Origin of the sequence: Actinoplanes sp. NPDC023714, from assembly GCF_040639855.1 — a bacterium.
In the GTDB taxonomy this organism is placed as follows: domain Bacteria; phylum Actinomycetota; class Actinomycetes; order Mycobacteriales; family Micromonosporaceae; genus Actinoplanes.
In genome coordinates this window covers 171,938-226,938 of record NZ_JBFAAR010000005.1, presented here as the reverse complement: position 1 = coordinate 226,938, position 55,001 = coordinate 171,938, and the positions used below count along the sequence as shown (strand labels likewise).

55 protein-coding genes and 4 pseudogenes (2 of these 59 running past the window's edge) are annotated in these 55,001 nt (G+C 70.5%); 24 read left to right on the top strand and 35 right to left on the bottom strand.

Annotated elements, in window-relative coordinates:
* The 3 genes in view from AB0G10_RS23865 to AB0G10_RS23855 are tightly spaced (at most 50 nt apart) and all read right to left on the bottom strand, a layout consistent with a single transcriptional unit that may run on beyond the window.
* Window positions 1-990, bottom strand: the 5' portion of a protein-coding gene (locus AB0G10_RS23865) for an iron ABC transporter permease (protein WP_360925596.1). The gene continues 12 nt to the left of window position 1, outside the view; the window shows 990 of its 1,002 coding nt (coding positions 1-990); the start codon lies at window positions 988-990; its stop codon lies beyond the left edge, outside the window.
* A 50-nt stretch (window positions 991-1,040) separates the two neighbouring features.
* Entirely contained in the window at window positions 1,041-2,063 is a 1,023-nt protein-coding gene (locus tag AB0G10_RS23860; RefSeq protein ID WP_360925593.1) for an ABC transporter substrate-binding protein, read from the bottom strand.
* Complete coding sequence (locus tag AB0G10_RS23855) at window positions 2,060-2,965, bottom strand: hypothetical protein (RefSeq protein WP_360925591.1); 906 nt, start codon at window positions 2,963-2,965, stop codon at window positions 2,060-2,062. The genes AB0G10_RS23860 and AB0G10_RS23855 overlap by 4 nt, the downstream gene beginning before the upstream one ends.
* Between AB0G10_RS23855 and AB0G10_RS23850 the strand changes: the two genes are divergently transcribed.
* The 3 genes from AB0G10_RS23850 (at window position 2,964) to AB0G10_RS23840 (ending at window position 6,008) form a co-directional block, all read left to right on the top strand.
* Window positions 2,964-4,142 carry an HtaA domain-containing protein gene (locus AB0G10_RS23850; RefSeq protein WP_360925588.1) on the top strand — a complete coding sequence of 393 codons (1,179 nt, stop codon included), beginning with the start codon at window positions 2,964-2,966 and terminating at the stop codon, window positions 4,140-4,142. The genes AB0G10_RS23855 and AB0G10_RS23850 overlap by 2 nt on opposite strands.
* 77 nt (window positions 4,143-4,219) lie before the next feature.
* Window positions 4,220-5,230, top strand: a complete 1,011-nt coding sequence (locus AB0G10_RS23845) for a DUF916 domain-containing protein (RefSeq protein ID WP_360925586.1) — start codon at window positions 4,220-4,222, stop codon at window positions 5,228-5,230.
* A gap of 124 nt (window positions 5,231-5,354) precedes the next feature.
* A complete protein-coding gene (locus AB0G10_RS23840; RefSeq protein ID WP_360925583.1) occupies window positions 5,355-6,008 on the top strand; it encodes a biliverdin-producing heme oxygenase in 654 nt (217 codons plus the stop codon).
* A gap of 96 nt (window positions 6,009-6,104) precedes the next feature.
* Here AB0G10_RS23840 and AB0G10_RS23835 read toward each other — a convergent pair whose 3' ends face one another.
* Entirely contained in the window at window positions 6,105-7,049 is a 945-nt protein-coding gene (locus AB0G10_RS23835; protein WP_360925580.1) for a hypothetical protein, read from the bottom strand.
* 400 nt (window positions 7,050-7,449) lie between these two features.
* Window positions 7,450-10,713, bottom strand: coding sequence for a DUF4132 domain-containing protein (locus AB0G10_RS23830; protein WP_360925577.1), 3,264 nt, complete (start codon window positions 10,711-10,713; stop codon window positions 7,450-7,452).
* A gap of 59 nt (window positions 10,714-10,772) precedes the next feature.
* Here AB0G10_RS23830 and AB0G10_RS23825 point away from each other — a divergent pair, with 59 nt between their 5' ends.
* Window positions 10,773-11,873 (top strand): beta-eliminating lyase-related protein, encoded by a 1,101-nt coding sequence (locus AB0G10_RS23825; RefSeq protein ID WP_360925574.1) that lies wholly within the window; start codon window positions 10,773-10,775, stop codon window positions 11,871-11,873.
* Here the strand turns inward: AB0G10_RS23825 and AB0G10_RS23820 are convergent, their stop codons facing one another.
* Window positions 11,874-13,460 (bottom strand): DUF1566 domain-containing protein, encoded by a 1,587-nt coding sequence (locus tag AB0G10_RS23820; RefSeq protein ID WP_360925572.1) that lies wholly within the window; start codon window positions 13,458-13,460, stop codon window positions 11,874-11,876.
* Between the two features lie 118 nt (window positions 13,461-13,578).
* Window positions 13,579-13,758: pseudogene (locus AB0G10_RS23815) on the bottom strand (sigma factor); the annotation flags it as partial.
* Window positions 13,759-14,032: 274 nt separating this feature from the next.
* Here AB0G10_RS23815 and AB0G10_RS23810 point away from each other — a divergent pair.
* From AB0G10_RS23810 to AB0G10_RS23800, 3 genes are read left to right on the top strand one after another with little or no spacing between them, the layout of a single operon-like run.
* Window positions 14,033-15,181 (top strand): Gfo/Idh/MocA family oxidoreductase, encoded by a 1,149-nt coding sequence (locus tag AB0G10_RS23810; RefSeq protein ID WP_360925569.1) that lies wholly within the window; start codon window positions 14,033-14,035, stop codon window positions 15,179-15,181.
* A 1-nt stretch (window position 15,182) separates the two neighbouring features.
* Complete coding sequence (locus AB0G10_RS23805; protein WP_360925566.1) at window positions 15,183-16,322, top strand: dihydrodipicolinate synthase family protein; 1,140 nt, start codon at window positions 15,183-15,185, stop codon at window positions 16,320-16,322.
* Complete coding sequence (locus AB0G10_RS23800) at window positions 16,319-17,122, top strand: sugar phosphate isomerase/epimerase family protein (protein WP_360925563.1); 804 nt, start codon at window positions 16,319-16,321, stop codon at window positions 17,120-17,122. The genes AB0G10_RS23805 and AB0G10_RS23800 overlap by 4 nt, the downstream gene beginning before the upstream one ends.
* On the opposite strand, the gene AB0G10_RS23795 is transcribed toward AB0G10_RS23800, so the two are convergent.
* The 3 genes from AB0G10_RS23795 to AB0G10_RS23785 are packed head-to-tail and all read right to left on the bottom strand — an operon-like array spanning window position 17,095 to window position 19,125.
* The gene (locus AB0G10_RS23795) at window positions 17,095-17,421 is read right to left on the bottom strand and encodes a TfoX/Sxy family protein (RefSeq protein WP_360925560.1); all 327 of its coding nucleotides are present in this window, start codon (window positions 17,419-17,421) and stop codon (window positions 17,095-17,097) included. The two genes, AB0G10_RS23800 and AB0G10_RS23795, sit on opposite strands and share 28 nt — an antisense overlap.
* Window positions 17,422-17,424: 3 nt before the next feature.
* Window positions 17,425-18,420, bottom strand: coding sequence for an L-glyceraldehyde 3-phosphate reductase (gene mgrA, locus AB0G10_RS23790; protein WP_360925558.1), 996 nt, complete (start codon window positions 18,418-18,420; stop codon window positions 17,425-17,427).
* A 12-nt stretch (window positions 18,421-18,432) separates the two neighbouring features.
* On the bottom strand, window positions 18,433-19,125 hold the full coding sequence (locus tag AB0G10_RS23785; protein WP_360925555.1) for a phosphotransferase: 693 nt from the start codon (window positions 19,123-19,125) through the stop codon (window positions 18,433-18,435).
* 74 nt (window positions 19,126-19,199) lie between these two features.
* On the opposite strand from AB0G10_RS23785, the gene AB0G10_RS23780 reads away from it, so the two are divergent.
* The gene (locus AB0G10_RS23780) at window positions 19,200-20,075 is read left to right on the top strand and encodes an NAD(P)-dependent oxidoreductase (protein ID WP_360925552.1); all 876 of its coding nucleotides are present in this window, start codon (window positions 19,200-19,202) and stop codon (window positions 20,073-20,075) included.
* 87 nt (window positions 20,076-20,162) lie between these two features.
* A complete protein-coding gene (locus AB0G10_RS23775; RefSeq protein ID WP_360925550.1) occupies window positions 20,163-21,638 on the top strand; it encodes a calcium-binding protein in 1,476 nt (491 codons plus the stop codon).
* Here the strand turns inward: AB0G10_RS23775 and AB0G10_RS23770 are convergent.
* On the bottom strand, window positions 21,607-21,966 hold the full coding sequence (locus tag AB0G10_RS23770) for a metalloregulator ArsR/SmtB family transcription factor (protein ID WP_360925548.1): 360 nt from the start codon (window positions 21,964-21,966) through the stop codon (window positions 21,607-21,609). The two genes, AB0G10_RS23775 and AB0G10_RS23770, sit on opposite strands and share 32 nt — an antisense overlap.
* 207 nt (window positions 21,967-22,173) lie before the next feature.
* Here AB0G10_RS23770 and AB0G10_RS23765 point away from each other — a divergent pair, with 207 nt between their 5' ends.
* Complete coding sequence (locus tag AB0G10_RS23765) at window positions 22,174-22,545, top strand: hypothetical protein (protein ID WP_360925545.1); 372 nt, start codon at window positions 22,174-22,176, stop codon at window positions 22,543-22,545.
* Window positions 22,546-22,650: 105 nt separating this feature from the next.
* On the opposite strand, the pseudogene AB0G10_RS23760 reads toward AB0G10_RS23765, so the two are convergent.
* From AB0G10_RS23760 to AB0G10_RS23745, 4 genes and pseudogenes are all read right to left on the bottom strand, one after another.
* Window positions 22,651-23,756 (bottom strand): annotated as a pseudogene (locus AB0G10_RS23760) (Vms1/Ankzf1 family peptidyl-tRNA hydrolase).
* Between the two features lie 129 nt (window positions 23,757-23,885).
* On the bottom strand, window positions 23,886-24,497 hold the full coding sequence (locus tag AB0G10_RS23755; RefSeq protein ID WP_360925542.1) for a biotin transporter BioY: 612 nt from the start codon (window positions 24,495-24,497) through the stop codon (window positions 23,886-23,888).
* Between the two features lie 129 nt (window positions 24,498-24,626).
* Window positions 24,627-26,579 carry a M4 family metallopeptidase gene (locus tag AB0G10_RS23750; RefSeq protein WP_360925539.1) on the bottom strand — a complete coding sequence of 651 codons (1,953 nt, stop codon included), beginning with the start codon at window positions 26,577-26,579 and terminating at the stop codon, window positions 24,627-24,629.
* 109 nt (window positions 26,580-26,688) lie between these two features.
* Window positions 26,689-27,321, bottom strand: coding sequence for a DNA mismatch repair protein MutL (locus AB0G10_RS23745; RefSeq protein WP_360925536.1), 633 nt, complete (start codon window positions 27,319-27,321; stop codon window positions 26,689-26,691).
* 28 nt (window positions 27,322-27,349) lie between these two features.
* Between AB0G10_RS23745 and AB0G10_RS23740 the strand changes: the two genes are divergently transcribed.
* The 3 genes and pseudogenes from AB0G10_RS23740 to AB0G10_RS23730 form a co-directional block, all read left to right on the top strand.
* Window positions 27,350-28,036, top strand: a complete 687-nt coding sequence (locus tag AB0G10_RS23740) for a response regulator transcription factor (RefSeq protein ID WP_360925534.1) — start codon at window positions 27,350-27,352, stop codon at window positions 28,034-28,036.
* Entirely contained in the window at window positions 28,033-29,349 is a 1,317-nt protein-coding gene (locus AB0G10_RS23735) for a HAMP domain-containing sensor histidine kinase (RefSeq protein WP_360925531.1), read from the top strand. The genes AB0G10_RS23740 and AB0G10_RS23735 overlap by 4 nt, the downstream gene beginning before the upstream one ends.
* A 90-nt stretch (window positions 29,350-29,439) precedes the next feature.
* A pseudogene (locus tag AB0G10_RS23730) lies at window positions 29,440-29,928 on the top strand (lytic polysaccharide monooxygenase auxiliary activity family 9 protein); the annotation flags it as partial.
* On the opposite strand, the gene AB0G10_RS23725 reads toward AB0G10_RS23730, so the two are convergent.
* Window positions 29,922-30,050 (bottom strand): hypothetical protein, encoded by a 129-nt coding sequence (locus tag AB0G10_RS23725; RefSeq protein WP_360926439.1) that lies wholly within the window; start codon window positions 30,048-30,050, stop codon window positions 29,922-29,924. The pseudogene AB0G10_RS23730 and the gene AB0G10_RS23725 sit on opposite strands and share 7 nt — an antisense overlap.
* Before the next feature lie 109 nt (window positions 30,051-30,159).
* On the opposite strand from AB0G10_RS23725, the pseudogene AB0G10_RS23720 reads away from it, so the two are divergent.
* The 4 genes and pseudogenes from AB0G10_RS23720 to AB0G10_RS23705 all read left to right on the top strand — a co-directional run.
* Window positions 30,160-30,288: pseudogene (locus AB0G10_RS23720) on the top strand (carbohydrate-binding protein); the annotation flags it as partial.
* Window positions 30,285-30,914 carry a DUF305 domain-containing protein gene (locus AB0G10_RS23715; RefSeq protein WP_360925529.1) on the top strand — a complete coding sequence of 210 codons (630 nt, stop codon included), beginning with the start codon at window positions 30,285-30,287 and terminating at the stop codon, window positions 30,912-30,914. The pseudogene AB0G10_RS23720 and the gene AB0G10_RS23715, both read left to right, overlap by 4 nt.
* A 110-nt stretch (window positions 30,915-31,024) precedes the next feature.
* The gene (locus AB0G10_RS23710) at window positions 31,025-32,149 is read left to right on the top strand and encodes a PQQ-binding-like beta-propeller repeat protein (RefSeq protein ID WP_360925526.1); all 1,125 of its coding nucleotides are present in this window, start codon (window positions 31,025-31,027) and stop codon (window positions 32,147-32,149) included.
* A gap of 125 nt (window positions 32,150-32,274) precedes the next feature.
* Window positions 32,275-33,504, top strand: a complete 1,230-nt coding sequence (locus AB0G10_RS23705; RefSeq protein WP_360925523.1) for an MFS transporter — start codon at window positions 32,275-32,277, stop codon at window positions 33,502-33,504.
* Between the two features lie 221 nt (window positions 33,505-33,725).
* Here AB0G10_RS23705 and AB0G10_RS23700 read toward each other — a convergent pair whose 3' ends face one another.
* On the bottom strand, window positions 33,726-34,184 hold the full coding sequence (locus AB0G10_RS23700; RefSeq protein WP_360925520.1) for a very short patch repair endonuclease: 459 nt from the start codon (window positions 34,182-34,184) through the stop codon (window positions 33,726-33,728).
* Between the two features lie 100 nt (window positions 34,185-34,284).
* On the opposite strand from AB0G10_RS23700, the gene dcm reads away from it, so the two are divergent.
* The gene (dcm, locus tag AB0G10_RS23695) at window positions 34,285-35,523 is read left to right on the top strand and encodes a DNA (cytosine-5-)-methyltransferase (RefSeq protein ID WP_360925517.1); all 1,239 of its coding nucleotides are present in this window, start codon (window positions 34,285-34,287) and stop codon (window positions 35,521-35,523) included.
* A gap of 128 nt (window positions 35,524-35,651) precedes the next feature.
* Window positions 35,652-36,491, top strand: a complete 840-nt coding sequence (locus tag AB0G10_RS23690) for a phosphoribosylaminoimidazolesuccinocarboxamide synthase (protein ID WP_360925514.1) — start codon at window positions 35,652-35,654, stop codon at window positions 36,489-36,491.
* A 48-nt stretch (window positions 36,492-36,539) separates the two neighbouring features.
* Here AB0G10_RS23690 and AB0G10_RS23685 read toward each other — a convergent pair whose 3' ends face one another.
* From AB0G10_RS23685 to AB0G10_RS23670, 4 genes are all read right to left on the bottom strand, one after another.
* On the bottom strand, window positions 36,540-37,151 hold the full coding sequence (locus AB0G10_RS23685; protein ID WP_360925512.1) for a malonic semialdehyde reductase: 612 nt from the start codon (window positions 37,149-37,151) through the stop codon (window positions 36,540-36,542).
* Window positions 37,152-37,282: 131 nt separating this feature from the next.
* Entirely contained in the window at window positions 37,283-37,609 is a 327-nt protein-coding gene (locus tag AB0G10_RS23680) for a helix-turn-helix domain-containing protein (protein ID WP_360925509.1), read from the bottom strand.
* Window positions 37,610-37,644: 35 nt separating this feature from the next.
* Window positions 37,645-37,815 (bottom strand): hypothetical protein, encoded by a 171-nt coding sequence (locus tag AB0G10_RS23675; RefSeq protein ID WP_360925507.1) that lies wholly within the window; start codon window positions 37,813-37,815, stop codon window positions 37,645-37,647.
* Complete coding sequence (locus tag AB0G10_RS23670) at window positions 37,812-38,126, bottom strand: hypothetical protein (RefSeq protein ID WP_360925504.1); 315 nt, start codon at window positions 38,124-38,126, stop codon at window positions 37,812-37,814. The genes AB0G10_RS23675 and AB0G10_RS23670 overlap by 4 nt, the downstream gene beginning before the upstream one ends.
* Window positions 38,127-38,398: 272 nt before the next feature.
* Here AB0G10_RS23670 and AB0G10_RS23665 point away from each other — a divergent pair, with 272 nt between their 5' ends.
* Complete coding sequence (locus AB0G10_RS23665; protein ID WP_360925501.1) at window positions 38,399-39,289, top strand: helix-turn-helix transcriptional regulator; 891 nt, start codon at window positions 38,399-38,401, stop codon at window positions 39,287-39,289.
* A gap of 65 nt (window positions 39,290-39,354) precedes the next feature.
* Here the strand turns inward: AB0G10_RS23665 and AB0G10_RS23660 are convergent, their stop codons facing one another.
* Entirely contained in the window at window positions 39,355-39,591 is a 237-nt protein-coding gene (locus AB0G10_RS23660; RefSeq protein ID WP_127543970.1) for a DUF397 domain-containing protein, read from the bottom strand.
* A 260-nt stretch (window positions 39,592-39,851) separates the two neighbouring features.
* On the opposite strand from AB0G10_RS23660, the gene AB0G10_RS23655 reads away from it, so the two are divergent.
* Together AB0G10_RS23655 and AB0G10_RS23650 are read left to right on the top strand one after the other, a co-directional pair.
* Complete coding sequence (locus tag AB0G10_RS23655) at window positions 39,852-40,103, top strand: hypothetical protein (protein ID WP_360925498.1); 252 nt, start codon at window positions 39,852-39,854, stop codon at window positions 40,101-40,103.
* A 118-nt stretch (window positions 40,104-40,221) separates the two neighbouring features.
* Window positions 40,222-40,470 carry a hypothetical protein gene (locus tag AB0G10_RS23650; RefSeq protein ID WP_360925496.1) on the top strand — a complete coding sequence of 83 codons (249 nt, stop codon included), beginning with the start codon at window positions 40,222-40,224 and terminating at the stop codon, window positions 40,468-40,470.
* A 129-nt stretch (window positions 40,471-40,599) separates the two neighbouring features.
* Here the strand turns inward: AB0G10_RS23650 and AB0G10_RS23645 are convergent, their stop codons facing one another.
* From AB0G10_RS23645 to AB0G10_RS23630, 4 genes are all read right to left on the bottom strand, one after another.
* Window positions 40,600-41,412, bottom strand: a complete 813-nt coding sequence (locus AB0G10_RS23645; protein WP_360925494.1) for an SAM-dependent methyltransferase — start codon at window positions 41,410-41,412, stop codon at window positions 40,600-40,602.
* A 121-nt stretch (window positions 41,413-41,533) separates the two neighbouring features.
* Window positions 41,534-43,123, bottom strand: a complete 1,590-nt coding sequence (locus AB0G10_RS23640; protein ID WP_360925491.1) for a diguanylate cyclase — start codon at window positions 43,121-43,123, stop codon at window positions 41,534-41,536.
* 152 nt (window positions 43,124-43,275) lie between these two features.
* Window positions 43,276-44,859: an MDR family MFS transporter gene (locus tag AB0G10_RS23635; RefSeq protein WP_360925488.1), complete on the bottom strand. Its 1,584-nt coding sequence runs from the start codon at window positions 44,857-44,859 to the stop codon at window positions 43,276-43,278.
* Window positions 44,856-45,290 (bottom strand): MarR family transcriptional regulator, encoded by a 435-nt coding sequence (locus AB0G10_RS23630; RefSeq protein WP_360925485.1) that lies wholly within the window; start codon window positions 45,288-45,290, stop codon window positions 44,856-44,858. Before AB0G10_RS23630 ends, AB0G10_RS23635 begins: the two co-directional genes overlap by 4 nt.
* A gap of 103 nt (window positions 45,291-45,393) precedes the next feature.
* Here AB0G10_RS23630 and AB0G10_RS23625 point away from each other — a divergent pair, with 103 nt between their 5' ends.
* Both AB0G10_RS23625 and AB0G10_RS23620 read left to right on the top strand, forming a co-directional pair.
* Complete coding sequence (locus AB0G10_RS23625; RefSeq protein ID WP_360925482.1) at window positions 45,394-45,999, top strand: TetR family transcriptional regulator; 606 nt, start codon at window positions 45,394-45,396, stop codon at window positions 45,997-45,999.
* Between the two features lie 29 nt (window positions 46,000-46,028).
* Window positions 46,029-46,586, top strand: a complete 558-nt coding sequence (locus AB0G10_RS23620; RefSeq protein ID WP_360925480.1) for a helix-turn-helix domain-containing protein — start codon at window positions 46,029-46,031, stop codon at window positions 46,584-46,586.
* A gap of 146 nt (window positions 46,587-46,732) precedes the next feature.
* On the opposite strand, the gene AB0G10_RS23615 is transcribed toward AB0G10_RS23620, so the two are convergent.
* From AB0G10_RS23615 to AB0G10_RS23575, 9 genes are all read right to left on the bottom strand, one after another.
* Window positions 46,733-47,161: a VOC family protein gene (locus AB0G10_RS23615; RefSeq protein WP_360925477.1), complete on the bottom strand. Its 429-nt coding sequence runs from the start codon at window positions 47,159-47,161 to the stop codon at window positions 46,733-46,735.
* A 38-nt stretch (window positions 47,162-47,199) separates the two neighbouring features.
* Window positions 47,200-47,550 (bottom strand): hypothetical protein, encoded by a 351-nt coding sequence (locus AB0G10_RS23610; protein ID WP_360925475.1) that lies wholly within the window; start codon window positions 47,548-47,550, stop codon window positions 47,200-47,202.
* Between the two features lie 61 nt (window positions 47,551-47,611).
* On the bottom strand, window positions 47,612-48,790 hold the full coding sequence (gene wecB, locus AB0G10_RS23605; protein ID WP_360925472.1) for a UDP-N-acetylglucosamine 2-epimerase (non-hydrolyzing): 1,179 nt from the start codon (window positions 48,788-48,790) through the stop codon (window positions 47,612-47,614).
* 307 nt (window positions 48,791-49,097) lie between these two features.
* Window positions 49,098-50,195: a hypothetical protein gene (locus AB0G10_RS23600; RefSeq protein WP_360925470.1), complete on the bottom strand. Its 1,098-nt coding sequence runs from the start codon at window positions 50,193-50,195 to the stop codon at window positions 49,098-49,100.
* A gap of 95 nt (window positions 50,196-50,290) precedes the next feature.
* A complete protein-coding gene (locus tag AB0G10_RS23595) occupies window positions 50,291-50,920 on the bottom strand; it encodes an ATP/GTP-binding protein (protein ID WP_360925467.1) in 630 nt (209 codons plus the stop codon).
* Window positions 50,898-51,359 (bottom strand): DUF742 domain-containing protein, encoded by a 462-nt coding sequence (locus AB0G10_RS23590; RefSeq protein ID WP_360925464.1) that lies wholly within the window; start codon window positions 51,357-51,359, stop codon window positions 50,898-50,900. The genes AB0G10_RS23595 and AB0G10_RS23590 overlap by 23 nt, the downstream gene beginning before the upstream one ends.
* A complete protein-coding gene (locus AB0G10_RS23585; protein ID WP_014447974.1) occupies window positions 51,356-51,802 on the bottom strand; it encodes a roadblock/LC7 domain-containing protein in 447 nt (148 codons plus the stop codon). The genes AB0G10_RS23590 and AB0G10_RS23585 overlap by 4 nt, the downstream gene beginning before the upstream one ends.
* Window positions 51,799-54,924 (bottom strand): nitrate- and nitrite sensing domain-containing protein, encoded by a 3,126-nt coding sequence (locus AB0G10_RS23580; protein ID WP_360925462.1) that lies wholly within the window; start codon window positions 54,922-54,924, stop codon window positions 51,799-51,801. The genes AB0G10_RS23585 and AB0G10_RS23580 overlap by 4 nt, the downstream gene beginning before the upstream one ends.
* Window positions 54,911-55,001: the final stretch of a hypothetical protein gene (locus tag AB0G10_RS23575; protein ID WP_360925459.1), read on the bottom strand. The gene runs 1,019 nt beyond the window's last position; only the last 91 of its 1,110 coding nucleotides appear in the window; its start codon lies off the right edge, out of view; its stop codon occupies window positions 54,911-54,913. The genes AB0G10_RS23580 and AB0G10_RS23575 overlap by 14 nt, the downstream gene beginning before the upstream one ends.

The window sequence follows — 55,001 nt, the reverse complement described above, 5'->3', positions numbered from 1 at the left end:
TCCGGCGCGGGCCCGGGTGCGGCGCAGCAGCCAGAAGAAGGCCGGCCCGCCGACCACGGCGGTGAGCACCCCGAGCGGTAGTTCCTGATAGTCGATGGCGGTCCGGGCGATCAGGTCACCGGTCACCACGATCACCGCGCCGCCGAGCGCGCTCGCCGGGATCAGCACCCGGTGCCCGGGCCCGGCGACCATCCGGATCAGGTGCGGCACGACCAGCCCGACGAAGCTGATGATCCCGGTGAACGCCACTGCCGACGCGGTGAGCAGCGCGGTCGCCACGATCGCGGTGATCCGCAGCCGTTCGGTGTCGACGCCGAGGTGCCGGGCCGGACGTTCGCCGAGGGCCAGCAGGTCGAGGCGCCGGGCGCAGGCGGCGGCCACCGCGAGCCCGACGATCATGCAGGGGCCGGCCACCGCGACGGCGCCCCAGGTGGCCTGGGCGAGGCTGCCGAGCTGCCAGAACGCGATGGCCCGCACGCCGTCGTCGTCGGTCAGGAACATCAGCAGGCCGAGCAGGGCGCCCGCGGTCGCGTTCACGGCGACACCGGTCAGCACGAGCGTCACCACTTCGGTGCGACCGCCGGCGCGCGACATGGCGTACACGAGAAGGGTGGTCACGATGCCGCCGGCGAAGGCGGCGGCCGCGGTGCTCCAGGCCCCGAAGATCGTGACGCCGCTGACGATCGCCGCGGCCGCGCCCACCGCCGCGCCGGAGGAGACGCCGACGACGCCCGGCTCGGCCAGCGGATTGCCGAAGACGCCCTGCATGAGGGCGCCGGCGCAGCCCAGCGACGCCCCGACGATCACCGCGAGCACGACGCGCGGGAACCGCACGAGCCACAGCGCGTTCTCGCCCTGCACCGCCGAGGGCAGCGGCCCGATGTCCAGCCCGATCCGGTGCAGCAGCGATCCGGCGACCTCGGCCGGCGAGATCGGCACCTGCCCCTTCCCCGCCGCCACCAGGCAGATGATCACGAGGCCGATGCTCAAGCCCGAGATCAACCCCGCTTTCTTGTACGTTCTGACGACCGTCTTCTCGGCTACTGGCTGCACGGGCCGTAGACCGCCTTCGCGAGGGCCTCGACGGCCTTGCCCGTCCGCGCGCCGAAGTTGAGCAGGATGCCGTCGTCCATGTCGACGATCCGCTTGTTGATCCCGGCCGGCGTCTGCGCCACGCCGGGCAGCTTGAGCAGGCCGTCCACGCCGTCCACCGAGTTGAGGCCCTCGGTCATCACGAGGATCACGTCCGGCGCCGCGTTGATCAGCCCCTCGCTGGTCAGCGGCCGGAACTTCGTGAGCCCGATCTCGCTGCCCGCGTCCACCGCGCCGATCGCCTCGATCATCGAGTCGGATCCGGCGTCCTCGCCGCCGATCAGGAAGACGCCGGCCGTGCCCCGGACGTAGAGGAACGCGATCCGCGGCGGGGTGCCGTCCTTCGGCGCTGTCGCGCGCGCCGCGCCGATCTCCGACTGCACCCGGGTGACCAGCCGCTCGCCGGCCTCGGGGACGCCGAGCGCCCCGGCGACGGCCCGGATGTGCGCCGGCACCGACTCGAGGGTCTGCGTGTCGTCGACGATCACGACGGGGATGCCGGCCTCGCGGATCTGCTTCAGGACGGTCGGCGGCCCGATGCTGTCGTCGGCGATCAGCACGGTCGGGTTGAGCTTGAGGATCGCCTCGGCCGACAGGTCGTGTCCCTGCGGCGTGACCAGCGGGAGCTTCGCGGCGGCCGGGAACGTGGTCGAGGTGTCCCGGCCGACCACCCGGTCACCCAGGCCGAGGCTGAAGACGATCTCGCCGAGCGAGCCGTAGAGGTTGACCGCGAGGATCCGGTCGGCGCTCTTCACGGTGACCTTCCGCTTGTCGGCGGAGTCCACGGTGACCGGCAGTTTCGGGGCCGGCGCGGCGCCGATCGGCGTGATGTCGTCGTCGGCGAGCTTCGCCGTGGTGACGCCGCAGCCGTTGCCCGGCGCGGCCTCGGCCTCCGGCCCGAGCTCGCTGACCGAGGTGCAACCGGCCGTCAGGAGCAGGGCGGCGGCGAGGATCGCGATCTTCGTACTCATGCGGTGGTTCCCTGCTTCCTGCGGCGCATCCGGCCGACGATCGCGGTGCCGAGGACGCCCACCAGGAACGCGCCGCCGATCGCCCACCAGTGGCCCAGCGGGGTGGCGGTGCTGGTGCGGCTCAACATCGGTTCCGCGGCCGCGACGGCGGTCGTCTCCTCCGCGGCGGCCGGGGGAGCGGCCGTGGCGAGGCGTCCGGTGGGCGGTCCGGCGGGCTTCTTGGAGCCGTTCGGCCTGGCCGTGGTGGTGGAGGTCACCCCACCCGTCACGGCGGGCGCCGCGGTGGCGGCCGGCTGTCCGCTCTTCGCCGGGGCGAATCTCACCGGAATGCGGACATCCTGCGAACGATCATTGGTGCGGGTGTGGTCATTTCGGGTCACGATGGCGCAGCCGCGGACCGCGCAGTCGATGTCGCCGATCATCTGGCTGACTTTGAGTGTGACTTTGAAGGACCCGCCCTTTCCATAGGGCTTCGTGAGTCCCTCCGCATAGGACGGCGGGTTCGAGGAGATCCATACGGATGCGCCGGAGTCACCCGACATGTCGGCGCCGCCACCGCACGGCGAGGGCAGCACGCCCGCGCCGTTGTCCAGGCAGAACGCGACGTAGATGCCCTTCTCGACGTCGTAGCCCCGGCCGGTCACGGTGATCGTCTCGCCGGCCCGGTCGAGGCCCTTCGTCTGGGAAGCAGTGAGCCGTTTCGCGGCCTGTGCGGGCGTGTCCGACACGGCCACCATCAGCGGCGCCAGGACCGCGAATGCGGTTATCCGGCCGATGCGCACCGTAGTCCTCCAGCGATTTCCAGCCTGAGTGATCTTGCTTTTGATCACGGGTTTAGGTGAGGCTAGCCTAACTTCGCTCGAACTCGCGAGCGTCTGCCCTATCGGAAGGAACACGAGCATGGGCACATCCGAAGGCCCGAAGCGGGTCGCACTGTTCGCCGGTGCGATCGCGATCGGAGCCGCCGCGGCGCTCACCGGGATCAGCCCGGCCCAGGCGGCTTCGGTCAAGGTGGCCGGCGGCAGCCTGGACTGGGGCTTCAAGGCGTCGTTCCGGGCGTACATCGGGACCGGCAACGGCAACCCGCCGATCGCCCTGAGCGACGGGGCGACCCGCAACACCGACGGCACGTTCGACTTCGCGGCGAAGGGCGGCACGTACGACGCCGCCGCCGGCACCGCGACGGTCAACTACCAGGGCACTGTCGTCTTCTCGTACCCGGCGCACTTCTTCCAGATCACCCTGGCCAACCCGACCCTGGTGGTCGACGGTGACGGCACGGGCGAACTGAAGGCCGATGTGGAGCTCGTCAACGGCGGGGTCGTGCAGTCGGACCAGGAGCAGGCCGCGATCGCTTCGGTGGTGACCACCGCTCCGACGGTCACCGACGGCGCCATCTCGTTCTCGAAGCTGGCGTCCACCCTCACCGACGCGGGTGCGACGGCGTTCACCGGCTTCTACACGGCCGGCACCGCCCTGGACCCGATCACGGCGACGGCGTCGGCCTCTTCTGAAGGGACCGACCCCACGGATCCGACCGACCCCACGGACCCGACCGATCCGACGGACCCGACCGATCCGACGGACCCGGAGCCGGGCAACAGCTCCGCGTCCCAGACGATCAAGGCGGCGGTCACCGGCGGCGCGCTCACGCTGACCTCGGCCGGCTCGAACGTGGCGCTCTCCGCCGCGACCCCGGGCCAGACCGCGACCGGCTCGCTCAACGCCGTCACGGTCAGCGACCTGCGCGGCACCAACGCCGGCTGGGACCTGGTCGGCCAGGTCACCGACTTCTCGTCGACCGGCGGCGGCAAGATCCCGGCGGCCAACCTCGGCTGGACGCCGACCGCCGCGTTGGTCGACAGCACGCTCGTCGACGCCGCCGGCGTGTCCAGCAAGGTGACGGCCGGCAGCCCGGTCGCGCCCGGCACCGGCCTCGGCAGCAGCCGCACCCTCTGCAAGTCGGAGACCGGCAGCAGCCTGGGCAGTTCCACCTGTGGCGCCGCTCTCGAACTCGGCATCCCCGAGTCCAGCGCGGCCGGTGAGTACAACGCCGTTCTCACCCTGACGCTCGCCTGATCTCTTCTCAGGCGGGGGAACCGGCCGGGAATACCGCAATTATTCCCGGCCGGCCCGGCCCCATCGTAAGGAGCAACATGTTCGTCCGGGCCGTCCTGGCCGCCTCTGTCGTCGTGGTGTCGTCCCTGGCTCTCTCCCCAGCTCCGGCATCCGCCGCTCTTCGGGTCGCTTCTTCGGCCGCTTCGCAGGCCGCTCCCGGTGACACCGGTGTGCGCTGGTCCGTGCAGCCGTCGAGCGCGAAGGGCCCCGACGGGCGGGACTTCATCATCCGGCGCGCTTCGCCCGGCGAGCGGATCACCGACTACGTCGGCATCACGAACCTCACCGCGAAACCACAGACCTTCAGCGTGTACGGAACCGACGCGTTCACCACCGACGACGGCTCGTTCGCGCTGCTCGCCGCCGCGAACCAGCCCACCGACATCGGCTCCTGGATCGGCCTCGGCGCGAAGCGGTACACGGTCCCCGCGAACACCCGTCTCGACGTCCCGTTCTCGATCACGGTCCCGGACAACGCGACGCCCGGCGACCACGCCGGCGGAGTGATCGCCTCGATCGCCGAGGAGCAGGTCGACGCGAACGGTCAGAAGGTGCTGGTGGACCGCCGCATCGCGGCGCGCGTCTACCTCACCGTCGCGGGCGTGGCCACACCCCAGATCAAGATCGATACGGTACGGCTGGAGTACAGCCAGTCGGCCAACCCGGCGGACGGCGGCGACATGACCGTCACGTACCTGGTCCGCAACACCGGCAACCTGCGCCTCGACGGGGTCGGCTCGGTGCGGGTGGACGGGCCGTTCGGCTGGGAGCTCGCCCGTACCGACGCCATGGAGATACCCGAACTGCTCCCTGGCGGTTCGGTCACCGTCACTGAGAAGATCACTGGCGTGCAGCCGACGGTGCGACTCGCCGCCGAGGTCAGCGTCGTGCCCGCGTCGTTCGACCAGCGGCTGCCGGCCGTCTCCCGCAGCACCGGGGTCTGGGCGTGGCCCTGGGCGCTGGTCGGGTTGCTCGGCGCCGCCCTCCTCTACCTGGTCCTCCGGCTCGTCCGCCGCCGTGCCCGCGCACGGCGCCCCGGTGCCGTATGAGGACCGCATACTGGAAGTCCGGCAGGGCTTCCACCCCGTGTTGGCTGAGCACCGCCGCTCGGCTCCTCGCAGTTGCCTCGCAGCGCATTCCGGCTGCTTCGCAGATCAGGAAGGACGAGCCGAGATGACCGGTTTCGCAGCCCGTATCCGCCGCGCCACCATGGTCGAACACCGTGAGGCCGAGACCAGGACGTTCATCTCCCGTCTCATGGCGGGCACCATCCCGGTGGCGGGCTTCGCCTCGCTCACCACCCAGTACCTGATCATCTACCGGGAGCTGGAGGCCGCCGCCGCGGCGATGCGCGACGACCCGGTGGCCGGCCCCTTCGCCGACCCGGCCCTGAACCGGGTGCCCGCCCTCGAATCCGACCTGGCCGCCCTGTTCGGCCCGGGCTGGGAGTCCTCGGTCGTCCCGGTGGAGGCGACCCGGCGCTACGCCGACCGTCTCCGCGAGGTGTGCCGCACCTCCCCGGCGCACTTCGTGGCCCACCACTACGTCCGCTACCTGGGTGACCTGAGCGGCGGCCAGCTGATCGGGCGGACCCTCGCCGAGAAGTACGGGCTGGACCGCGCGGCGACGAGCTTCTACCGCTTCGACCGGATCCCGGACGCGAAGGCGTACAAGACGGCGTACCGCCGGCGACTCGACTCCCTGGACCTTCCGGAGGACCAGCTGGAGGTCGTCCTCGCCGAGGCGCAGCGCGCGTTCGGCTACAACGGCGCCATCTTCACCGAGCTGGGCACGGCCTGGCCCGAGGACGTCCCCGCCGCCGCCTGATCCCATCGGAGACCCGACAGGCCGCAGTCGCTGCCCGGCTGCGGCCTGTCGCCCTTCCCCACGTCCCCGCTTCCCTGTTCTCCACGATCCGGCCGTTCATGCACGGTCGTTCAGATCGGTCACCGGACGGTTGTTCAGATCGGTCACCAGAGTTCGCAGCCACGGCTCGGACAGCGCCGGCTCACCGGCGATCGCCCGGGCCAGTGACTGCCGCCCTTCCCGGGTACGGCCGTACGCCACCAGCGCCGCCGCCTCGGCCAGCGCCTGCCGGGTGCGCTCGTCCCGCCGCGGTCCCGGCCCGTTCCCGGTCGCCTCGAGCAGGGCCGCGACCACGCCGTCGACCGGCGGCTCCGCCACCCACTGGTCGGGACGATACGACCTGGTCAGCTTCGTCTGGTGGTCGCCGAAGTACGACCACACCGGGAACGGCATCGACACGTTCACCACCGCGCGGGCCGGCAGCCTGCCGGTCCAGGACGCGTGCTGCTGCCACCGCCACGTGTTCGGGCTCGTATGCCGCCGCACCGTCACCCCGGCGAACCGCACCTTGCGCCGGATCACCGGCCACGGCTCGCGCTCCTCGGCGATCCAGTCGTGCAGCAGCCCGAACAGGTCGCCGAACGTACCCCCGTCATTGACCACGTCCACGAACGTGACCGGCCGATCCCGCCGGGCCAGCGACCGGGGCGTGATCCCGAGCGTCCCCAGCACATGCCGGGCATGCGCCACCTCACCGGCCGTCAGCGGGCGCCGCCGCCAGCGCCTCCCGGCACCGATCGCCGCCCGCTGGAACGAGAACGGCAGCCGCACCAACTTCCGCGTCCCGCCGGTACCGTCCAAGGCCCCGCCGAGCAGATCGAACATCGAGTCGAGCGACCGCCCCACGAACACCAGATCGCCGTTCCCGCTGCGGGCAAGCACCTTGCCCGCACACTCCACCAGCTCGCCGAGAAACCACAGATCCGGCGCGACGGTGCCGCCCAGCAACGACCCGAGCTGATCAGGCGTCACCAGATCCCAGCGATACGGCACTTCCCCCATACCGAAATCGTGTCAGCCCTCACCCCCGGAACGCCCGCCATTTATCCGCCCGCCAGTGCCACCCACGCCCGCGGAGGCCACCCACGCCCGCAGAGGCCACCCACGCCCGCGAAGGCCACCCACGCGCGAGGCCGCGCGGGCGCGCGGAGCCTCACCCCCCGAGCGGCGATGGCTGCCCGCGCGAAGACCCGCCGCGCGAAGACCCGCCGCGCGAAGACCCGCCGCGCGAAGACCCGCCGCGCGAAGACCCGCCGCGCGAGGGCCCGCCGCGCGAGGAGCGATGGCTGCCCGCGCGATCGGCTTCTCGCGTGGGAGGTCACCCGCGTGAGTGGAGCCGGCCCGCGACGGGAGAACAGGCCTGCGATGGAGCCGGCCGCGATGTCTTCGAGTCATCGGCCTCCTATGTGGTCAGGTCGGTCAGGTCGCGCATCAGCTCCGAGGCCGCCACCGGATCGAGGCGGTCGGGTGGGAGTTCGGACTGCGCGTCGCGGCGCCAGCGGGAAGAGGTGCCGTCGTGCAGGTAGGCGGCTGTCACCTTCTGTTCCGGGAAGTAGGTGACGTCGCCCACCGCGATCCCCGGGTCGAGCTCCAGGACGAACTCGACGCCGGGTTCGACGACGAACTCCATCCGGCTCTGGATGCCGGCGTCCTGTGGGGATTCGCGTCGCCAGCCGCGGCGTTCGAGGCTCAGGACCTTGGTGGTCGGCACCGTGACGCCCTCGAAGCGGGTCAGCGGGCCGGGGGTGAAGACCGGGCGGCTGAGCTGCGGGAACGGCTGGAGGATCTCGTAGTCGGCGAACAGCTCGGCCCAGGCCGCCAGCGACGAGCCGAGGTGCAGCGGATGGGCGACACTGACCGTGGCGTCCGGCCCGAGGCTCAGTTCGTCGTCGTCGGCCGTGGAGAAGCTGCGGTCCTCGGCGATGCGGAACGGGACACCGTCGTCGGCGAGCCAGACCAGGCGGCGGGCGATGTGCCAGACGAGGGGCTGTTCGACGAAGAAGCGGCGGAACTCCGGGAGCGTCCAGCGGCGCCCGCGCACCATGGCCTGTTCGAGCCGGCGGACCTGGTCGCCCGCGATGGTGCGGACGTCCTTCTTCAGCGCGGCGAATCGTTTGAACGCGGCCGGCGCCAGCTCGGCATCGTCGCGGGCGCCCGGCTTGGGCAGCGACTTGAGGCGTTTGCCCGTCGCGTCGGTCACGAACGGGCGGAGTTGCTCGTCGAAGCCCACGACGAAGTGGCGGGGGCCGTAGTCGAGCCGCAGGCTGCCGTCGGACGACAACCCGAGATCGGGCACGAGCCGGTCGGCGAGCTGCTCCGGGGTGAGCCCGAGCGACTCGGCGACCTCGGCCATCCGGGTCTGCGCCGCGGTCTTGAGCCCCTTGAACTTCGCCCGCTGCGCGATGCCGTGCAGATGGAGCAGGGCGACGTCGGTGCCGATCGCGGAGAGCACGTTCACCCCGGTCACGGCCTTTTGATGACCGCCGTCGCCGGGCCAGGTCAGGATCAGCGGGGTGAGCCGGCGGACGGTCTCGTCGTCGCCGAGCAGGCCGAGCGCGTCGAGCGCCCAGTTCTCCTTGGCGTCGGCGCCGGTCGACTGCCAGCGGTGGAAGACGCCCCAGGCGAACTCGGCGAGGTCGCCGGGCTCGCAGGTCTGCTGGACGATCTCCAGGCCGGGGTACGGACTGTCCAGCCTGGACAGCGCCAGCATCGTGACGAGGTGGCCGATCGACGCGGGAGGCAGCGCGCCGGAGCCGTCGCGCAGCCGGACCGGGGGCAGCAGGCCGGGGACGGCCCAGGCCGGGACCGGCGGCATCTTCGCCGGGAGGACGGCCAGCGGATCGGTGGCGAGCAGGGTCTCGATCGCGGCTTCGGCCTCCGGGCCGTGGTGGCGGGCGGCCTCCCGGACCGCCGCACCCTGACCCTGGGTGTGCAGCGCGAGCAGGGCGGTCTCCGCCTGCCGCCGCGCCGGACCGGCCTTGCCCAGCGCGGCCGGGATCAGCGCACGGGCGGCCTCGGCCGGGTGCCGGAGCAGCCAGGCGAGGGCGGTACGGCGCAGGCTCTTGAGCCGGGTCAGCCAGTCGGCCGTCAGCGTGGCGACCTCGGGCGACGTGAACGGCATGAGCAGGGCCGCCGACTCGGCCGTGCCGGTGCGCCCGGCGAGATCGAGCAGGGCCGGCAGCGCGTCGGTCTCGAAGCGGGCCGCGGCGACCCGCAGCCACGGACCGGCCTCCCAGGTGTTGCCGGCCCGCCAGCGGCGCATGATCGGGCGGGCGACGATCTCGGGCGCGCGGGTGAAGAAGCCGGACGCCTCGCTCCACGCCCCGCGGCCGGTGAGCAGCCGGTCGGCGATCTGCGGCCAGGACAGCTTCGAGGTGAAGGCGCGGGGCAGCCCGGCGGTCTCCCGCCACTGCTCACGCTCACCCGGAAGCCAGTGGACGGCGGGCGGATCGGTGCCGGCCAGCCCACTGATCACGGTGGGCCATGCGGGTTTCGGGCGGTGCAGCCACGGCGGGTCGGCCAGCAGCGCCGGCACCGACGACGCGGGCGCGATCACCAGCGAGCGGGCCTCCTCCACCATCTGCCGCACGAGCGGCGAATCGGACTCTCCGGCCAGCTCCGGGTGGGCCAGCACGTGACCGCGCAGCAGGTCGGCCACGGGGCGCTTCGCGGCGCCCTCGACGAGGAGCCGCAGCGCCCGGGCCGGGTCACGGCCGGCCGCCTCGGTCAGCGCGCCGGCCACGTATTTCACCTCGGCCCGCTGGATCAGGCCGCGCATCGCGTCGTCGCCGGGGATCGAGGCGAGCGCGGCGAGCAGGCGTTTCTGCGCCGCGGCGTCGCCGTTGCCCTGGTCGAACCAGTGGAACAGGGCGGGCGCCGCGGCCGGGCCGACGCCGTCGAGGAGCGTGCTGATCACGGCGGTCGAGTCGATGACGGTCCAGCTGTTCACGATCGGCACGAGGGCGTCCAGCTGCTCGCCGGTGTGCACCGCCGTGGTCAGGGCGGACGCGCGGTAGGAGTCGGTGTCGGCGATCGCGGCCAGGACGTCCTGCTCGACCCAGTGGTGCATCGACGGGATCAGGATGGAGATGGCGGCTGATGCGTACGGATGAAGGGCCCGATAGGGAAGCAGCGCCTGGACCACCTCGTCGCGCTCGGCGTCGCTCGCGGCAGCGAGCGCGCGCCGGACCCGGAGCAGGATCTGCAGCGGCGCGTCGATCTGCCAGCCCTGACGCCGCTCGCCGGACCGCAGGTGACGGACGCCCGGAGCATCCCGGCCCGGCAGGGACTGAGGCGGCGGGTTGTCGTCGATGACGATCAGCGCGTTCGCCAGGACGGCGGCCTCGGCGGCGAACCGCAGGCCGCGCTCGGCGATCAGCAGATCGGCGAAAGAGACCATTTTCGGCCAATGCGTCGAGCTGCCCGTCGCGGTGATCGCGGCGACCGCGGCCGGCCCGATCGGCGGCGCGGCGGGCGACCCCTCGAGCCAGGCGCGCGCGGCAGCCGCCGTGGGCTGGGCCGTCGTCGGCGACGCGAGCACGGCGGTGACCAGGCCGGGCCGGCGGGCGATCTGCTCCTGGACCACGGCACGCGCACCCGGATCGGGAACGAAAGCGGACACGCCGACGCTGCCGGGACGGGGGTATCGGTGCCTCTGCCAATCCATGACCGGGACGGTAGCGAGACGGTACGACAAAACCACGAATGATCTGCGACCATCCGGCGATGCCGGAAAACACTCTGCTACGCCGTCAGGCAGCCATGCGGGCCAGCGACCGGATCCTCTCCGGCGTCCGCCCGGCCACGATCCGGGAGCGACTCGCGGACCTGGCGGACGCGGTGGATCCGGAGGAGATGCCGGACTACTACGGCGACGGCCCGGTGACGCTGCTCGAGCAGCGGGTCGCGAACCTGCTCGGCGCCGAGGCGGCGGTCTGGTTCCCGACCGGGACGATGGCCCAGCAGGTGGCGCTGCGCTTCGGCGCCGGCGAGACGGACGCGGTGGCGCTGCACCCGCTCGGCCATCTGCTCGTGCACGAGCGGGACGCGTACGCCGACCTCACCGGCCTGCGCGCGGTCACCCCGACCGCGGCGGCGCGCAACCCGACCGCCGCCGAGCTGGCCCGGCTGGACGAGCCGGTCGGCACCGTCGTCTTCGAGCTGCCGATGCGGGACGCCGGTTTCGTGCTGCCGACCTGGGCCGAGCTGACCGAGGCCTGCGACGAGGCGGCGAATCTCGGCGCCCGGGTGCACTTCGACGGCGCCCGGATCTGGGAGTCGGCGCCCTACCTGGGCCGTTCGCTCGCCGAGATCGCCGAGCAGGCCGACAGCGTGTACGTCTCCTTCTACAAGACGCTCGGCGGGATCAGCGGTGCGGCGCTGGCCGGCAGCGCGGATCTGGCCCGGTACGCCCGGGCCTGGCGGCACCGGCACGGCGGCAACCTCTTCCAGCAGTGGCCCGCCGTCCTGGCCGCGCACACCGGCCTCGACCGGGAGCTGCCGCGGATCCCGGACTACGTGCGGCACGCCCGGACCGTGGCCCGCGCCCTGGCCGATCTGCCCGGCGCGCGCGTCCACCCGGCGCCGCCGCACACCCACCAGTTCCGGCTGTTCCTGCCCTATCCGGCGCAGGTCGTGAACGCCGCCGTGCTGGCGCAGGCCGAGCAGGAGAAGGTCTGGTTCGCGGGCGGCTGGCGGGACACCGAGGTGCCGGGCGTCTCGATGACCGAGATGACGATCGCGGCGGCGGCCCTGGAGTGGACCGCCGACGACGTGGTCGATGTCGGACAGGCGTTGATCAGGACCTGCCGGCTGCTGAGCCGCTGATCAACGTCTGACGCATCGGGCGTACCCGGTCTCGATCTTCCGATAGTTCGGGTAGCCGTCGTCGTAGTTGAGCGCCCAACGCCGGCCCGGTTCCGGATCGGCCTCGTCGGAGGTCCAGTACCAGCCCTTCTTCGGGGTGTCCGGGAAGGCCTTCACGGTGATGGCGGGCGCCACGCGGGAGTCGTCGACGGTGGTGGAGAGCTCGCGCACGGTCGGCAGCCGCCAGCCCCGATCGGCGCAGTAGGCGGTGGCCTCGGCCGCGGTCATCTCCGCCGAGGTGGCGCGCTGCCAGGTCAGACCGGTCTGCGGATCGGTCACCCGCCCGTCCGCGACGATGTAGGCCGGCTTCCCCGAGCCACTCACCGAGCGTACACATCGGACGTTGAACTCACCGTCCTGGAACGCGCCGTTACTGGCGAGGCCCTCGTAGAAGTTGATGATCCAGGCGCGCAGCGGCGTCTTGGTGACTGCCCAGGGGGTCGAGGTCCAGAAGAACCGGGGCGGGGTGCCGGGGAAGGCCTTCGGGTCGATCGCCGGGCCGGACCGGGAGTGGTCGACGATCGAGGTGAGCTCGACGCGGGTCGGCAGATGCCAGCCGCCGCCGTCCAGCCCGAGATCGTCGCAATATGCCTTGGCCTGCGTGAACGTGTAGGTCTTCGGGGCCACCTCGCGCTGCCAGACGAGGCCGGTCACGGTGTCCCGGACCGTGCCGTCGCCCAGGTTCCGATAGCTCGCCTTCGTCTCCGGTCCCGGGACATGCCAGCTCGCCCAGCGGCTCGCCAAGCTCTTCCTCGTGATCGACGGCGATGCGGACGGCGAGGCGGAAGGGGTGACGGAGGAGGAGGTGGACGGGGTCGAGCTGGGCGTGACACTCACGCTTGGTGAGACCGCTGTGGTCACGCTGGGTGCGACGGCGGCGGCCTGGGCGGTGGGTCCGGAGCCTGCTGTGTACGCGTAGGAGCCGCCCGCGACCGCAACGACGGCAGTCGCCGCGGCGCCGGCGATCCCGAGTCGCCGGAGCCCGCCGCCCGCCCTGGTCGAAACCGGTCCGGCGCCCGCGATCTTCGTGACGCCCGCCGGCTTGGTGACCATCACCGCGGCGCTCGCCGTTCTCGTGACGACCGCCGCGGTCAGCGCCGCCGGCACCGGCAGCAGCGCGCAGCCGATCAGCAGCCGCTCGACCGCGATCTCGCCGCCGGACCGGCCCCGGCAGATCCGGCAGTCCCGGACGTGCCTGTCGATCCACTTGCGCCACAGTGGACCCGGCCGGCCGTCCCACACGGCGACCGCGCCGTCCAGCTCCGCGCACCGCGGCCGGCTCTCCAGCGCGGCGACCAGCGCCCGGCAGCGGTCGAGCTGCCCGCGCATCCGCTGGATCCGCACCGCCGCGTACGCCACGCTCGTCTCCAGCGCGGCCGCCACCTCGGCCCGGCTCAGCTCGCCGGCCGCCTCCTGCCACCAGAGGGCGAGCACGGCCCGGTCCTCGTCGTCCAGCCAGCGGCTCGCCTCGGCGACCTGGCGGCGCTCGCCGGTGACCCGCAGCCGCAGGATGGCCAGCTCCTCGAAGTCGGCCGTCGGGCCGGGCACCTCGGGCACCACCGCGACGTGGGCGGCGGCGGCCGCGGTCCGCTGCCGGTACGGCCCCGATCCGGCGCATGGCGATCGTGAGCACCCAGGAGCGCACGCTCTCCGGCTGCCGCAGGTCCGGCAGATCCCGGATGGCCAGCAGCATCGTCTCCTGGACCACGTCCTCGACGTCGGGGTGACCGCCCAGCGCCCGGCCCACCACGTTGTAGACGAGCGGCAGGTAGGCGCGCGCGAACTCCTCCCGGGCGCGCCGGTCGCCGCCCTGTGCCGCCGCGACGACGTCGCCGATCCTGCTCATCGCCGGCCTCCCGGAGTGGTTGGAGCGCGCCGAGGTCAGATATCGAAAAGTGCGCCTGTCAACGCGCGGTCATCGCCGCCGGACACCCATATCACTTTTCCCGGTGACGTCTCTCACCTGCGAAGACGGATCGCGGTGATCATCTCCGCGCCGCTGCCGGGAGGGCGGTTCCCCGGCGAGGCGGGTGGGACGCCCCTTGTCCCGGCGGGGATCGACGGCCTACGCTACGAGCAGCAGGAAAGCGCTTTCCTCCCGTCCTCGAAGGGAACCCCGCATGGCAGCGCGCAGATCGATCGGGATCGTCATCAACGGCGTCACCGGCCGAATGGGATATCGGCAGCACCTGGTCCGCTCCCTCCTCGCCATCCGCGACCAGGGTGGCGTGCCGCTCGCCGGCGGCGGGCACATCTGGCCCGAGCTGATCCTGGTCGGCCGCGACCCGGACAAGCTCGCGTCGATCGCGGCGCAGCACGGCCTCACCGAGTGGACCACCGACCTCGACGCCGCGCTGTCCCGCCCGGACGTGGAGATCTACTTCGACGCGCAGGTGACCGCGCAGCGGGAGAAGGCGATCCGGCAGGCCATCGCGGCCGGCAAGCACGTCTACACCGAGAAGCCGCTCGCCGAGAGCTCCGCCGCGGCCGAGGAGCTGGCCGAGCTGGCCGACGCGGCGGGCATCCGCAGCGGCGTCGTCCAGGACAAGCTCTTCCTCCCCGGCCTGCGCAAGCTGAAGCGGCTCATCGACGGCGGTTTCTTCGGCCGGATCCTGTCGGTGCGCGGCGAGTTCGGCTACTGGGTCTTCGAGGGCGACTGGCAGGTGGCGCAGCGCCCGTCCTGGAACTACCGGCTCGCCGACGGCGGCGGCATCGTGATGGACATGTTCCCGCACTGGAACTACGTCCTCGAGGAGCTGTTCGGCGCGGTCCGGGCGGTGCAGTGCACCACCGCCACGCACATCGAGAGCCGGGTCGACGAGCGCGGCGAGACCTACGCGGCCGACGCCGACGACGCCGCGTACGCGATCTTCGAGCTGGAGGGCGGCATCGTCGCCCAGCTGAACTCGTCGTGGACCGTCCGGGTGAACCGGGACGAGCTCGTCGAGTTCCAGGTCGACGGCACCCTCGGCAGCGCCGTGGCCGGCCTGCGCGGCTGCAAGATCCAGCACCGGGCCACCACGCCGAAGCCGGTCTGGAACCCGGACCTGCCGGTCACCGAGTCGTTCCGGGACCACTGGACCGAGGTGCCGGACAACGAGGAGTTCGACAACGGCTTCAAGGTGCAGTGGGAGGCGTTCCTGCGGCACGTCGTGGCCGGCGAGCGGTTCCACTGGGACTTCGCGTCCGGCGCCCGCGGCGTGCGGCTGGCCGAGGCGGGCCTGCAGTCGGCGAGCGAGGGCCGGCGCATCGAGCTGGGGAACGCCTGACATGGCGACGGTGAACCTGCCGGACGGGCGGCGGCTCACCCTGTCCGCCACCTCGTGGGGGAAGCCGGCGGGCCCGCCCGCGAGCCGGGTCGCCTACGCGGCCGCCCACGTCGTCGCCGACCCGAGAGCGGAGAACGCGCCCGGCGCGCCCGCGGTCGTCGACTGGGACACCACCCTGAAGTTCCGGCACCACCTGTGGGGGCACGGGCTCGGGGTGGCCGAGGCGATGGACACGGCCCAGCGGGGTATGGGCCTCGACTACGCCGCGACCAGGGAGCTCATCCGGCGCAGCGCGGCCGAGGCGAGGGCGGCCGGCGGGCGGATCGTGGCCGGTGTCGCGACCGACGACCTGCCCGCCGGACCGGCGTCGCTGGAGCAGGTGCTCACCTCGTACCGAAGGCAGCTGGCCGATGTGGCAGAAGCCGGCGCCAAGCCGGTGTTGATGTGCAGCCGCCATCTGGCGGCGGCGGCCCGGGACGCGGACGACTATCTCCGCGTCTATCGCGACCTGCTGGAGGAATCCGACAAGCCGGTCGTCCTGCACTGGCTCGGCATCGCCTTCGACCCGGCGCTGGAGGGCTACTGGGGTTCGTCCGACGTGGACAAGGCCACCGAGACGGTGCTCGAGCTGATCGCCTCGAATCCGGCCAAGGTGGACGGCATCAAGATCTCGCTGCTCGACGCCGATCACGAGATCCGGCTGCGCAGGCGGCTGCCGGAGGGCGTGCGGCTCTACACGGGCGACGACTTCAACTACCCGGAGCTGATCCGCGGTGACGAGCGGGGCCACTCGGACGCGCTGCTCGGCATCTTCGCGGCGATCGCCCCGGCGGCGGCAGCGGCGCTGGCCGCGCTCGATGAAGGCGACGTATCCAAATATGACCGGATCTTCGAACCCACCGTCCCGCTCTCCCGGCACATCTTCGAGCGGCCGACGTTCTACTACAAGACCGGCATCGTCTTCCTCGCCTGGCTGGCCGGCCACCAGGACCACTTCACGATGGTGGGTGGCCTCCAGTCCGGCCGCTCGGTGCCGCACCTGGCCAAGCTGATCGAGCTGGCCGACGCGGCCGGCCTGATCCCCGATCCCGAGCTCGCGGCCGCGCGCGCCAACGGCTTCTTCAAGGTGGCGGTGGGATGAGCAGATTCTCCTTCAACCAGATCACGGCCAAGCACTGGGAGCTGACCGACCTGGTCAAGGGCCTGGTCGAGGCGGAGGTGGACAAGGTCGCGCTCTGGCGCGAGCCGGTCCAGGAATACGGTCTCGAGCGTTCGGCCGCGCTGGTCCGCGACGCCGGGCTGGAGGTCACGACGCTCTGCCGCAGCGGCTTCTTCCAGGCGCCGGACTGGTTCGACGACAACCGCCGCGCCATCGACGAGGCCGCCGCCCTGGGCACGGGCGTCCTCGTCCTGGTCTCCGGCGGCCTGCCGGAGGGCTCGAAGGACATCGCCGGCGCGCGGGAGCACGTCGCCGACGCGATCGCCCGGCTCGTGCCGCACGCCGCGGCGGCCGGGGTGACGCTCGCGATCGAGCCCCTGCATCCGATGTACGCGGCCGACCGCTGCGTGATCAACACCTGGGACCAGGCCATGGCGATCGCCTCGCGCCACCCGGTCGGCCAGGTCGGCGTCACCGTCGACACCTACCACCTGTGGTGGGACGACACGGTCCTCGACAAGATCGCCCAGGCCGGCGAGCGGATCGCGATCTACCAGCTCGCCGACTGGGTCACGCCGCTGCCGGCCGGCGTGCTGACCGGCCGCGGCCTGCCCGGCGACGGCTGCGTCGACATGGCCGCGTTCCACGCCGCCGTCGAGAAGGCCGGGTACACCGGCCCGATCGAGGTCGAGGTGATGAACGAGGAGCTGTGGCAGCTGCCGGGCCGGGAGATCCTGGCCCGGACGGTGGCGAGCTACTTCGGGGGCAGCGAGGCGGCGTAGTCGAGCCCCTTGCGCAACCACTGGCCCAGGTGGTCGTCGGCGAGCCGGGAGCCGTCGACGACCACCCAGTTGGGCATCGGCTTGCCGGTGAAGTCGAAGACCCGTACGCCCGGCTCGGCCAGCGCGGCCGGCGCCGCCTCCGCGCCGAGCCGCACGATCAGGTCGTCGCCGATGACGCCGGCCGCCATGTTGCCGTTCAGCATGAACGTGATGCCGCCGAACATCTTCCGGTCGGTGATGCCGTCACTGCCGGCGACCTCGTCCCGGATGCGAGCGGCGAGCGTCTCGTCGAAGGCCATGCCTCAGTATCCGCTCGACCTGGCCCAGAGGTTGATCCCCGATTCGGTGGCGTGCTCGTCGATCTCGGCCAGGTCCGCGTCGGAGAAGGCGGGACCGGACAGGGCCGCCACGTTCGCCTCCAGCTGGGCGACGCTGCTCGCCCCGAGGACCGTCGACGTCATCCGCGGGTCCCGCAGCACCCACGCGATCGCCATCTGGGCGAGGCTCTGCCCGCGGCGTTCCGCGATCGCGTTGAGGGCGCGCACCTTGCCGAGGTTCTCGTCGGTCAGCCACTCGGCGAAGAACGAGCCGCGGCTCGGCTTCACCGAACCGTCCAGGTAGCGGTCGGTGAGCATGCCCTGGGCCAGCGGCGAGAACGCGATGCAGCCGGTACCCTCCCGTTCCAGGGTGGCCAGCAGGTCCTGCTCGATCCAGCGGTTCAGCATCGAGTACGACGGCTGGTGGATCAGCAGCGGCGTGCCCAGGTCGCGCAGGATCGCGGCGGCCTCGGCGGTCTTCTCGGCCGAGTAGGAGGAGATCCCCGCGTAGAGCGCCTTGCCGGCCCGGACGGCCGCGTCGAGAGCGCCCATCGTCTCCTCGAGCGGCGTCTCCGGGTCGAACCGGTGCGAGTAGAAGATGTCGACGTAGTCGAGGCCCATCCGCCGGAGCGACTGGTCCAGCGACGCGGTCAGGTACTTCCTGGAACCCCACTCGCCGTACGGGCCGGGCCACATGTCGTAGCCCGCCTTGGTCGAGATGATCAGCTCATCGCGGTGCGTGCCGAGGTCGGAGGCGAGCACCCGGCCGAAGTTCTCCTCGGCCGAGCCGTACGGCGGCCCGTAGTTGTTGGCCAGGTCGAAGTGGGTGATGCCGAGGTCGAAGGCGCGGAGCAGGATGGCCCGCTGGGTCTCCAGCGGGCGGTCGTCGCCGAAGTTGTGCCACAACCCCAGCGAGATGGCGGGCAGCTTGAGGCCGCTGCGTCCGCTGCGGCGGTATTCCATGGTGTCGTAACGGCTCACCCGACGAGTTCATCAGAAGTCGGCCGTGTCGGCGACGACCTGGCGCAGACGGCCCGCGAAGGTCACCATGTCGTCGACCGCCGGCACCGGCGTGAGGGTCTCGTCGAGCAGCCCGGTCAGGCCCGGCCATGCGCTGATGACCCGGTCGTCGGCGTCCGGCCAGTGGTTGCCGGTGAGCGCCCGGAACAGCATCGCCGCGAGGTTGGTGACGTCGTCGCGCGGGGCCGCGCTGCCCCGCGGGGAGAAGTCGTGCAGCCGGGGAGCGCCGTCGTCGCCGATCAGGACGTGCTCGGCCCGCAGCCGGCCGTGCGTCATCGGCGGCCGGGTCGCGTGCGCCCAGGCCAGCGCGTCGGCCAGGGTGATGACCAGCGCGATCGCCTCGGCCGGTTCCGGCGGGTCCTCGCGCAGCACCTGCTCGAAGGTGCGCCCCTCGAGGTTCTCGAAGGCGAGCCACGGCCGCCCGGTCGCGGTGACCCCGCCGGCCTTGACCGGGACGATCGCCGGATGCCGGCCGAGCCCGATCGCGGTGGCGCAGTAGGCGGCGAAGGCGGCCTCCTCGGCGCGCCCGTTCACGAACCGGTGGAAGAGCCGCAGGGTGACCGGCCTGCTCGCACGTTCGTCCCAGGCACGGTAGGTGTCGGCCTCCGCGCCGATCCAGATCCGTTGCAGACCCGTGTATCCCGCCGGTGTGTCGATCCCCGCCACCAAGCACCCCCTTTTTCTGTACGAAGTAAACGCCCGTCGCCAACCACAGCCAAACCGTCGGCGAGGATGGGGGAATGACTGGACTCACCGTCGCCGTGCTGGGAACCGGGATCATGGGGGCCGCGATGGCCCGCAACCTGGTCAAGGCCGGCCATGTCGTGCATGTGTGGAACCGGAGCCGGGACAAGGCCGAGGCGCTCGAGGCGGACGGCGCCACGGTCGCCGCCTCGCCGGCCGACGCGGTCAGCGCGGCCGACGTCGTCGTGACGATGCTCTACGACGGCGACGCGGTCTTCGCGGTGATGCGGGAGGCGGCGGCCGGGCTGCAGACCGGTGCGGCGTGGGTGCAGTCGACCACGGTGAGCCTCGACGCGGTCGAGGGCCTGGCCCGGTTCGCCGGCGAGCAGGGGCTGGTGTTCTTCGACGCGCCGGTGCTCGGCACCCGGCAGCCGGCCGAGGCCGGGCAGCTGACCGTGCTGGCGGCCGGTCCGGGCGAGCACCGGGGCGCCGTGCAGCCGGTGTTCGACGCGGTCGGCGCCCGGACCGTGTGGACCGGCGAGGACGGGTCGGCGGGCCCCTCCACCCGGCTCAAACTGGTCGCCAACAGCTGGGTGCTGGCGGCCACCCACGGTGTCGCCGAGGCGCTCGCCCTCGCGAAGGGGCTCGGCGTCGACCCCGAGCAGTTCTTCGGCGTGATCGGCGGCGGTCCGCTCGACATGGGCTATCTCAAGGTGAAGGGCGAGGCCATCCTTCAGGACCGGCTTTCGCCGGCCAGCTTCGCGGTGGTCACTGCCGAGAAGGACGCGCGGCTCATCGTCGCCGCGGGTGAGAGCCATGGCGTACGGATGGACGTCGCGGCAGCCGGCGCCGAGCGTTTCCGCCGGGCGGCCGAGCAGGGTCACGGCGACGAGGACATGGCCGCGTCGTACCACGCGAGTTTCGGCAGCTGAAACGGGGCAGCGGAGCGGGACACGCCTCCCTATGATCTTGTGACCGGTCAGGCATCGATGCCACCGGATCCTTGGGGAGGATCCACAGTGTTTCGCTCCGTTTGGCTCTCTCGGGTCGGTTTGACCCTGCTCACGACGATTTCCGCCGGCGTCCTCGGATCGCCGGCCGAGGCCGCCTCCACCGGTGTGGCCTCCGCTTCCGGCACCAAGATCACGTTCAAGGCCGCCAAGGGCAAGCAGAACACTGTCGTCTTCACGCTGTCCGGCCGGACCGTCACGATCGACGACCGCGTCGCGATCAAGGCGGGCAAGGGCTGCAAGGCGGTCAAGGGCGACAGGACCAGGGTCCGGTGCACCACCGCGAAGACGCCGACCCGGCTCTACGCCTTCCTGAACGACCGCAACGACTCGCTGGTCAACAAGGCGCGGGTACGGATCGACGCGGACGGCGGCACCGGCAACGACAGCCTGACCGGCGGCGTGCTTAACGACATGCTGAACGGCCGCTCCGGCAACGACAAGCTCCGCGGCGGCGCCGGCGGCGACCTGCTGATGGGCGGCTACGGCAACGACAAGATCTGGGGCGGCGCCGGCCACGACATCATCAACGGCCAGTCCGGCAACGACGCGGTCGACGGCCAGTCCGGCGACGACCGGGTGATGGGCGAGATCGGCAACGACCACGTGTACGGCGGGTCCGGCGCCGACCAGATCTCCGGCGACGTCGGCGTGGACAAGCTCTACGGCGGCGCGGGCGGCGACTGGATCGACGCGACCGAGTGGGACCACGCGAGCCCCGACTACTACTCCGGCGGCAGCGGCCCGGACTGGATCTCGTACGCGTCGTACCAGGTCGGCGTCGTCCTCGACGCCGACGGCGTGAAGGGCGACGACGGCGCTCGGGGCGAGCGGGACACCATCGCCGCCGACGTCGAGGACATCCGCGGCGGCGCCGGCAACGACGTCATCGCCGGCACCCCGGGCCCGAACTTCCTCTACGGCGGGCCCGGCAACGACACGCTCCGCGGCGGCGCCGGCGACGACGACCTCGAGGGCGAGGAGGGCCGGGACCGGCTCGAGGGCGGGTCCGGGAACGACGAGCTGACCGGCGACCACCCGTACGCCTCGAAGTTCGAGGGGGACACCATGCTCGGCGGCTCCGGCTGGGACTGGGTGGACTACGTCCTCCGGACCACCGGGGTGGTCGTCGACCTGGACGGCGCCGTGGGCGACGACGGGCAGCCCGGCGAGAAGGACACCGTCGGCGCGGACGTCGAGCAGGTCACCGGCGGCGACGGCGACGACCGGATCACCGGCAACGGCGGCCGCAACGACCTGGACGGCCGGGACGGCGACGACGTCATCCGCGGTGGCGGCGGCAACGACGAGCTGCACGGCGGCAACGGCGCCGACGCGCTCTACGGCGAGGCCGGGAACGACTACCTCTTCGAGCCGGGCGACCGGGCCGCCGACAGGCTGGACGGCGGCGCGAACACGGACGGCTGCCTGGTGCCGCGGGACGAGGACGCGGTCACCGGCTGCGAGCGCGTGGAGTACCAGTAGGGCCCGTCGCGCGGAGCTCCACGAGGAGCCCGTCGCGATCGGTGAGCACCGAGCCGAGGATGCGCCGGCCTGCCGCGAGCAGGTCGGCGACATCCGGGGTGCTGAGCATGTACATCACCGCCGCGCCGTCCCGGAACGACGTCACTATCCCGGCCCGGCGCAGCACGGCGAGCTGCTGGGACAGGTTCGAGGCCTCCACGTCGATCTCGGCGAGGAGGTCGCGGACGGGTTTCGGCCCGTCCTGGAGCAGTTCGAGCACGCGGATCCGCACCGGATGGCCGAGGGTACGGAACATCTCGGCCTTCGCCTGGTAGAGCGGTACTGACACGTCTGGACCTCCGCATGGCAACAACGGAGCGGATGCGGGGCGGTTACGGCGCTTGCGCAGTTTCGTACTTGCAGAAATCTTCAAGTCGCCCGATCTTCCAGTTGAACATTTCACGGCTCCGTCCGTCCGAAGCGGACATCGTGTGCGACCGATTCCGTTCAGCCTCCCGCAGCCTTGGTCGTACCAAAGGACGCAGGAGGATCCGAGATGCCCGACATGGACGTAGCCCTCAAGGACGCGATGCAGGTCGACGGCGCGATCGGCGCCGCACTCGTCGACCGCGGCAGCGGGATGGCGCTGGGCGTCGCCGGGGGTGGCAAGGACTTCGACCTCACCGTGGCGGCGGCCGCGAACACCGAGGTGATCCGCGCGAAGCTGCGCACGATGGAGATGCTGGGTCTGCGGGAGAACGTCGAGGACATCCTCGTGACGCTGGACACGCAGTACCACCTGCTCCGCCCGCTGACCGGGCGCTCGGGGCAGGGCCTGTTCCTCTACCTGGCGCTGAACAAGGACCGGGCGAACCTGGCGCTGGCCCGTCACCAGCTCAAGCGGATCGAGGAGAACCTGGACATCTAGGTCTCCGGCCGAGGCGCCCCGGTCCCGCGTGGTGCGACGCGGAACCGGGGCGTTCGAACATCAGTTCGAGTTATCCACAGGCTGTGTGCACAGCCTGTGTGAAACTCAGCGGGCGCTCGAGGCGTCCGCGTAGCGCAGCAGCGCCCCCACGCCGCCGGACAGCCCGGGCTCGTCCGGATCGACCAGCACGATCGACGCGTCGCTGCAGGCCAGGCCCCTGATGAGCGCGGCGTCAGCGCGTACCCTCTGCGGGTTTTGCATCTCCGCGGCGTCGGTGGATATCTCGTAGGGCTCGGTGCCTATCCACAGCTCGTCGGTCGAGGACGGATCGTCGATCATCAGCACCGTGTCGACCTGGCCGCGCTGCAGGGCGGTGACCACGGCGGGCAGCCCGTTGCCGGCGGCGCCGTCCCGACCCGCCTGGGTCCGGAACCGGTCGAGGGCGTCCCGCTGATGCTCGACCGCGCGCTCGGCCACGGCCTGGATCGTCACGTCCTCGAGCGCGGACGGATCGGCGCCGGCCCCCGCGAGCCGGCGTCGGTCTCCACGACCAGGCTGCGCCACCGCTCGGGCAGCTGGTCGACGAGCATCGGCCGGGACTTCGGGTCGCCGGCCACCACGATGATCTCCGGGTCGATCCGGCCGGCCAGCTCGGCGACCGCCTCGGCCACGTCTCCGGCGTTGCGCCGCCAGGTCAGGTCGTAGTTGTGCTGCGCCCGCAGCGCCGACCAGCCGCCGATCGGCACCTTGTGCACGGGGTAGTCCTCGGTGCCCTGCACCTCGTGGTGCTGCACCAGGTCGCCGGCGCCGACCGAGTCGATCGCGCCGCCGGTGTGGTCGACCACCACCCGCAGGTAGGGGATCTCCTCGCCGAGCTGCGCCACCAGCGGCATGACGTGCGGCAGCGGCCCGAAGGCGGCGATCTCCCGGCCCGGCGGGGCGGCGAGCGGCCGGCTCAGCACGACCTGGTCGGCCGTGGCGAAGAGCGCGAGCCCGTGCCGCCCGGGCCGGGCCGGGTGGCTCGTCACCGCCGCCTCCAGCGCGGCCAGGGTCTTCGCGTCGCAGCCCTGCTCGGTCAGGGTCGTGGCCGCCGCCCGCCACCGCAGCTCGATGATCTTCGTGGCGTCCTCGGTGTCGTGGGACGCGTCCAGGTAGACCGACGCCCACGGGCCGGGATGGTCGTACAGCGTGCGGAGCATCGAGAGTCGCATCGTTCCTCGCCTCCTAGTGATCTCGTCAGCGAGCCCCGGCGTACCCGTTTCCCGGCCCGGAAACCCTGCGACATCTCATGGACGAGCAACAACGTCCCTGCGGTGCAGGCGGCGTCCGTGGCGCGCTCGCTACAGGCGGCGGTCGGGCGCCGCGCCGGCACGCCTGCCGACGAGGTTCCAGACGCCCGGCAGGAGCGCCGCGGCCAGGGCGGTCTTCAGCACGTCGCCGATCAGGTACGGGACGAGGCCCGCGGTCACCGCGCCGGCCAGGCCCATGCCCGTCGCGAAGGCGAGCCAGGGCACCCCGACCAGGTAGATGAGCGCGTTGCCGGCCGCCATGAGCCAGACCGTGTGCACCGGCCGGCGGTCCGCGCCGAGGGCGGCGAGCTGACCCGCGAGGGCCGCCGCCAGGACGAAGCCGACCAGGTAACCGCCGGTAGCGGCGGGCCAGCCGGAGGCGCCGCCGGCGAACCACGGGACGCCGAGCGCGCCGGCGATCGCGTAGAGCAGCATCGCCGCGGCGCCGCGGGAGGCGCCGAGGGCCGCCCCGGCGAGGACGACGGCGAAGGTCTGGCCGGTGATCGGCACGGGGGAGCCGGGGACCGGGATGGAGATCTGTGCGGCGAGGCCGACGGCGCTCGCGGCGCCCACCGTGAGGATCACGTCGCGGACCACCGACCGGCCCCAGACGTCGGCCAGCACGCCGGTCGGCCGTCCCGGTACCACTACTCCGTACGTCACAGCTCGATCCTCCTCAGCTTGAACGCACCTTAGGTCCGGTCCGGCCGCGAGCGGCAGGTTCCCGGACCGAATGTGATGTTGTGGTGATCCTCGGGGCCGCCGAGATCACTCTGGGCGGCCCCGAGATCATCAGACGGTCAGCGTCCAGGTGTTGATGTACCCGGTATCGGTCGAGTACACGTCCTGGGCCTTGAGCCGCCACGTGCCGTTCGCCGCCTCGCCGGAGACGTTCACGGTGTACGTGGTGTTGATGTTGTCGGCGCTGTCCGAGCTGGACGTCGCCTTCAGGTTGTAGGTCGATCCGTCCGGCGCGACCAGGTCGACCCGCACGTCACCCCGGTAGGTGTGCACGATGTTCACGGCGACCTTCGTGGTGGACGACGCGTTGCGGGCGCAGCCGCTGATCGTGACGTTGCTGTAGACCGCGGCGCCGGCGTCCGGAATGGACACATCGGTCGCGTTCGTGCCGGTGCAGGCGGTCGGCGGCGTCGTCGTGGTCGGCGAGACCGTCGGCGAGGTCGTCGTCGTGGAGCAGGTCGGGTCGGCGGACTGGGCCGGCACGCTCACCGCGTCCCAGGCGGCCTTCGTGGTGTTGAAGAGCCCGCAGGTGCTGTCCAGGGCCTTGGCCGCGGTCAGCGTCCAGGTGCGGTACTTCAGGTACGACGAGCTGCTGGTCTTCATCAGCATCGCGTTGTACATGATCTTGGTGGCGGTCTGGATGCCGACACCGGTGATCGCGCCGGAGCCGGAGCACCGGGTGCTGGCCGGCTGGCCGTTGGTCGGGTTGGTGCCCTCGGCGAGCAGGTAGAACCAGTGGTTGCCGGGGCCGGCCGCGGCGTGCACCTCCTGGGTCGGCGTGCTGCTCGAGTAGCAGTTGTCGTCGCCGGCGAGCGACGGGTTGTACATGTACCGGATCGGGCCGCTGCCGACCAGGTTGACCTCCTCGCCGACCTGGTAGTCGCGCGGGTCGTTGGCGTTGTTCGCGAAGGCCTCGGTGGCCGCGCCGAAGACGTCGCCGACGAACTCCTGGGTGCCGTTCTTGGAGATGCCGCCCGGGGTGTTGTCGTCGATGCCGTGGCCGATCTCGTGGCCCACCACGTCGAGCGAGGAGATCCACTGACCGGCGGTGTTCTTGCCGATCTGGACCTGGGTGCCGTCGTAGTACGCGTTCTGCTGGTTGAGGCCCACCCGGATCGGCCAGGCGCCGCCGCTGCTGGTGAAGCCGGTGCGGCCCAGCCAGGTGGCCAGCATCGCCTTCTCCTTCTGCGCGGCGTAGAACGCGTCGACGCAGCCGGTCTCCTTGTTCGTGCCGGTCCCGTTGCCCCAGACGTTGTCGGTGCCGCTGAAGACCGTGTTGGTCGACGAGTCCTGGCAGCTCAGCGTCGTGAGCGAGGGGTCGCGCAGGCTGTAGGTGGAGCCGGACAGCGTGGTGTCGAGGCTGACCGAGCCGGTGATCCAGCCGGTGCCGGTGCCGGCCACGTCGGTCACGTGCTCGTAGGTCCGGATCACCTCGCCGGTGGCCGCGTCGACGTCGACGGTGAGCCGGCTGACGCCCTCGGCGCTCGTGCCGTTGATGGTGGACTCCCAGGCCAGCGTGGGATCTCCGGTCGTGGTGACGACGACGAGCTTCGTACCCTCGACGTTCTTGACCGTCTTGAGCTCGGCCTTCGCGATCGCTACCGAGTCGGCCGAGCTCAGCTTCGGCGTGACCGCGAGCTCACCGATCGGGCTGCTCTGCGCCACCGACGTGTACTTGGTGTTGCCGGCGTTGTCGGTGACGACCACGAAGTCGCCGCCGATCACCGGAAGGCCCTTGTAGGTCCGGTCGTAGGGCACGTACTGGAGCTTCTCGGTGGAGATCACCGGACGCTGGACGTAGGCCTCGCCGTCACTGGTGTGCAGGTTCGCGGGTTCCGCGGCGACCAGGGCCTCGGCGGTGTCGGCGGCCTTGTCGGCGGATGCGGCCGCGGCCGCGCGGGGGCTCACCGGCTGGGCGGTCGCCGGTCCGGTGATCCAGACCATCGCCGAGGCGGCCGCGGTCGCGGCGGTCACGGCGATGACCACGGGGGTTCGGGATTTCACGCTGCGTGCTCCTTCCCGCCCGTTGGGGTGTCCGGGCAGGCACGGGATGAGTTACGCAGACGCTATGCATCGATGAACTTCACCGAATCAGGGAAAACCCTTGCCGTGGTTACTCGCCGACCTCGCTGACTTCGACGAAGGGTGAACCGTTGAACCACTGCGCGTGAATGATGAAGCTGTGGCCGGGTTCGTTGAAGTAGACCGCGAGGTTGGTGTCCGAGCCGTTCTTCTGGACCGTGTAGCCGTCCGCCGGAGTGGCCGTGACCAGGAAGACCGTGCCGTCGCTGACCATCTTGAGAACCGCGCGGCCGCCCTCGGTCGTGAAGGTCTTCACGTACGTCTTCAGGCCGTCCTCGCCGGTCGTGACCGTCCACCCGTCCTCGGTGGTGGTCGCCGGCTTGCTGGTCGGTGCCGTCGTCGGCTTCGTGGTGGCGGGCGTCGTCGGGTCGGCCGTCGCCGGTTTCGACGAGGGCTTGCGGGAGGTCCGGCTCGGCTCGGGGGCGGCGGTCTCGGACTTCTCCACAGCGGGCTTCGAAGTCACGCTCGGCGACGGCGCCTCGGTCGTCGTGGTGACCGCCACTTCGGCGGCCGGCACCCGGCCCAGATCCGGAAGCGCTCCCACGTCCGGCTTCGCCGCGTTGAGCACGGGCGAGAGCGCGAATGACGAGAGCGCGATGCTGGCCGCCGTGGCCAGACACCAGCCGGCTACCGGCACCCACCTGGAAGATCGCACGAGTGGCATCCTCTCACCTGGCCCTATTGTGTGCGCCATGGCGATGATCCTGTTGGTCGAGGACGACCGCATCATCACGGCCGCGCTCACCCGTGCGCTGACCGATGCCGGGCATGTCGTACGCCCGGTCGGCCAGGCTGCCCAGGCGTTGCGGATCGTCACCCAGGAGCGTCCCGACCTGGTCATTCTCGACCTCGGGCTGCCCGACATCGACGGCACCGACGCGCTGCGGATGATGCGGACGGTCTCCGACGTCCCGGTGATCGTCGCCACGGCGAGGCGGTCCGAGGCGGACATCATCGCACTGCTTCAAGCCGGCGCCGACGACTACGTGACCAAGCCGTTCTCCGGCGGGCACATCCTGGCCCGGATCTCGGCCGTGCTGCGCCGGGCGCGCACCACCGAGCAGCAGCAGCCCAACGCGATCACGGTCGGCGAACTGGTCATCAAGCCGCGGCAGCGCCGGGTCGAGCTGCGGGGTGAGCCGCTGCAGCTGACCCGGCGCGAGTTCGACGTCCTCGCGTACCTGGCCGAGCGGGTGGGTCAGGTGATCAGCCGGCGGGAGCTGATGAACCAGGTCTGGCAGCAGGCCCGGATCGGCGAGGAGCAGACCATCGACGTCCACATCTCGTGGCTGCGCCGCAAACTGGGCGAGACCGCCGCGAAGCCACGGTTCCTGCACACCGTCCGGGGAGTCGGCGTGATGATGGTGGATCCCCAATGAGGTGGGCGCTCAATCGCCTGGCGCTCGCGATCACCTCGATGGTCGCGCTCGCGTTCCTGGTGCCGCTCGCCGTGGCGACCCGGCAGATCGCGTACGACCGGGCGATCTCCGAGGCCCGTCAGCAGGCCACCTCGATGGTGACCGTGCTCGGCGTCAACAGCGACCTGACCGAGCTGACCAACGCGGTGGCCAGCACCGCGGCCGGCAGCGCCGGTCAGCTCGCCGTGCACCTGCCCGGGCTCGATCCGATCGGGATCACGCACCTGAACGACGCCACCGTGAGCCGGGCCGCGCAGGAGCGCCGGTCGGCCACGGCCGAGGTGCCGGGCGGCATCGCGTATCTGCAGCCCACGGTCCTGACCGACGGCCGTACCGTGGTGGTCGAGGTCTTCGTGCCGGAGGAGGAGACCCGGCGTGGCGTGTGGCCGGCCTGGCTCGCCCTCGGCGGGCTCGCGATCGTCCTGGTCGGCGGCTCGGTGCTGCTGGCCGACCGGCTCGGCAGTCAGCTGGTCCGGTCGACGCGGCAGCTCGCGGCGGCCACCCGGCGGCTCGGCGGCGGCGAGCTGAACGAGCGGATCACCCCGACCGGCCCGCGTGAGCTGCGCGACGCGGCCCGCGACTTCAACGCGATGGCCGACGACCTGCGCCGGCTGCTGGACCGGGAGCGCGAGCTCGCGGCCGATCTCTCACACCGATTGCGTACGCCGCTGACGGGCCTGCGGCTCGACGTCGAGGCGATGCCGCCCGGCCCGATCGCCGAGCGGATGCGACAGGCCTGCGATCTCCTCGACGAGGAGCTCGAGGCGATCATCACAGGCGCCCGGCTGGGTGTCGAGACCCGCGGCACCGAGCAGTGCGACCTGGTCGAGGCGCTCGCCGACCGGCTGGCGTTCTGGTCGGTGCTGGCCGAGGACCAGGAACGGCCGTGGGAGGTGGTCGGCGGCAACGAGCCGGTGATGGTGCCGATGTCGCGCAGCGACGTGATCCTGGTGGTCGACGCGATGCTCGGCAACGTCTTCTCGCACACTCCGGACGGCGTCGCGTTCCGGGTGATCGTCTCCGGCAGCGGCCTGCTCGTCGACGACGCCGGGCCGGGCATCCCGGATCCGGAGAACGCGGTGAAGCGCGGCTTCAGCGGCGCCGGATCGACCGGGCTGGGTCTGGACATCGTGCGCCGCGCGGCCGAGACTGTCCGTGGGCAACTGGTGATCGACCGTAGCCCCCTGGGCGGTGCCCGCGTCGGATTCCTGCTGCACGCGGCCCCCGAGGAGCCCGAACCCCAGCCGCGCCGCCGTCGCCGTGCGGTTTCATAAGGGTTTTCGGTCGCTTTAAGGATCCGTTATGGCGGCTCTCCCTAACGTTCTGGCTCGTAACTGCCAGGACGACATGTTCGGAGAGCTGACATGCGCAGGAAGATCGCCTACCCGCTGGCTACCCTCGGGATGGTCGCAGCTTCGACAGTGGCTGTCGCGTCACCGGCCCTGGCGCACGGATACGTCTCCTCGCCCCCGAGCCGCCAGGCGCTCTGCGCCGCCGGCACGGTCTCGGACTGTGGCGCCATCCAGTTCGAGCCGCAGAGTGTCGAGGCTCCGAAGGGGTCTTCGCAATGCAACGGTGGAAACGCCAACTTCTCGGTGCTCAACGACGAATCCAGGAACTGGCCGGCCACCAGCGTCGGCAGCTCGGTGACCTTCAACTGGGTCCTGACCGCCCGGCACCGGACCGCCACCTGGGTGTACTCCATCGACGGTACCGAGGTCGCCACGTTCAACGACAACAACGCGATCCCCAACGCGACGGTGTCGCACAAGGTCGACCTCAGTGGCTTCTCCGGCAAGAAGACCGTGCTCGCCGTGTGGAACATCGGGGATACGGCAGCCGCCTTCTACAGCTGCGTGGACTTGAACATCGGTGGCGGCGGATCCTCGACGACGCCCACCACTTCGCCGACCAAGGCGCCCACGACCGCGCCGACCACCGCCCCGACCAAGGCTCCGACGACGGCGCCGACCACCGCGCCGACCAAGGCGCCGACCACCGCCCCCGGCACCACCGCGCCGACTTCCACCGCGCCGACTTCCACCGCGCCGACGAAGGCGCCGACCGGCTCCGAGTGGGCGCCGGGAGTGTCCTACAAGGTCGGTGACGTGGTGACCTACCAGGGCGTCTCGTACAAGACCCGGCAGGCGCACACCTCGATCCGCAGCTGGGAGCCGTCCATCTTCACGCTCGCCCTCTGGCTGCCGCTGTGAAGCGCCGGTTCGTAGCACTCGCCCTGACCGCGCCGTTCCTGCTCGGCGCGTGCGGCACCGACGCCTCCTCGTCGGCGCCGGCGTCGGTCTCCGGCAAGACGGCGCAGGCCGCCGCCGAGACGCAGAACGTCAACTCGGTCGCCGAGATCACCGCCGGGTCGACCTTCAACGACACCGACGTGATGTTCCTGCAGATGCTGGTCGACAACCAGGAGCAGGGCCTCGAGATGGTGGGCGTCGCCTCCGAGCGGGCCCAGCGCCAGGAGATCCTCGACTTCGCGAAGGCCGTCGAGCTCACCCAGTCCGACGAGCTCACGATGATGAAGAACTGGCTGAAGGAGTGGGACAAGCCCGCCGAGCTCGACGAGCGGGAGAGCCTGCACGCCGACCACGGCGGTCTGCCGGTCACCACCGAGAAGGAGATCGAGGGACTCCAGAAGATCAAGAAGGCGGACTTCGAGACCGCGTTCCTGAACCTCTTCCTCGGTCACCAGCAGACCGCCGTCGAGTTCGCTGCGCTGGAACTCGACAAGGGCGCCAACGAGCAGGCCCGGGCGCTCGCGGAACGCGTCAAGCAGTCCCGCGCCGACCAGATCCAGCAGATGCTGAAGCTGCTGAACGGCTGATTCTCGGATCCCTTCCCCGACACAGGGCGGCCCACCAGGGGAACGGTGGGTCGTCCTGTTTTCATGGTTTCGTGAGCTTTTGCCCTCGTACCCTTGCCCTGGTCCTGTCCGTGGCAATCGCCGCCGCCGCGGCAGCGAGCCCGGCCACCGCGGGCGTCGCCGGCTGGGAACATCCCGGCTTCGACGCCGAGGACAGCTACTACAACCCCACCGAATCGGTGATCGACGAGAGCGGGGTCGGCCGGCTCGAGCGGCGATGGTCGGTGCGGCTGCGCGATTCGGGGTTCTCGCGGCCGATCGTCGCCGGTGATCGGGTGATCGCCATCGACGGGCGGGGGATCTCGGCCTACTCAATTTCGGACGGCTCATCCCTGTGGCACTTCGACGAGGATGGGGTCGTCCCGGCCATGGCCGTGAGCGGTGGGCTGCTGATCGCCGCGAGTGGCGACCGGCTCACCGCCCTCGACCTGACCAGTGGAAAGGTTCGCTGGCAGCGCGCGCTCGCCAATCCGATCCGTGCCGTCGTCGTGGACCGGGGCGTCGTCGTGGTCTCCGGATGGTCGCCGTCGGACGCGGAGAAGGTCGCCGCCTACCGCGCCGCCGATGGCGAGGCGCTCTGGTCGAAATCGGGCTGGGGTACCACAGGGGTTTCGTTGAACGGCGTGATCATGATGCGCAAGACCGATGGGTACGGGCTTGCCGACGGCGGGACTTCGGCGATCGACATCCTGGACGGGTCGCTGCGGTGGAGCGAGCTCGCGAACTGGACCGCCGAGGCGGCCTTCGACGGCCTCTTCTACGTATCCGACGCGCGGGGTGATCTGCTCGCCGTGGACGGGACCGATGGGGCCGTGCTGTGGACCGCGTCTTTGTCTTCCCGGGCTCGGCACACCGGCGGCAGTGTCGGTCCCGCCCACATCGCCGATCCCGCCCCCATCGCCCGTCCCGTTCGCGGCGCCAACGCGTTGATCGCCGTGGACGGCCGCCGGATTTATCGAGCTTTTTCCCGATCGGTCGAGGCGTTGGATGTGCGGGACGGGCGGCGGGTCTGGTCGACGCGGCTCGCGCGGGAGGCCGGGCAGCCGATCCGGGCCGGTGGGTTGGTCCATGCCGGTGGGGCGGTGCTGCGGGCGGCCGACGGCGTACTGCTCAAGCCCTCGTTCCCCGGTCGGGTGATCGTGTCCGGTGGCACCGTCTACGGAGTATCCGGGTCCGATCTCGTTGCATTCCGGTAGCGCAATCGGCCCCTGGGTTGCCATTGTGTTGTACCCGGAAAATCGGCGAAGCGGAACGTGGACCCGGTCCGAAGGGATAGGCGAAATCGCTTATCACTTCCGGGGGTATCACCGCTTTGGCTCCGATGTTCGCGCCACTCAGGGAGCGCAACTACCGTCTGTGGGCGGCCGCCGACCTCGTCTCGGTCGGTGGCACCTGGATGCAGGTGCTCGCGCTCAACTGGGTGATCCTGTCGGTGACCGGTTCGGCCACTGCGATGGGTGCGGTCGTCATGCTGCAGTCGCTGCCCGTGCTGCTGCTCGGCAGCTGGGGCGGCGCCCTCGCCGACCGGATTCCGGCGCGTCCGATGCTCGTCGCCTGCCAGGCCATTCGCGCGCTGCTGGCGTTGGTGCTGGTGCTGCCGTTCGCCTCCGGAAACTGGGCGATCTACGCGGTGGCTCTGCTCTCCGGCGTGATCAGCTCCTTCGAGGGCCCGGTCCTCGGCCGATTCGGATCGTCGCTGGTCTCGCGGGAGGCGCTCGCGTCGGCGCTCGCTCTCGGTAGCGTGCTGAGCTCGGCGGGACGCATCGGCGGCATGGCGCTCGGCGGTGTCCTGATCGGCATCACCGGCCCTTCCACGTTGTTCATCATCAATGCGGTCTCCTACCTCGGCGTGATCGGCGCGCTGCTCGCGATGCGTACCGGTGAAATGCGGGACCTGACGCGCGCGTCCTCTTCGGAGGGTGGAGTCATCGCCGGTTTCCGCTACGTTCTCCGGCAGCCGGTCGTGCTGATCGTCCTGGCGTTGTCGTTCGTGCTGGGCTCGCTCGGCCGTAACTACCAGGTGTCGATGGCGGCGATGGTCTCCGGTCCGCTGGGCGGCTCGTCGGGTTCGTACGGCCTGCTGTCGACGGTCTTCGCGGTAGGCGCGGTCGCCGGTGGTCTGGTGCTGGCCGGCAGCGGAAAGTCGACGCTGCGCGTCCTGCTCGGCACCGGCTTCCTGATCAGCGTGCTGCAGTTCGCGTCCGGTCTCGCCCCGAACGTCCTCGGCTTCGCCGCCCTGATCCTGCCGATCGCCGCCGGCGCCGTCGTGTTCGACACGGTCGTCTCCACCCGCATCCAGCTGGACACGGACGAGGCGATGCGCGGCCGGGTGTTGGCGACAGTCGGAATCGTGTCCTCGCTCTCCGGCATCTTCGGCGCCCCGGCGGTCGGCTGGCTCTGCGACACACTCGGCGGCCGAGGAGCCCTCATGGTCGCCGGCGCCATCACCACGGTCGCGGCCATCGCAGGCGCCGCAGCGCTCGCGAAGGTGAAGGGCCGCTCGCTGAACCTGAACGTCGTCCTGCGCCGCCCGGTCGAGCAGCCCGCCTGACCGTCGATCTCATGAAGCCGCCCTGTCGCATGCGACAGGGCGGCTTTTCAATCTTCCGGTTTGAGCTGCCGAGGTCGCCATGCCCACGGACGTGACGCCGTATGAGGGGTCCGTACCTCGTCGCCTCGGAGGGGCTCGGAGCAGCCAAAATTTGCCTCAACGGGGGTAGCTCAGAGACTAGACTTTTGCGATCCCGGCGGTAGAGTCGTACGTATGTTCGGTCAGTCCAGTGCGGAGCGCACGACGTGGAGGGCTTCCTCCAGTGATTCGTGCTCCCAGACCCGGACGACCCTCCATCCCGCCTCATGGAGCGCGGTGTTCACCTGGCCGTCGCGTTCCATGTTCCGCCTAAGCTTTGGAGCCCAATACCACTCGTTGGTTGTAGGGTGCCTTCCGTGCTGAGGGCAGACATGCCAGAAGCACCCGTCGACGAAGACGGCAACCTTGCGTTTCGTGAATACGATGTCCGGCCGCACCCGGGTGTCGGAGAGCTTGATCAAGAGATCCTTGCGGTAGCGATAGCCCAGACGGTGCAAGGCCGTCCGGAGGGCCACCTCGGGTTTCGTGTTGCTGCGGCGGTTAGCTTGCATGTTCCGCGAGCGGCCAGCGTTGAGTGGTGCCGGATAAGTTCCCTTCGCGTGGGCTTTGTCGCGTCGCTCTTGAGGGTTACCTCGAGACACTCACAACCTCGCAGTCACACCGTGCGTGGGGTGGCCAGCTGATTAAGGCAAGATACTCGGCAGCAGTTGACCTGCTTGCCCTGCCCTGGAAGGAGGCCCCGTGGCCGGTCTCGAAGTCGTGGAGATCTGTGCTGGTGCCGGCGGTCAGGCCTTAGGCCTGGAGAGGGCTGGCTTCGAGCATGCACTCGCCGTCGAACTGGATGAGAACGCGTGTAACACCCTGCGGGAGAACCGCCCGTCGTGGAAAGTGCAGCTCGGTGACGTGGCCAATCCGGCCACCTGGAACCCGGCCGACTACGAAGGCGTCGCGCTTCTTGCAGGTGGTGTTCCCTGTCCGCCGTTCACGATTGCTGGGAAGCAGCTCGGGGCGACAGACGAACGAGATTTATTCGCTTGGGCAGTGGAGCTTGCCGGTGTGGTCAAGCCGAGGGCGCTCCTGCTGGAGAACGTCCGTGGCCTGAGCATGCCGCGTTTCTCCGGTTATCGGCAGCATGTTCTGGATCGACTAGCGGCGATGGGATATGTGGCTTCTTGGCAGCTCCTGCAGGCCTCTGATTTCGGCGTTCCGCAGCTTCGTCCACGGTTCGTGCTGGTTGCCATGCAAGAAGAAGACGCCGGCTACTTCTCCTGGCCCAAGCCGGTTGAAGAAGTCACGACTGTTGGCGAGGCACTTGCCGACCTGATGGGTGCAGCCGGTTGGGAAGGCGCTGCCGAATGGGCGGAGAAGGCTGACAAGATCGCTCCCACCATCGTCGGTGGTTCTAAGAAGCATGGTGGTGCGGATCTCGGGCCCACTCGCGCGAAGCGGGCTTGGGCCGAGATGGGCGTGGACGCGCTTGGCGTGGCTGATGCGCCCCCGCTGCCCGGGGCGAAGTTCGCTGTCGGTCCCAAGCTGACAACTGAGATGGTGGCGCGGATCCAAGGATGGTCCGACGACTACGCCTGGACCTTCACGGGCCGCAAGACGACGCGTTATCGCCAGATCGGCAACGCCTTCCCGCCTCCGGTGGCTGCGGCTGTCGGTGGGGCCATCATGCGGGCATTGCGCCACGAGGGCACACCTGATCCTCGGAAGCCCGCAGATCATGATCCCATCTACAAAGCACTCCGGAACACCGACGATTTCGTTACTCAGGCACAGCTGATCCGGACTGTGGGTCCGATCGAGGTGCCGGAACTCGAGAGGCGCATCGGCTTGCTGAGCCGCGACTTCGATATTCACATTGAAGAGCGGTCAACCGGCCCGGCGTACCGATTCGGTGGGTTCAAGGCCTTCCTCGGTCAAGAGGATCACCTGCGGCACGAAGTCTTCCAGAAGAACCGATCGAGCATTTCCTGACTCACCCCGGGGCAGAAGGCAATTTGTGCCTCCTGCCCCGGGGTTGGGCTGCCTGCCAAGCGAGACTCGTGCATCGTTCGATAGCGTGAAACCGCACGCCAACCGCCTCGATCAAGGGGAACGCTCACGTGGAGCTCCTGCACTCCGGCAAGGTCCGGGACGTCTATGCCGACGGGGATGAACTGCTGCTCGTCACCTCGGATCGGATCTCGATCTATGACGTCATCCTGCCGACGCCGATCCCGGACAAGGGCAAGATCCTCACCCAGCTGTCGCTCTGGTGGTTCGAGCAGCTCGCCGACGTCATCCCGAACCACGTGATCTCGGCGACCGATGTGCCGGACGAGTGGCGGGGGCGGGCCATCCGCTGCGAGCGGCTCGAGATGGTCATGGTGGAGTGCATCGCCCGCGGGTATCTGGCCGGTTCGGGGCTGCGGGACTACGAGGCGGGACGGCCGATCTCCGGCAACACGCTGCCGCCGGGCCTCGTGGAGTCCTCGAAACTGCCGGAGCCGATCTTCACGCCCAGCACGAAGGAGCCGGTGGGCGGCGGGCATGACGAGCCCATCACGTACGAGCAGACGCAGGAGCGGGTCGGCGCGGAGCTGGCCGAGGAGCTGCGCCGGGTCACGCTGGAGATCTACCGGCGCGGGTCGGAGATCGCCGCGGCCAAAGGCATCATCATCGCCGACACCAAGATCGAGGTGGGGCGGGCGAAGGACGGCACGCCGAAGCTCGGCGACGAGGTGCTCACGCCCGACTCGTCCCGCTTCTGGAGTGCTGACGAGTGGAAGCCGGGCAGTGTGCCGCGCTACCTGGACAAGCAGTTCCTGCGCGACTGGTCCGGCCAGCTGACCGATTGGGATCGGACGGCGCCGGGCCCGGAGATCCCCGACGAGGTGGTCGAGGCGACGCGGAACCGCTACGTCGAGGTCTACGAGCGCCTCACCGGCGACACCTGGAAGTAGAAGCGAACGGGCCCGGCGGCAGAGAACCGCCGGGCCATCACAAAGATCTCAGGCCCACCGCAGGGTCGTCGAAGGCGACAGGCGAGGCAGGCGGTCCCGCCACGCGTTCTCGCCGGGGTGACCGAGGTTGACCACTGCGAGGGACTTGAAGCGCCCGTCCGGGAAGAACTCGGCGTCCATGGCGGCCTTGTCGAACCCGGTCATCGGGCCGGCGACGAGGCCGGTCGCGCGGGCCGCCAGGACGAAGTAGCCGACCTGCAGCGCCGCGCTGAACGTGCCGTTGGAGATCCGCAGGTCGGCGTTGGCCTCGTACACATCTTTGAGTCCCGGATTGTGCGGGAACACCTGCGGCACGTGCTCGTGGAACTCGCTGTCGAGGGCGAGCAGCGCCACGGCCGGCGCACTCGCCGACTTCGCCCGGTTGCCCTCGTTGAGGTGCCCGATCAGTCGGTTCTTGCCCTCTTCGGTACGAACGAAGACCACTCGCAGCGGCTGCGTGTTCGCGGCGGTCGGCGGCCACTTCGCCAGCTCCCAGATCGCGGCGAGCTCCTCGTCGGAGACCGGCGTCGGCGCGAACGAGGAGGCGGTGCGCGCATCCGTGAAGAGCAGTGCGCGACCGGCGGCGTCCAGCGAAGGACGCGCTCCAGAAAGAGTATCCACTTCTAAAAAAGTAGTTACTCACTCAGGGAAAGCCACATGAAGTTGATCACGGGTAGAGGGCGAAGAACCTGAGGATCAAGAGCGAGGGGCAAGGGTACGAGGGCGAAGGCGCGGGCGTGAAGAGCGAAGGCCTAGGAGAGGTGCTCGTCGGCCCAGGCGGCGATCTGGTTCAGCGCCGGCATCAACGCGCGACCCGAATCGGTCAATCCGTACGACACCGCGACGGGCGGCCCGTCGTCCACGTTTCGCACGATGAGACCAGCCGCCACCAATGAGGACAAACGGTTCGACAGCACGGAGTCACTGACGCCGTCGATCGTCCGGGAGAGTTCACGGAACCCGAGCGGCCCGTCCTGCAGCTTGCCGAGCACCGCGGCGTTCCAGCGGCGACCCAGGAATTCGAAGGCGCGCGCCAGTGCGGCGTCGCGGGCGGCGCACGAGGGGCTGACGGCCGTCATGCGTCAAAACTAGACGACCGGAGCACGCGTCAAAACTAGACGACCGGAGCACGCACGCTGAGCTGATGGCAGGTCCCATGGCAGGTGAGCTGCTCCCCGCAGGTCGGGCACCAATCATTCGTACGGCGGAGGTACCACCCCAGGGCCACTCCGGCGAAGAGGCTCAGCAGGCCGACGATCGCGGAGACGGTCACGGCGCCGGTCATGCCAGCGGCCCCCGGTTGAGCGGGTGCCGGCGGACCAGGCGCAGCCCGCGCTGGTCGAGGGCGGGGTCGCTGTCGAAGCGGGACGTCACGTACGGCGCCGTGAACGTGTCGACGCCGGTGCCGAGGTTGCCGCCCGGGCGGTAGGTGACGGTGACGGCGCGGGGTGACGACGCCTCGATGACGCCGGCGCGCCACCCGTCCCGGTAGACCCACACCGGGTCGGACGGACGGTAGCTCTCGGCCGGGGCCACATCCGCCGGGTCACGCTGAGGCGGGGTGACGGTGGGCGTGGACGCCATCGTCTTCGACATGGGCGTGCCTCCACATTTCCGGATGAGCCGGGCGTCGCACCCACACATCGGCCGAGCAGTCTGACTTTTCGGCACGCTGTGTTAGCAAGCGGGTACTTGTCTGTCAGCTATCATGCTCGTCATCAAGTGCGTCCGCAAGGCCGGATGCACGTGCATCTGCTTCGCGCAGATGCGCGCGGGATAGGCTCGGACGTGGTTTCGCGGCGGACGATCTCCGCTCTAGGATGCATGTGGCTGTGCCGGGCAGTCACAACGTGGCGACGAGGAGTCAGGTGAGCGCGGGTTCGCAGGAGGAGGCGCCGAGCGGTGGCCCGACCGTCCTCCGCATTCTGCTCGGCTCCCAGCTCCGGAAGCTGCGGGAGTCGAAGGGCATCACCCGTGAGGCCGCGGGATACGAGATCCGCGCCTCGGGTTCGAAGATCAGCCGCATGGAGCTCGGCCGGGTCAGCTTCAAGGAGCGCGACGTATCCGACCTGCTCAGCATGTACGGCGTCGAAGACTCGGACGAGCGCGAGGCCCTGATCGGCCTGGCCCGTCAGGCGAACAACCCGGGCTGGTGGCACCACTTCAGCGACATCCTTCCGGGCTGGTTCCAGAGCTACCTCGGTCTCGAGGCGGCCGCTTCGCTGATCCGTACCTATGAGATCCAGTTCGTGCCCGGGCTGCTTCAGACTCCCGAGTACGCGCGGGCTGTCATCATGCTGGGCCATGCCGGCGCGAGCGCGGACGAGATCGACCGCCGTGTCGAGGTCCGCCGTCATCGGCAGCAGATTCTCACCCGATCGGGTGGCCCCCAGTTGTGGGCGGTGATCGACGAGGCGGTGCTGCGCCGGCCGATCGGCGGCGTCGAGGTGATGCGCCAGCAGATCGAGGCGCTGATCGAGGCGTCCAAGCTGCCGAGCGTCCGGCTCCAGATCATCCCGTTCCACGCGGGCGGTCACGCCGCGGCCGGCGGCCCGTTCGCGATCCTGCGGTTCCCCGAGCCGGAGCTGCCCGACGTCGTCTACGTCGAACAGCTCACCAGCGCGATCTACCTGGACAAGCGCGAGGACGTCGACCAGTACGCGATGGCGATGGAGCGGGTCTGTATCGACGCCGAGCCGCCGAACCACACGCCGGAGATCCTCGGCAAGCTCCTGCACGAGGTCGGCCGCCCGGCCTGACGGCCGCGGAAAGGACGGGCAGTGAGAGAAAGGTCCGGTCGCGGCGCGACCGGACCTTTGAAGGATCAGGCGACGAGGTTGTCGAAGTCTCCGTCGCGGACGCCACCGAGGAACGCCTCGATCTCGGCGCGCGTGTAGATCAGCGCGGCACCCTCGGGGTCCCTGGAGTTGCGCACGGCGACATCGCCGCCGGGCAGGACGGCGCACTCCACACAGTTGCCACTCGGGTTGCTGCGACGGCTCTTCTGCCAGACAACGCCCTGCAGTTGGCCGGCTGGCATGCCGTTGACCACGTAGGCCATTCCAAGCTCCCTTGGTCTGCCCCGGACCGCCGATCGACCCGGGGGTGGTGATGTCACGTGCCAAATAGGCCGAGATTGCAGATGCACGTGCATCTGGCCTTGCGTAGTCACGTGATTTTGAGCATGATAACGCACGTACTGCTCCCAATGGTTGTCACTCAGGGTGACATCTTTGGGTGATGGGTCGGTCGCGGAGCGACGTCTGCGGCCTCAGCGCGAGGCTCCCCTGGCGGGGGCGTTCTGAGCGAGAGGTGACGAGTGTGTCGATTCCGAACATCGGCCCGGAACATCCCGATCCGAACGGTTCCGAGGTGACCGAGTTCGCACGCCGTGGGAACCCGGCGCTGCTCTTCCGGGACGAGCCCGCCATCGATGAGGTGTGCGCGGCAGAGGCCCGGGCCAGCACGGTCACGCACCGGTTCGGTGGGGTGAGGTATGCGTTGAGCCGGCCCGGCGGGAAGACCGCCACGGAGCCGTCAGCCGAGGAGGGTGAGTCCGACGCGCACGAGTGACCTCATCCGGTGCCGCCGGCCGCGCCCGGCCGGACAGCGTCCGGCCCGGGGCCGGTGGGGTGCCTCTGCGCCACGGGTTCGTGACGATCGGTTGTGGCCGAGCGGTCCGCTCTGGCCCGTGCACGAGTTCGCCGAGGCGGACTACTGCTACGGCGTCGGGCCGATCCGGCTCCGCATGCTTCACGTCGACTGGGCCAAACCGGTCCCGCACGAGGGCGACACCTGGTTCGGCGTGCGCGCCGTGGTGGTCGACCGAGCGGGGCGGTCCGGCGAGGTCCGGGAGATGTTGATCCGGGCGGGGCGGATGCCCGTCCCCCCGGCGTGCAAGCGTCCGCGCTTGCGGGTGTTACGGAGTACACCCGTCTGACGCCGGATGGGCGGTCCGGTTCCCCGTGCTGGGCCGCCCATCCGGTCTTGGAGCCTTACTGGAGAACCCCCGCCGGGCCGAGCCGGCGGGGGTTTTCACTGCGATCCAAAAGTCAGAAGAGAGAAACCTTCAGGGCTTCCGGGCGACCCCGGCCCAGTAATATGCGGCTTCCGGATCGGCCACCTCGTCATCCGGACGCCAGCTCGACACCGGGACGAGGCCCGGGTCGAGCAGCTCCCAGTCGCCGAAGAACCGCTGCACCGCGTCGTGCGTGCGCGCCACGAGCGTCATCCCGGCGCCGGTGGCGGCCGCGACCGCGGCGTTCACCTCTTCGGGGTTGAAGTCGGCCGTCGGGTGGGTGATCGCGAGCAGGCTGCCGGACGGCAGGGCGTCGCGCAGCTCGGCGACCTTGCTCCACGGGTCGTCGGCGTCGGCGAGCAGCATCAGGATGGCGATCAGGGTGAGGCCGACCGGCTTGGTGAGGTCGAGGGTGTCGCGCAGGGCCCGGTCCTCGAGGATCGACTTCGGGTCGCGGATGTCGGCCGAGATGTACTCCGACTTCCCCTCCGGCGTGCTGATCATCAGGGCGCGGGCGTGGACCAGCACGATCGGGTCGTTGTCCACATAGACCACGGCGGCCTCGGGGTTGATCCCCTGGGCGATCTCGTGCAGGTTGGGCCGGGTCGGGATGCCGGTGCCGATGTCGAGGAACTGGCTGATGCCCTCTTTCGCCACCAGGTCGCGGGCCACCCGATGGACGAACTTGCGGTTCTCGCCGGCCATGTAGCGCATCCCGGGGATGGCCTTCATCATGGCCTCGCCGACGGCGCGGTCGACGGCGAAGTTGTCCTTGCCGCCGAGCCAGTAGTCGTAGATGCGGGCGGAGTGCGGGACGTTGATGTTGACCCCGGGCGGAGCCACCTCGTTGCTGCCCTTGTCCACGACAAGCCTCCTCGCGCCACGACCCCGTCGCCGATCATCTCGGCCCGTCCCAGGGTAGCGGGAATGATTGACCGACTTAACCCCCGGAGACCGATTCCGGCTACGGAATGTGCCGGGTTCGTCAGGCTGCGGAGGCGTGCGCGGAGTGCTCCCGGCGGTCGGTGACCGACACGACGCGATCACGTCCGGCGTGCTTGGCAGCGTACAGGCGACTGTCTGCTGTGGACAGTAGGGAGGGCTGGGACGGCGCCGGGTCCTCGGCGACGAGGGCGACCCCGATGCTCACGGTCACCGGGAGCCCGTGGGTCAGCGGCACCCAGTCGTGCGCCCGGACCGACCGGCGGATGCCGTCGAGCAGCGCGGTGGCCCGATGCGGGCCGGCGCCCGGCAGCACGATCAGGAACTCCTCACCACCCATCCGGGCGACGAAGCCGTCCGGGCAGGCGGCCGCGACCCCGCGGGCAAGCAGGTCGGCCACCGCGATCAGGACCTGGTCGCCGACGTGGTGCGAGAGCCGGTCGTTCACCTGCTTGAAGTGGTCGAGGTCGACGAGGGCCAGGGTCAGCGACGGGTCGCTCTGGATCATCGCGGGCAGCTTCTCGTCGACGTATCTCCGGTTGTGCAGGCCGGTGAGCGGGTCGCGCCGCGCCTGCTCGCGGAAGCGCTCGGCCTCCTGCCGGGCCTCGTCGGTCTCGAACATCGCCTGCCGGGTCCGGGTGCGCGCCTCCCGTCGTACCGAATGCCGGTTCTGATAGGCCGTGAAGAAGGTCTTGTGGGCCGCGAAGGCCGCCGCGAAGTCGCCCCGGGCGGCGTGCAGCTCGGCCTGCTCCTGGTGCACCCGGACCAGCAGGTCGCCGAGGTCGCGCTCCTCGCACATGCCGCGCGAGGTGTCCAGCGTGGCCTGCGCCCGCTCGTACGCGCCGAGCCCGCGCTGTGCCCGGGCCAGGGTGAGCAGGTACATCGGCAGGCCGTCGGCGGCGTCGTAGCAGCCCTCGTCGTGGCGCTCGATGCATCGGCGCATGGTCGCCTCGGCCTCGGCGAACCGGCCGTTGCCGATCTGGATCCAGCCGACGGTGTCGAGGTAGGCCGGCTCGAGCTGCTCGCCGAGCTCGTCGGCGAGCCGCAGCAGCCGGTCCGCGACCTGCTCGGCGCGCTTCTGGTTGCCGGTGTCGAACTCGGTGAAGGCGTAGTTGTTCAGCAGGCAGAGCAGGGCCGGCGAGCCGGTCTCGACGGCGAGTTGCTCGGCCTGCTTGTATCGGACCCGCGCCTGGTCCATCGAACCGGCGGCCCAGAGAGCGTCGGCCAGTTTCGTACGGTGCCAGATGTGCATGTGGGTGGTGGCGCTCTCGTCGAGCAGCTCGACCGCCAGCACGGCGTGCTCGAGGGCCTGCTCGGCGTCGCTGAGGTGACCGTGGATGTACGACCAGACCAGATGGGTGCGGGCCATCAGCCGGTGGTCGTCGTGGGCGACCGCCCACTGGTGGACGTGCAGGATCTGCTCCGAGGCGCCGGCCACGTCGCCGGAGCGCAGCCGCATGTTGGCCTGGACCAGCCGGGCCCGCATGACGAGCGACTCGTCGCCGAGGGCGAGAGCGGACTGCTCGATCGCCAGCGCGTTGCGCAACTCGGCCGTGGCGTTCCAGGACCGTTCGTCCTCGATCGAGAGGAGTGCGGCCGAGAGCGCCTCGGCCGTGATCGCGAGCTCGTCCACCCGTTGTCTCCTCTCCCTTGCCCAGGTGCACCGATCGGCCGGCACGACCGTGACTGAAGGGAATTTGAGGGTAGCTCTGCGTAAACGGACAAATGCCCAACTGTGACGACGCCCGCACCTCGAGTGAGGTGCGGGCGTCGCGGACGATTGTCTTACTTGCCGGTGAGGGCCGGCTCCTTCTCGGTGGAGGAAGTGGCGCCGAGGTCGACCGTGCTGCGCAGCTTGGCCGGCTTCATCGCGATCGCGGCGATCACACCGACCACCGCGACGGCCGCGGAGATCAGGAAGATGTGACCGGTGGCGTCGCCGTACGCGACCCGCACCATGTGCTGGACCGCCTCGGGCAGGCTGCTCAGGTTGAGCGCGCTGACCCCGGAGCTGCTGCTCCCGGCCGAGGCGCCGGCCGCGGACATCTGCTCGGCCATCGAGTCGGCCACCTGGCGGGCGAGCACCGCGCCGAGGACCGAGACGCCGATCGTGCCGCCGAGCGAGCGGAAGAACGCGACGGTCGAGCTGGCCGCGCCGATGTCCTTGAGCGCCACGGTGTTCTGCACGGCGAGGACCAGGTTCTGCATCGACATGCCCACGCCGATGCCGACCAGTGCCATCGCGATGCCGATGTACCAGAGCGGGGTGTCGTGGTCGAGCATCGAGAGCCCGGCGAAGCCGATGACCAGGACGATCGTGCCGGCCACCACGTACGGCTTGATGTGGCCGCTCTTGGTGATCATGCGACCGGCGATGGTCGAGGAGACCAGGATGCCGATCATCATGGGGATCATCAGCAGGCCGGCCTCGGTCGGGCTGTAGCCGCGGCCGATCTGGAAGTACTGGCCGAGGAAGACCGAGCCGCCGAACATCGCCATGCCGACCGCGAGGCTGCCGATGATGGCGAGGGCCGTGGTGCGCTGCCGGACGATGGGCAGCGGGACCACCGGCTCGCTGACCCGCGACTCGACCCAGACGGCGAGGGCGAGCAGGACCACGCCGGCGCCGACCATCGCGAACGTCTCCCAGGAGGCCCAGCCGAACGAGTCGTCGACGAACGAGACCCAGACCAGGATGACGCTGACGCCGGCGGCGATCAGGAAGGCGCCGAGCCAGTCGATCTTCACGTTGTCGCGCTTCATGACCGGCAGGTGCAGGGTCTTCTGGAGCACGATCAGGGCGATCACGGCGAACGGCGCGCCGATGAAGAAGCACCAGCGCCAGCCGAGCCAGTCGCTGTCCACGATGAGGCCGCCGAGCAGCGGGCCACCGACCGTGGCGAGGGCCATGACGCCACCGAGGTAGCCGTTGTAACGGCCGCGCTCCCGCGGCGGGATCATCGCGGCGATCGCGACCTGGACCAGCGCCTGCACGCCGCCCATGCCGATGCCCTGGAACGCCCGGGCGGCGATGAGCTGCTCGGTGTTCTGGGTGAAGCCGGCGATCAGCGAGCCCAGCACGAAGATCACGATGGAGAGCTGGACCAGCAGCTTCTTGCTGAAGAGGTCGGAGAGCTTGCCCCAGATCGGGGTGGTGGCGGTCGCGGTGAGCAGGGTCGCCGTGACGACCCAGGTGTACTGCGTCTGCGTGCCGTTGAGGTCACCGATGATCTTCGGCAGTGCGGTGGAGACGATGGTGGAGCTGGCCATCGCGGCGAAGAGCACGAGCAGGAGGCCGGAGAGGGCTTCCATGATCTCGCGGTGCGTCATCGCGCTGTGGTCGGCCCGGGTTGTGGTTGGGGCGCTCATCGCGCGACCTCCAGGCTGGGCGTGTGGTTGATCAGGTCTTGTGCGAACCGCTGCAGGGATGAGGCGAAGGTGTCGATCTCTGCCGGGCTCCACTCGGAGAGGGCTTCGGCAAGCCGGTCGTCGTAGTGCGCGGACACCTCGTCGAGCACGGCCTGGCCCCGGTCGGTGAGGCGCAGCATGCTGGCGCGCCCGTCGTCGGGGTCGGCGGCCCGGGCGACCAGGCCGTCGCGCACCAGGGCGGCGATGGTCCGGCTGATCGTCGAGGGGTCGAGGGCGTGCTCGGCGGCCAGGTCCTTCATGTGGCAGGACTCGTGGCGCCGGATGGCGGCCAGCACACCGACGGTGCCGACGGGGGCGAGCGAGTTCTGCTTCATCAGACGAACCGCCTTGAGCAGCTCATGCAGAGCCGTGATCAGGTTGTCGCTCGTCATGTCGCCTCCCGTGATGCTTGTTGCATACAACTATCGCTCCGAAGTTGCCTGTTGTGCAAGTTTTCCCATTGGGAACTGAATCACACGCCGATATGCTCAGGAGATGAGCGTGCCGACCACCGAGCCGGGCCTTCGTGAGCGCAAGAAGGCGGCCACCCGCCTCTCCCTGCACGAGGCGGCGCTACGCCTCGCCCTGGAGCACGGGCCGGACCGGATCACGGTCGAGGCGATCGCGGACGACGCCGGCGTCTCCCGCCGCACGTTCTCCAACTACTTCGCCAACAAGGAAGAGGCGCTCTTCTACGGCCAGCATCAGCGGATGCGCGAGATGGCCGCGATGATCAAGGCGCGTCCGGCGGCCGAGTCGCCGTGGGTGGCGCTCACGGCGGCCGCCGAGGAGTTCTACAGCGCGCAGGGCGATCTCGATCCGGAGTGGACGGCGCGGACGCGCCTGATGCGCCGGCATCCGTCGCTCGCCGCGGCGCAGATGCAGACCTTCGCGGCGATGGAGCGCGAGGTCGCCGCGGAGGTCGCGGTCCGTCTGGGTCCTTCCGAAGACCCCTCGGGCGTACGCGCGGCGCTGATCGCGGCGACGTTCCTCGCGGCACTCAGGGTCGCCCTCACAGCATGGCTCCTGCACCCGGCCGACTCCACCTACTGGGAGGTCGCGAGCGAGGCCCTCGCCCAGGCCGGCCACGGCCACGCCTGAGAGAGTGCCGACGTCGTATCCTCATGCCCATGGCCACCCGGCTGCGCGCGGACGCCCGAAGGAATCGAGCAGCACTGCTCGCCGCCGCTCGGGAGGTCTTCGCTGAGCAGGGCCTCGACGCGTCGCTCGACGAGATCGCCCGCCGGGCCGGGGTCGGCAACGCCACTCTCTATCGTCGATTTCCCAGCCGCCGGCACCTGATCGCCGAGGTGTTCGCGAGCCTCATGACCGCGGCGGTCCGGCTCGCCGAGCAGTCCCTCGAGCACCCCGACCCGTGGGCCGCGTTCGTCGGCTACCTGACCCGGGTCTGCGAGCTCCAGGCGACCGATCGGGGCTTCGCGGAGCTGCTGGTCACCACGGCGTTCGACGACGACGAGCGGCTCGCCGCCCTGCGCGCCATGGCCCAGCAGCGGGCCGTCGACGTCGTCGTCCGGGCCCAGCGCGCGGGCCGGCTGCGGCCCGACTTCACCCGGCAGGACATGGCGTTGCTCATGATGGCGAACGCCGGCGTGGCCCAGCACTCCGCCGACCCGCAGGCCTGGCGGCGCCAGCTGTCGCTCCTGCTCGGCGGTCTCGCCACCCGATGAGGCGCTCCAGATCCCTCGATTTCCCCAGTTTCAACCGTGGGCCACACGGGTAACAGCAATCACAGACAGGCGCGGTTCCGGGTCCCCCGTCCCGGAACCGCGCTTCTCTGTCCAGGCGAAGCGGACGCCTAGGCGAGGCGGAACGCCTAGGCGAGGCAGAACTCGTTGCCCTCCGGGTCGGTCATCACGAACCAGGAGAACGGGCCCTGACTGCCCGCCCGCACGAACGTCGCGCCCCGCTCGACCAACCTGTCCCGGGCGGCCTCGCGGCCCTCGTCACCGACACGGATGTCGAGGTGGAGGCGGTTCTTCACCGTCTTCGGCTCGGGGACCCGCTGGAACAGCACCCGGCTGCGGCCGGCGCCGTCGGGGTGGACGACGGCGCCGCCGATCCGCCAGACCAGCTTGCCGTTGTGCAGCTTCGTGTCGTCCTCGCGGGCGTTGCCCTTCGCGACCATGTCCTTGATGAACGCCTCGTCCTGTGGCTCCACCTGCCAGTCGAGGGTCTCGGCCCACCAGTCGGCGAGCGTGTGCGGGTCGCTGCTGTCGACGACGATCTGGAAGTCGTAAGGCATGTACGGCACGCTACCGAGGACTTAGGACAGAAAGCGGCCTAATTCGCGTAGAGGCCCGGGAAGAAGCGGTCCACGGCCGTCACGTCGTACACATGCCTGATCTCGGAGATCGACCCGGCATCCACCGCGAGAAACTCCACCAACCTGGCCGTGCCGAACGGCGCGGCCAGGTCGTAGATCAGCGCGGCGCCGTCGACGGCGTCCGTCCGGGCGACCAGCTCGACGCGGTCGGCGAAGGCCGCGACCCGCGACAGGACCTGGAGCAGCTCCTCGTCGTCCACCGGAGCGTCGAAGTTCCACTCGGCCTCGACGTCGGGCGTGAGCAGGCGGCGGGCGGCGGTCAGGTCGCCGGCGGTCCAGGATTCGACCCAGAAGTCCACGGTATCCATCTGAAGGCTCCTCAGCCGTTGATCATCGTGCCGGTGCCGCGCCGGGGGATCACGGCGGACATCAGGCGGCTGCTCCGGACGTGACGACGTTCGCACCGACGGGCATGGCCTCGGGAGCGGGTGCGAGACCCAGGAGCGCGGCGGTGGCCTGCGCGGTGCGCCGGGCAGCAAGACCATCACCGTACGGGTTGCCGCCCGCTGTCATGGCGTCCCGCCTGACCCGGCTGTCCAGCAGCGCGGAGGCCTCCTCGACGATCCGCGCGGTGTCCGAGCCGACGAGCTTGGCGCAGCCGGCCGTCGGCGACCCGGCCCGCTCGGACACGTCCCGCAGCACCAGGGCGGGGACCCCGAACGACGGGGCCTCCTCCTGGACGCCGGCCGAGTCGGTGAGCACCAGGTAGGCCTCGGAGAGCAGGCGGGACCGGTCCGGGTAGGGCAGCGGACCGGTGATCGTGACCCGCTCGACGCCGGCCAGCGCGGCGTCGACCTGTCCGCGGACCGCCGGGTTCGGGTGGCCCGGCAGCACGACGTCGATGTCCGGGTAGCGCGCGATGAGCTGCTTCACGGCGTCGAGGATGCGATCGAGCGGCTCGCCCTGCGACTCCCGGCGGTGCGCGGTGACCAGGACCAGGCGGTTCGGGCTCGCTTCCCGCTCCCGGAGCAGTGCCGTCTCGAACGGCATCCGGCGGGCGGCCATCGCGAGTGTTGCGTCCACCACGGTGTTGCCGGTGATCAGGACGTCGGTGTGGGCGATCTTCTCGTCCAGCAGGTTCATCGCGGCGAGCGGCGTCGGGGCGAGGTGCAGCGTCGCTACCTGGGCTACCAGGCGGCGGTTCGCCTCCTCGGAGGACGACGAGCCCAGGTCGCCGGAGCGCAGGCCGGCCTCGAGGTGGACGACCGGGATGCGGCGCCAGAACGCGGCGAGGGCGCCGGCCATGCTCGCCGTGGTGTCACCCTGCACGATCACGGCGGCCGGGGTGCGTACCGACCAGAGCTCGTCGAGCTCGCGGACCATCGCGATGAGCAGCTCGTCCCGGCTGCCGGTGCCGCGCTCGACGGTGAGCGAGATGTCCGGCTCGAGGCCGAACGCGGCGAGCGCCCGGCCGACCGTGGCCGGGTCCGGGCCGCCGGCGAGCAGGACCGGTTCGAGCAGGCCCGCCTCCCGCACGGCCAGGGCGACGGGGGCGAGCTTGACGGCCTCGGGGCGGGTGCCGCCGACGAGGTGGACTTCGCGCTTCATCGTGGTCACGGTCTTTCGGCTCGTCCTCGTCACTGTTCGTGATGTCCGGCAAGTTTCTCCCGGACGTAATAGGACATTAGGTAGTTACCGAGCGTGACTCAAGGGGTGCGAGCGGAACGGGGGCGGGGAATGTCCGAAAGGTCCAACCCAGACGGCGCAAGAGGTTCGGGCGGGGCGAATTCGGGCGCGAACGGCCCGCATTCGAGGAGTTGGGGAGTGCTTCGGGGCGGAGTGTCGTCGTTGCTCAGCGTGATGACTAGGGAGTCGCCCATGCGGATACGCAGGGTGACCTTTGCGGTGCTGGGAGTCAGTCGTGGGGTGCGTCGAGCAGCGTCGGGTCGTCGCGGAGGAGGGCGGCCAGGCGGCGGGCGGCCTGCTCGGTCTCCTCGGGGCGCTCCACCTGCAGCGGGATCGGCTGAGCCAGCGGCGGCGGGAAGCCCGGCGCGGCGGCCGGCTGATGTGCCTGTGGCTGGTGTGCCTGAGGCTGGGGCTGCTGCGGCGTGGCCTGGCTCGGCGCGGCCTGGTGGGGCATCGCCTGGTGGGGCACGGCCGGGCGGGATGCGGGCTGGGCCTGGGGCTCGGCGTGGTTGTGCGTGGGCTGGCCTGAGGGCTGGCTCGAGGTCGGCTGCACCGGGTGCGTGGGGGAGACCTGGTCAGGGACGAATCCCGGCTCGGCCTGGAAGGGGGGCGCCGAATGTGGGGGCGCGGTGAAAGCGGGGCTTCCGGCGTACGAAATGGGGGTCTGGGGTGGAACCGGCGGCGGAGGCGTGGCCGCGAATGGGTGCGGGACCACGAACGGGCGCTCGGCCGTGGGTGGTTCTTCGTAATCGAAATCGGTCGGGCCGAAGCGGTCCTGATCGTCGCGGGTGGCCCGGGGCGGGTCGGGGCGCTCGTAGGCCGGCTCCGAATAGCCCGGCTCCGAATAGGACGAATCCGGATAAGTCGCGTCGGAGTAGGACGAGTCCGCATAGGACTGATCCGGATAGGACGGACCCGTGTAGGCGGGCTCGGAGTACGCCGGCTCGGAGTACGCGGGCTCGACGAAAACCGGCTCGGCCGGGACCTGGTCGGCGTGGATCGGCTCGGCCTGGACCGGCTCGGCGTCCACGTCGATCTCGAAGTCGGCGTGCCGGGGACCGGCCTCGGCGGCCCGGGCGGCGACCGTGTTGTCGGCGCTCACCTGGACGACGCCGTCCGCGAATCCGAAGTGGAGCAACACCGGATCGCCGGCGCCCTCGACGCCGACCGTGACACCCAGCTCGGGATGGCGGGAGATCACACCCGCGATCGCCTCGACCAGCTCGGTCACCGCCGGCGGGGTGCCGGGGTTCTCTCCGGCGGCGCGGCGCCTCAGCTCGTCCCGCCTGGCGAGCTTGTCGAGCGCGTCGTCCAGTCCGCCTCGCACGTCACCGTCCTCATTCCTCACGCGGTCGCCCGGTACCCCAACTGTGCCCCTGCTGTGGCCGGTTTGGGAACCTCACCGGGCGACCCGCGCACACACTACGGCGTCTTCATCCGGATCGCCTTGTCGAGGGCCTGGTCCAGAACGACCAGCAGAGCGTCCCGCACCGACGCCCGGAAACGCGCGTCGAAGGAGACGACCGGCACGTCGTCACGGACTGCCAGGGCCCAGCGAACCTCGTCGACGCTGTAGCTCATCTGCCCGTTGAACGTGTTGATGCCGACGACGAAGGGGAGCCCGGCGCGTTCGAAGTAGTCGACGGCCGGATAACAGTCGTCTATTCGGTTGGTATCCACCACGACGAGGGCACCGAGAGCACCCTTGACGAGGTCGTCCCACATGAAGGCGAACCGGGTCTGGCCCGGCGTGCCGAAGATGTAGAGCTTGAGCGTCTGGTCGATGGTGAGAACACCGAAGTCCATCGCGACGGTCGTGCCCGTCTTCATGGTCGCCTGACCGGGGTCGTCGATACCAACGGACTCCGAGGTCATCTCGGCCTCGGTGGTCAACGGCGAGATCTCTGAGATGGCGCCGACCGTCGTGGTCTTACCTACACCGAAGCCGCCGGCCACGATGATCTTTACCGGGACCGGCGCCTTCTTGGGCGCGGGAGCGCCGGGTATGCGCGCGGTACCGACGACGCGGTTAGCTGATGGATCGAAGTCCACGGATCACTCGCATGATGGTCTCGGGGTCAGGTGTGTCGTTTTCCAGGACGTGGACGTCCAGTAGGCCGGTGGCTCGCAGGTCACCGACGAGGATTCGGGTGACGCCCAAGTGCAGGCGCAGCCGAGCGGAGATCTCAGCGACCGAGATCGGGCTCTCCTCGCAGAGAGACACGATCGCCCTGGTTTCCGGAGATAGCCGCGACGGTGGCGCACCGGGCACCACCGTCACCTGGGTTTCCATACCGATGTCGGGGTCGCCTCCATCGGTCCGCCCGGACGTGATGACGAACGGGCGCAGAGCATTGGTCGACGTCTCGACCGGCGGGTGCTCCCCGGTGGGGGTGTAGCCGCCGGTCGAGTGCTGCGGACCGGATTGCAGGAAGGGCCGGATCCCGGGCCGAGCCGGGGGGACTGCGTCGTCGGGGTCCGGATAGGTCATTGCTGGACGGCGTTCTTGAGCTCGGCGATGAGGCGCGGGCTCAGGGCGCCACCAGCGCGGGTGGCGAAGAGCGTCATCTCGTACGCCAGGGTTCCGAGGTTGGCGCTGCGGTCCGCGATGACGCCCAGCACCGAGCCGGCGCTGATCGCGGTGACCAGCAGGTATCCGTCGGCCATGTCGATGATGACCCGGTTCAGGGCACCCAGCCGGTACCAGCTCGCGGCGCCGCCGGCGAGGCTGGTCAGGCCGGAGACCACGGCCGCGAGGCGCTCGGCGTTGGGCCGGTCCTTGATCGCGGACATGGCCATCAGGAGGCCGTCGGACGAGACCGCGATGGCCTCGATCACACCCGCGGTACCGGAGGTGAAGGAGTCCAGCAGCCAGTTGAAGGTCTTGGCTTCGGCACTGAGCTGACTTTGTGCGGCGGCGTAGGGGGAAGTCATCGCGGTTGTCCCTCGTGTTGTGGCTGGCTTTCATTCAGAGCGAGTGCGACTCCGTACTCGAACTGATCCATCAGAGCCCGCGCGGCTTCCGGGTCCAGCTGTGCCGGGGCCGGGGGCGGGGTCGGACGGTGCGGCTCGTCACTCGGCAGGGTGGCGCCGGGTACGCGACGAGTCAGCGGGGTGCTGCCCGGCGTGGTCGGCGGAGCCGGCGGCGCGGAGGGCGCCGGGGCGGCAACCGGGGTGTTCCACGTCGGGGTGGCGGCCGGAGCCGGCGTATCCCAGGACGGCGTGCTCGGAACATTCCATTCCGGCTGGCTGACCTGGGGCGCGGGCATCGAGGTGCTGGTGGTGCCCGCGTCGAACTGCGCCTGACTCACACCGGCCTCGAACGCGTCGAAGGCGGCGCGAGCGGCGAGCGCGTCATCCGCGGACGGCGCCGCGGCGTGCTTCTGCGGACCCGACTCGGCCGGGAGCTGGCTGCCGGGGACCCGGCGGCGCAGCGGAGCGGGACCGCCGTTGCCGTTGTGGCCGTGGGAACCGTTGTGGCCGTTGTGCCCGTTCGAGCCGTTGTGGACGGGCTCGGGGACCGCTGCCGGCGAGTTCCCGAAGTTGTCCGCGGCGCGCTGGTGCGGAAGCTGGGGGGCCTCCGGGGGAATGGCCGAGGCCATCGGTGCCTCCACGGCGTTCCACGCCGGCTGTGCTTCGTTCCAGCTCGGCTGGACCGGGGACTCGTTGTTCCAGTTGCCGCCGGCCGACGGCGCGGACGGCAGCTCGGGCAGCGCGGCCGGGATGCGGCCGGCGACGGGGATGCCCATGTCGTACGACTGGACCGGCTCGGCGTAGGCCGGGGCGGCCGGCTCCTGGTAGGCGATGCCGGGCGAGTAGATCGGCTCGGCGTCGTACACGGGGGCGTTGTCGTCGATGGCCGGGGAGACCGGCTGCGGCGCGAACGCGTTCCAGGAGTGTCCGGTCTCCAGGGTCTGGGTGGCGCGGCTCAGCACGTTGGGGTCGAACGGCTGGGCGCTGCCCGGTACTTGCCGGACGCCGGCGCTGGTGATCGCCACCTCGGTGGTGTTGCCGCGCAGCGCGCCGGAGTAGGCCGGGGCGGCCGGAGCCTGGAACCGGTCGTCCTGGTAGGCGGCCTGCTGGTATTGCGGCTCCTGGTATTGCGGGGCCTGGATCTGCGGCGCCTCCGGTGCGGCCGGGAAGGCCGGGGCGGGGAAGGCCGGGGCCGGGGCCGCGCTCAGGTTCTCGACCCGGGCGATCAGGTGCGACGGGTTGAGGTCGACCCAGGCGGTCAGACCGCCGTCCGGGGTGTCGGTCAGGGTGACCTCGATGCCGTGCCGGCGGGCCAGACGGCCGACCACGAAGAGGCCGAGAACCTCGGTGGGCGCCAGGTCGAGGCGCTCACGGCGGGTCAGACGGGCGTTCTCCTCGGCCAGACGCTCGGGCGCGAGGCCCAGGCCGTGGTCGATGATCGCGAGGCGGGCGCCGCCGCGCAGCTCCTCGGCGGAGACCGTCACCGTGGTGTGCGGCGGGGAGAACGCCGTGGAGTTCTCCAGCAGCTCGGCGAGGAGCAGGGTGAGGTCGGCCAGGACGGCCGGGACCACGACGATGTCCTCGGGGACGTCGACCTCGACACGGGTGTAGTCCTCGATCTCACCGAGGGCGAGACGGACCACGTCGGAGAGCGAGAGCGGCGCCATGTGCTCGTTCGCGCCGGCGCCACCGGAGAGCACGACCAGCGCGGACGCGTTCCGGCGCAGACGGCTGGACATGTGGTCCAGGCGGTAGAGCTCGCGCAGGCGGTCGCTGTCGGTCTCCTTGCGCTCCAGAGAGTCGATCAGGGAGAGCTGACGGCCGACCAGGTTCTGCGTACGCCGGCCGACGTGGCCGAACATCTGGGCGACGTTGCGGCGGCCGACCACCTGGCGTTCCACCAGCCGGGCGGCGGTGGTCTGCACGCGGTCGAACGCGCGGGCCAGGTCACCGATCTCGTCCCGGGCCTCCACGTCGACCGCGTCGAGGCGGATCGGGCGGACCTGGGCCTCGGCCTCGTCGTCGGCCACCCGCTCGAGCTCGGCCTCGGCGGCGCGGGCGATGCGGTCGGCGGAGACGGTCAGGCGGCGCAGCGGGCGGGCGACCGCGCGGGCCATGAAGATCGAGAGCGTGATGACCAGGATGAGCAGCAGGAACGAGCCACCACCGATGAGGAGGGCCTGCCGGATGGCGCTCTCCCGGTTGGTGTTGGTGATGATGTCCACGTCCTTGGCCACGCGCTTCTCGACGAAGCTACCGAGGACCGTGACCGACTGCAGCGACGGGAACAGCGTCTTGACCTCGAGGCTCTGCAGCGCCTGGGTCGGGTTCGAGGTGAGCGCGGTCTGGAACTCGGTGCCCACCCGGGACTGGAACGCGTCCTGCGTGTTGATGTAGAGCTTGTACTGCGCGTCGGTGAAGTACACCTTCGAGCTCGAGATGATCGACTCGATCTGGCTGAACGTCGAGCTGAACGCGCTGAGCAGCAGGCTCGCGGCCTGCGGGTTGGCGCCCGAGACCACCGCCGCGGCGAGGTAGCAGGACGCCTGGCCGATGAGGTCGTCGGAGCGCATGGCGCGCTCCAGGGCGTAGACCTGCCGGCCGACGCCGGTGGTGAGGTCGGCGCTGGTGGCGAGCCCGAGGCCGTCGATCATCGGGGTGATGACCTCGTTGTAGTCCTCGACCACGGCGTTGACGTTGGTGACCGCGTTGTTCAGTACGTTCTGCCGGGTCACGTTGAGCTTCGCGGCGCCCGCGATGGTGCGGCGCAGCGCCTGCGGCATGTCCTCGACGTCGGCGAGCTGGGCCAGCGTCTCGATGGCCTCGCTGCTCTGGAGCACGAAGGTGGGGCGCTCGACCTGGCCGAGGAGGTAGCCGACCGCGAGCAGCCGCTCCTCCTGGAGCTCGGTCAGCGCGGTGCTGACCTCGGTGGCGAGCGCGACGGTGTCGGACGTGTCCTGGGCGATGCGGGCCGCGTCGATGCGCTCGTAGATGACCGGGATGCTGAGGCCGACGACCCCGAGCAGCGGAACGAGCACCAGCAGGGCCAGCTTGCCCAGGATGCGGAACCTACCGAAGAGCACCGGAACGCTCCCGCCGGGCAGCGTTGTCGCCGCCGTAGTTGGGGATCTCGCCGTAGTTCGGCGCCTGGTCGTACGGG

What these genes read in the sequence shown, in the direction of transcription:
- AB0G10_RS23860 (WP_360925593.1), bottom strand. Translation starts at nt 2,063, where the DNA reads ATGAGTACGAAGATCGCGATCCTCGCCGCCGCCCTGCTCCTGACGGCC.
- AB0G10_RS23615 (WP_360925477.1), bottom strand. Translation starts at nt 47,161, where the DNA reads ATGCCTTACGACTTCCAGATCGTCGTCGACAGCAGCGACCCGCACACG.
- AB0G10_RS23855 (WP_360925591.1), bottom strand. Translation starts at nt 2,965, where the DNA reads ATGCTCGTGTTCCTTCCGATAGGGCAGACGCTCGCGAGTTCGAGCGAA.
- AB0G10_RS23675 (WP_360925507.1), bottom strand. Translation starts at nt 37,815, where the DNA reads ATGACCGGCGCCGTGACCGTCTCCGCGATCGTCGGCCTGCTGAGCCTC.
- AB0G10_RS23590 (WP_360925464.1), bottom strand. Translation starts at nt 51,359, where the DNA reads ATGACCTATCCGGACCCCGACGACGCAGTCCCCCCGGCTCGGCCCGGG.
- AB0G10_RS23735 (WP_360925531.1), top strand. Translation starts at nt 28,033, where the DNA reads ATGAGGTGGGCGCTCAATCGCCTGGCGCTCGCGATCACCTCGATGGTC.
- AB0G10_RS23630 (WP_360925485.1), bottom strand. Translation starts at nt 45,290, where the DNA reads ATGACGAGCGACAACCTGATCACGGCTCTGCATGAGCTGCTCAAGGCG.
- AB0G10_RS23845 (WP_360925586.1), top strand. Translation starts at nt 4,220, where the DNA reads ATGTTCGTCCGGGCCGTCCTGGCCGCCTCTGTCGTCGTGGTGTCGTCC.
- AB0G10_RS23840 (WP_360925583.1), top strand. Translation starts at nt 5,355, where the DNA reads ATGACCGGTTTCGCAGCCCGTATCCGCCGCGCCACCATGGTCGAACAC.
- AB0G10_RS23835 (WP_360925580.1), bottom strand. Translation starts at nt 7,049, where the DNA reads ATGGGGGAAGTGCCGTATCGCTGGGATCTGGTGACGCCTGATCAGCTC.
- AB0G10_RS23740 (WP_360925534.1), top strand. Translation starts at nt 27,350, where the DNA reads ATGGCGATGATCCTGTTGGTCGAGGACGACCGCATCATCACGGCCGCG.
- wecB (WP_360925472.1), bottom strand. Translation starts at nt 48,790, where the DNA reads ATGAAGCGCGAAGTCCACCTCGTCGGCGGCACCCGCCCCGAGGCCGTC.
- AB0G10_RS23660 (WP_127543970.1), bottom strand. Translation starts at nt 39,591, where the DNA reads ATGGCCTACGTGGTCAACGGCATGCCAGCCGGCCAACTGCAGGGCGTT.
- AB0G10_RS23800 (WP_360925563.1), top strand. Translation starts at nt 16,319, where the DNA reads ATGAGCAGATTCTCCTTCAACCAGATCACGGCCAAGCACTGGGAGCTG.
- AB0G10_RS23585 (WP_014447974.1), bottom strand. Translation starts at nt 51,802, where the DNA reads ATGACTTCCCCCTACGCCGCCGCACAAAGTCAGCTCAGTGCCGAAGCC.
- AB0G10_RS23670 (WP_360925504.1), bottom strand. Translation starts at nt 38,126, where the DNA reads ATGTCGAAGACGATGGCGTCCACGCCCACCGTCACCCCGCCTCAGCGT.
- AB0G10_RS23765 (WP_360925545.1), top strand. Translation starts at nt 22,174, where the DNA reads ATGCCCGACATGGACGTAGCCCTCAAGGACGCGATGCAGGTCGACGGC.
- AB0G10_RS23625 (WP_360925482.1), top strand. Translation starts at nt 45,394, where the DNA reads ATGAGCGTGCCGACCACCGAGCCGGGCCTTCGTGAGCGCAAGAAGGCG.
- AB0G10_RS23850 (WP_360925588.1), top strand. Translation starts at nt 2,964, where the DNA reads ATGGGCACATCCGAAGGCCCGAAGCGGGTCGCACTGTTCGCCGGTGCG.
- AB0G10_RS23830 (WP_360925577.1), bottom strand. Translation starts at nt 10,713, where the DNA reads ATGGATTGGCAGAGGCACCGATACCCCCGTCCCGGCAGCGTCGGCGTG.
- AB0G10_RS23705 (WP_360925523.1), top strand. Translation starts at nt 32,275, where the DNA reads ATGTTCGCGCCACTCAGGGAGCGCAACTACCGTCTGTGGGCGGCCGCC.
- AB0G10_RS23805 (WP_360925566.1), top strand. Translation starts at nt 15,183, where the DNA reads ATGGCGACGGTGAACCTGCCGGACGGGCGGCGGCTCACCCTGTCCGCC.
- AB0G10_RS23810 (WP_360925569.1), top strand. Translation starts at nt 14,033, where the DNA reads ATGGCAGCGCGCAGATCGATCGGGATCGTCATCAACGGCGTCACCGGC.
- AB0G10_RS23795 (WP_360925560.1), bottom strand. Translation starts at nt 17,421, where the DNA reads ATGGCCTTCGACGAGACGCTCGCCGCTCGCATCCGGGACGAGGTCGCC.
- AB0G10_RS23745 (WP_360925536.1), bottom strand. Translation starts at nt 27,321, where the DNA reads ATGCCACTCGTGCGATCTTCCAGGTGGGTGCCGGTAGCCGGCTGGTGT.
- AB0G10_RS23635 (WP_360925488.1), bottom strand. Translation starts at nt 44,859, where the DNA reads ATGAGCGCCCCAACCACAACCCGGGCCGACCACAGCGCGATGACGCAC.
- AB0G10_RS23680 (WP_360925509.1), bottom strand. Translation starts at nt 37,609, where the DNA reads ATGACGGCCGTCAGCCCCTCGTGCGCCGCCCGCGACGCCGCACTGGCG.
- AB0G10_RS23610 (WP_360925475.1), bottom strand. Translation starts at nt 47,550, where the DNA reads ATGGATACCGTGGACTTCTGGGTCGAATCCTGGACCGCCGGCGACCTG.
- AB0G10_RS23825 (WP_360925574.1), top strand. Translation starts at nt 10,773, where the DNA reads ATGCCGGAAAACACTCTGCTACGCCGTCAGGCAGCCATGCGGGCCAGC.
- AB0G10_RS23780 (WP_360925552.1), top strand. Translation starts at nt 19,200, where the DNA reads ATGACTGGACTCACCGTCGCCGTGCTGGGAACCGGGATCATGGGGGCC.
- AB0G10_RS23620 (WP_360925480.1), top strand. Translation starts at nt 46,029, where the DNA reads ATGGCCACCCGGCTGCGCGCGGACGCCCGAAGGAATCGAGCAGCACTG.